A 57,671-nucleotide genomic window follows, 5' to 3' on the forward strand; every position below is an offset into this window, starting at 1 on the left:
CATTGCCTGAGGCTGACCTGACCCAGCTTTTAAGCACGCTACCAGCTGATAAGATTGCAAGCATCACGGAACGTCTTGAATATACCTATCAGCGTGTTGCCGATGCCAAGACAGAATTGATGATTTCCAGAGGTGTTAAGCCATTGGAACGGGCATTAGAAAATGCCATCGAGTCAGGTAACGAATTTATGGCGAAGACAATTCAGGATAAAATTGCCAATTTCAAAGTAGATCCTGTGGTGCCAAAATCGGTCACTGATGTTGATGTGGCGCGGGTTTATATTGACAGTATTAGTTCAGCCAGACCGATTGCTGATTTCTTTGGTGGTGATATTCTGCAGCCACTATTTGACTGGCTCTACTTCCCCATTGACTGGAATGTAAATAATTTTGGTAATCAATTTGCCCAGGGTCTTTATTCCTGTGTGATGATCTGCCTGATCATGTCATTGATGTGCTATTTTGTGCTTAGCAAGACACAGGCTGGCAACTGGATTTACTCGACTGGTGGCAATATTACGGCGGCCAAAGCGAATGGTGTTCCGACCAATAAGGTCAAAATATCTTTGTTCATCTTCTCGGCCTTTTGCGCAACAATTTTTGCCGCATGTCAGGTGTTTGAAGTCAATACCGCTGATGCGGCCAAGGGTAACCTGAAAGAACTGGAAGCTATTGCCGCCGCTGTTATTGGTGGTATCGTGATGACAGGTGGTTTTGGAACGGTTGTTGGTATCATTGTTGGTGCCTTTATATTTGGTATAGCCAAAGAAGCCTTTTTCTATATTCCGGGCATTGATGGGTCGTTCTATCGCGTGTTCCTTGGCCTTGTGATTATCGCATCGGCTTTGCTGAATGAAAATATACGAAAACGGATAATGGGGACCATTTAACATGGCAAAGTCACAGACACAGCCGCTGATCGAAACCAAAGATCTGGTTAAAAAATTTGGTGCTTTCACGGCGTTGAACGGCGTTTCCCTTCAGGTTTATCCAGGGGAAGTTCATGCCTTGCTTGGCGATAATGGTGCGGGTAAATCCACCTTGATTAAATTACTGTCAGGGGTTTTTGCCCCCAATAGCGGCAGTATTTATGTCGAAGGCAAGCAAGTCAGTTTTGCGTCTCCCCGTAATGCGAGTGATGCTGGCATCGGGACTGTTTATCAAGATTTAGCTCTGAATCCTCTGGCTTCGGTAACGCGTAACTTCTTCCTTGGGCGTGAAATAACGCATTTTGGCGGTCCATTTGGATTGATGAAAATGCAAGAAATGCATCGCATTGCCATAGACGAAATGGCAAAGATTGGTATTAATATTGCTGATCCCGAGCAGTCCGTAGGTACCATGTCAGGTGGCCAAAGGCAGACTCTTGCTATTGCCCGTGCGATTTATTTTGGCGCCAAGGTGCTTATTCTTGATGAGCCAACATCGGCACTTGGTCAGAAGCAGCAAATGGAAGTTCTGAAAACCATCAGACGTGTTCAAAAGCTTGGTGATATTGCTATTATTTTGATTACGCATAACGAAATTCATGCTCGTTTGATCGCTGACCGCTTTACCTTTTTGTCGCTTGGCGAAGTGATCGGAAGTGGAACCTCCGAAGACCTTGGTGGCGATGATATCAAACGTTTGATGGCGGGTGGTGCCGAAATTGGTGATCTGGCAAAGGAGCTTGCCATTTAGCAAAGTCAAAGCCGCGAGGTAATGAAAAACGCGAATAAAGGAGGGAAGATATGGATGCGGTTACAGTTCCACCACAAACCTATGACGGTTTGATCGAGCTGATTACATCGAGCCATAATCACATGCCAAAGCGTCTTCGCGACATTGCGCAATTTGCCCTTGCTAACCCTGAAAAAATGGCACTTGATACGCTGGCTGAACTGGCGGAAAGCGCCGACTCGAATCCATCAACAATGGTGCGCTTTGCCAAACAGCTAGGTTATAATGGGTTTTCACAGCTTCAAAATGTGTTTCGTGACCGTTTGCGGGGAAACTGGGTAAGCTATGAGAGCCGGTTAACCGACTTGAATGAGTCATCTTCTGAAGATATTTTCGACTCAATTGTTATGTCTGCCGCGCGTTCTGCTATGGCTATGCGAGATAATCTTAATAAGGCCGATGCCAAGGTAGCGGCCGGACGCATTGCTGAGGCTGATGTTGTGTGGCTGGCTGGGTCAGGACGTACCGAAGGGGTGGCAACCTATTTATCCTACTTATTAACACGCATTGGTATTATGAATCGGTTTATTTCCCTGTCGCCGTCACAATCATTACAGGAATTGAGTCTGGCAGGAGACAATGACGTTCTTTGTGCATTCAGCTATATGCCCTATAGCGATGTCACCATAGCTTTGGTGGATGCCGCACGTCGTCGGGATCTTGATTGCATTAGCATAACTGATACCGAAGTAAGCCCTATCATTCATGGCATCAGCTTGTTTCTGAAAGAAGAGGATTATGCAGGCTTCCGATCACTGACAGCATCCATGAATCTTGCCCAATATCTGGCAATAGAGGCAGGTATTCAAAAAAGATCAATGAAGGGTTGAGTGATCACTTGATGATTAAAAAATTTCACTATAGTGTTTTTGGAATATTTGTTTCGTTTTTTGATGTGTGACAGCTAATTGTCTGACATATTGATGACCTGATAAATTATTTGAAATAGATGTCTTTGATATTGTCAAAATGTTGTCTTGACGAAGAGTTGTAAAATGCCAAACACAGCAATGCCAGAACCCAAACTCGATGTGATCTGTATTGGTCGTTCTTCGGTTGATCTTTATGGAAGCCAGATTGGTGGTCGGCTTGAGGACATGGCTGGCTTTGCTAAATATATTGGGGGTAGCCCTACAAATATCAGTATTGGTGCGTCTCGTCTGGGTCTAAAATCAGCGGTAATTACACGTGTTGGTGATGAGCATATGGGGCGCTTTATCCGCGAACAGCTTGTTGCCGAAGGCGTCGATGTTTCGGGTGTCATCACTGACCCTGTTCGCCTTACGGCTTTGGTGCTTTTGGGCATACGTGATAATGCGCAGTTTCCGTTGATTTTCTATCGTGAAAATTGTGCTGATATGGGGCTTGTCGAAGATGAGATTGATCCAGTCTTTATAGCTTCTGCGCGGGCTGTTCTGGTTACAGGTACGCATTTTTCAACACCGCAGGTTGCCGCAGCAAGTATGAAAGCAATCCGGCTAGCGCGTGCAGCTGGTCGTAAAGTTGCTTTTGATATCGATTACCGGCCAAATTTGTGGGCTTTAGGCGGGCATAATGATGGTGAAAGCCGGTTTGTGGAAAGCGCTTATGTGACCGAACATTTACGCCCGATTTTGTCTGAATGTGACCTGATTGTGGGCACTGAAGAAGAATGGCATATTGCTGGTGGATCGACCGATACATTGGCTGCTTTGGCCTCGGTGCGTGCTTTTAGTGATGCGACCATGGTTTGTAAGCGTGGTGCTCTGGGCTGTACGGTATTTGCAGGCAAGGACGATAATGATGTCGCGCAGGAACCTGTTCAAATTAGGGGATGGGATGCGGGTATAACCGTACCTGTGCAGAAAATAGACGTATTCAATGTGCTGGGAGCTGGTGATGGCTTCATGGCTGGATTTCTTCGTGGTTGGCTCCGTGGTGAGTCTCTGGCCACGGCGGCATCTTATGCAAATGGGTGTGGCGCGCTTGCCGTTTCACGGCATGGCTGTGCCCCTGCATATCCGTCATTTGCGGAATTGTCACATTTGTTGACGCATGGCAGTTCGGAATTTGCGTTACGAAAGGATACCCAGCTCAGCCAGTTACATTGGGCTACAACGCGCCGTCGCCGCTGGCATAAGCTTGCAGCATTTGCTTTTGACCACCGTCATCAGTTTGTTGCCATGGCTAAACAGCATGGTCGTGACGAAGCTGCCATTGATGAATTTAAGTTGTTGGCACTTGAGGCAGCCGCTAAAGTGATAGGCGCGGCAGGCGAAGAAGGTTCTCAGACAATGGGTATTCTGGTGGATGATCGTCTTGGTCGATCTGCCTTGCATAAAGCCTCAGACCTTGATTGCTGGATTGGGCGTCCGATTGAAGAGTCAGGTGTGTTTCCTTTATCCCTTGAGGAAGCGCCGGATATCGGCTCGCGGCTGGCACAATGGCCAGCAAATCATTGTGTTAAAGTGCTACTGCCATTCCGAACAGACGATTCATCTGACATTATTGATGGTCACGAAAAATTGATTGTCCAGCTTTTTGATGCCTGTCAACAGACCAACCATGAAATGCTGTTGGAAATTATCACCGCACGACCTGACAAGCCAACGGCTGTTGATCAGGTGCCGCAGATCATAGAACGCATGTATGAACTTGATGTATTTCCTGACTGGTGGAAACTGGAGCCTGTTGATAAGCCTGAATTCTGGACGCAATGTGGTGATATTGTTCGCAAGCATGACCCGCATGTCCAAGGGATTATTGTTCTGGGCAAAGAAGCGCCTAGTGATGTGCTGGCTGGGGCGTTTGCCGCCGCTAAAACAGAACCTCTGGTAAAAGGCTTTGCCATTGGCCGGACAATTTTTGCTGATGTGGCTGCTTCCTGGTTTAAAGGTGAATTGACTGATGCTGCTGCACGCGACAGCATGGCAGATAAATATAGTAATCTTATTGCACTCTGGAACAAGGCAGGCGCGTGATATGACACATGTAAGATTAACAATGGCGCAGGCATTGACGCGCTATCTTGCGGCACAATCAATCAGACAGCTTGATGGGTCAACCGCGCCCGCTTTTGCGGGGGTGTGGGCTATTTTTGGACATGGAAATGTCGCTGGGCTGGGTGAGGCGTTATATGCAACAAAAGACGATTTACCAACATTTCGGGGACATAATGAACAGGGTATGGCGCATGCGGCCATTGCCTATGCCAAGCAAAGTAACCGCCGCCGGATGATGGCTGTTACATCGTCAATCGGCCCAGGCGCAACAAATATGGTAACTGCGGCCGCCTTGGCACATGTAAACCGTTTGCCGGTACTGTTTTTACCAGGGGATGTGTTTGCGGATCGCCGTCCCGATCCGGTTTTGCAGCAGGTTGAAGATTTTACCGATGGCACTGTATCAGCAAATGACTGTTTCCGGCCTGTCAGTCGCTTTTTTGATCGGATCACAAGGCCCGAGCAGATTTTACAAGCTCTGCCAAAGGCCATGGCCGTATTAACTGATCCAGCGGATTGTGGTCCTGTGACCTTGAGCCTGTGTCAGGATGTGCAAGCTGAGGCTTATGATTTCCCGGTGAGTTTCTTTGCACCAAAAACACATGAAATTCGCCGTCAGAAAGCCGATCAGAACGAGTTTGATGTTGCTATTGACGTGCTTGCCAAGGCAAAACGCCCCTTAATTATTGCTGGCGGTGGGGTGCGCTATTCCGGTGCGTCGGATGATTTGGCGGCTTTTGCTACACGCACTGGTATTCCGGTTGCCAGCACGCAGGCAGGTAAATCTGCACTAATTGATAGTCATGATCAGAATTTAGGGTCACTTGGCGTTACAGGCAGTAGCGCGGCCAATGCATTGGCTGAAACAGCAGATGTTGTCTTGTCGGTTGGCAGTCGTTTACAGGATTTTGCCAGCGGATCAAATGGTATGATCAAAGGTCAGATAATCGCTTTGAATGTGCAATCGCATGATGCGCTCAAACATAATGCCTTGCCATTATTATGCGATGCCAAACAAGGGCTTAATGACTTGTCAGATGCCTTACCTGAACTACAGATTTCATCATCCTATGCTGGTGAAATTGCTGATCTGTCGGCAATTTGGGAAGCTGATATGGCTGTTGTTACCAGCGCAGAGACTGTCAGTACCAACGCCTTGCCATCAGATAGTCAGGTGATCGGTGCGGTGAACCGGAATGTTCCAGATAATACGATTGTTGTTGGCGCTGCGGGATCCATGCCAGGGGAATTACATAAACTATGGCAAGCTGGTGCTGTCGATGGGTATCATATGGAATATGGCTTTTCCTGTATGGGATACGAAATCGCTGCTGGCATCGGCGTGCATATGGCCGCTCCTGATCGTCCGAATGTCATTTTCACCGGTGATGGTTCTTATCTGATGATGAATTCGGAACTAGCAACAGCTGTTATGATGGGTGTGTCATTGACCTTAATCGTGACGGATAATCGTGGCTTTGGTTGCATCAACAGGCTTCAGGCAGGTACAGGCGGTGCTGCCTTTAATAATATGCTAGCAGACTCATATCACGCGGTTCTGCCCGATATTGATTTTGTCGCGCATGCGGCGGCAATGGGCGCGCGTGCAGTAAAGGCGGAGACTCTGGCTGCGCTTGAAGAACTGACGGCGGCGGCGATCAAACATGATGGCGTTGATGTGATTGTCATTGATACGGATCCGGCTCATAGCACTGAAGCTGGCGGCATATGGTGGGATGTTGCTGTACCTGCTGTGTCCAAGCGCAAAAGTGTAAACGAGGCGCACGCTAAATATGTTAAAGGCCGAAAGCGTCAGGCAAAAGGCGCACCATTGGCATCAGGTAAATAGATAAGGAGACTTAGATGGCTGATCTTCTGATATCACCAGATCTGAACGGTAAGGCCGTACAGGATATTACCCCGGCTTCGGCCGGGTGGGGGCATGTTGGTTTTGCCACCTATGACCTGGCGCCTGGTTCAATGATTGATGCGTCTATTGCCGCGACCGGTGACGCAAATCAGGATGTTGAAATATGCCTTGTTTTGTTATCTGGTTCAGCCAGCATTTCAGCAGGTGGACAGGATTTTGGGCTGTTAAAAGGGCGCAAATCGGTTTTTGATCGGGTGCCTCCGTTTGCCGTCTATGTGCCAAAGAATACGGATTTTACGGTCACGGCTGAAACTGCATGTGAGGTAGCTGTTTGTCGTGCACCTGGCCTAGATGGTTCACATCCGGTGCGGTTGATCACACCAGACGATATGTCTCTTGAAGTGCGGGGAAGTGGAAGCAATACCCGCCATATCTGTAACATTTTACCCGAAACTGAACCAGCGGACAGTTTGCTGGTTGTTGAAGTCATTACGGAAAGTGGAAATTGGTCATCTTATCCACCACATAAGCACGATACTGATGATTTACCACATGAGTCCTATCTGGAAGAAACCTATTACCACCGAGTCGATCCACCTCAAGGTTATGTGATGCATCGTGTCTATAATGATGACCGTAGTCTTGATGAGTCGATGGCAGCAGGGGATAGATCAGTTGTTTTGGTGCCCGAAGGGTATCACCCTGTTGGCGTGCCGCATGGTTATGACAGCTATTATCTTAATGTAATGGCCGGACCAAAGCGAGTATGGAAATTCCGCAATGATCCTGACCATGACTGGATTGTAAACCCAAAGTAACGAGGCATCACTATGACACTTAATGAGCATGACTTTAATGTTGCAACCGAAGCATTGATTGAAGGCCCTGGATATTATCTTTTTCCGTCTGTATTTTCTGCCGAACAGGTAGCTGAGGCCAATCGCATCATCAATTTTCATTCAAATGAAGCGCAGGCCGCCACACATTTTCATGGTGCACATTCAGATAAAGTTCACCTTCAGCGCCGCGTATGGAATTTGCTGAATAAGGGTGATGTTTTTGTTGATATGGTTCAGCATCCTGCTGTCATGGCGGTATTTTCAAAGGTACTCGGGCGCAATTTCATTCTTGGTTCTTTTGCGGCCAATCGTTTGTTGCCTGGTGCGCCTGGTCAAGAACCACATGTTGATTATCCCTATTGGGATATGCATGATATTGATGAATTTCCCGCAGGTATAAATTCAAGTTTTCATATGAATTGTCAGTCACTTATCAGCCTACATGAATTTACTGCTGAAAATGGTGCGACTGGTATTGTCCCGCATTCTCAAAAGCGTGGTGTCTATCCAAAAGCAGAAGAATTTGAAGCAGAATTCATTCAGGTTACAGCTCCTCCAGGCAGTTTGCTTTTATTCACCGGCATGAACTGGCATTGCTCAATGCCGAATAATTCAGATGCTGAACGCACATCAATTCTGGGGCAATATCTACCCAAATTTGTCAAACCAATGGAAAATCTTCTGGAAAGTGTTAATTCCGATATTCAGGCTAGTGCAAGCCCGGCATTACGGCAGCTTCTGGGAAGTGATTTGCGCTATCCTGAATTGCTTGAAGACGCCGAAGCAGGTAATGCAGAAGGCCGCAGCGCCACCGAAGCGGCTGAGTAATATCATTTATCTTATTAAGGATAGCTTTATGTCATCAACGATTATATCCCCCTCTGCCAGCGGGCTTAATGTTCGCCTTGGCATGTCCCCTATCTCATGGAGCAATGATGATTTGCCACAACTTGGTGGCGACACATCTTTGGAAACCTGCCTAATAGAGACTCGTGAGGCTGGATTTACAGGCACCGAGACAGGTGGAAAATTCCCCAGTAATGCGGTTGAATTAGGTTCGGTCTTGGGATCACATGATCTGGCACTGGTATCTGGATGGTATTCAGGCACCATGATTTCGAATGATATTGAGTCTGAAAAACGTCGTATTACGCCACAACTCGAACTATTTCGTAATGTCGGGGCGGCGGTGATCGTTTATGGTGAGACCTTTGAAACTGTTCAGAATCAGCAAAGCCGCGCTTTGGCATCACGGCCCAAGCTGGTTGACTTCGATGCTGTTGCTTATGGCCGCAATCTGACTTTGCTGGCTGAATATTGTGCTGATTACGGCGTACCATTGACCTTGCATCATCACATGGGCACTGCGGTGGAAAGTGAAGCCGAAATTGATACCATGATGAACAATACGGGTGAGGCAGTGAATTTACTGCTTGATACCGGACATCTGGTCTTTGCTGGCGGTGATAATGCGTCAGTAATCAGCAAATATGGACAACGTATCAACCATGTCCATACCAAGGATATTCGTCCAGATATATTGGCTGGTATTGACCGTGACGAAAAGTCGTTTCTTGATTGTGTGCTTGATGGTGTCTTTACTGTGCCAGGTGATGGCATGATCGATTATCATGACGTGATGCAGCGGCTGGCAGATGTAGGTTATGAGGGCTGGGTCATTGTCGAGGCTGAGCAAGATCCGATTAAAGCTAATCCCCTTGTTTATGCAAAAAAAGGCTATGACGCGCTAATGGAGGCGCTGACTAAAGCCGGATATGGTGTAACATATTAGGGGCAAATCTGGGAAGGACTGAGGAAAATATGGATTGGGTGCGCGCAAAAGCCGAATATGATCGTGATGGTTTTTACGTCATCGATAATTTGCTTCGCCCGGACGAAATTGACGACTTGCTTGCCGAAACAGCGCAGATTTGCCGAGGCAAGCGGGGTGCTGTGCGAGGTATTGCCGAAAACAAGCATTTACTTGGTGATAACCTAGATGATAACGACATTTTATCGCGTGTACTGACAATTCAATTCCCTCATAAAGCATCGCCTATGATACGCGATAATTATATCGCGCATCCGCGTATTGCCGAAGCTCTGAGCTATCTAATTGGTCCAAACGTAAAAGCAATGCAGTCAATGCTGTTTATCAAGCCATCGGGAAAACCCGGACAGGCATGGCATCAGGATGAACATTTTATTCCCACACGCGACTGCTCGCTGACTGGTTTGTGGATTGCGCTTGATGATGCAACCGTTGAAAATGGGTGTCTTTGGGTACGTCCGGGAAGTCATAAAGACCGTGTGATTTATGATACCGCGCCGCACGGATCGTCTGATTTTGACGAGGGAAACCAGTTAGTCGGCACCCCGGATGACGCTGACGCTGGTGTGCCCGTAGAGGTCAAGCGCGGTTCAGCAATTGTATTTAACGGCTATCTGCATCATCGAAGTTTACCGAATAAGGCAGAGAAGGGGACGTTTCGTCGTTCATTGGTCAATCACTATATGAGCGCCAATTCATTATTGCCATGGGATTGGGATGGCCGGATCGCACCAACCCGCGATATGCGCGATATTATGCTTGTTTGCGGTGTCGATCCTTATGCGTGGAAAGGAACCGAGGATATCACCTTTGCCTTTTTGCGTGCTGAAACAGCCGATAATAACGATCCTAATCGGGATACACAGAAAAAGGTATTTTGATGCCAAAATTCAAACATCTGGAAGCGTTGCTAGCGCGTATGCAAAACGGTCGTTTTCTTTGCGTAGGTCGCGCTGGACTCGATCTATATCCAGAACCAGTTGGCACCAAGACCAAAGATGCAACGCATTTCAGTGCCGATCTTGGTGGCTCGGCGGGCAATATAGCTGTCGCCCTGGCCAGACATGGGAAAATTGCCGCCTTAGTCACGGTGCTATCTGCTGACCCTGTGGGGGTTTTTACCAAAACACGCCTAGAACATTATGGTGTTGATACCGATTGCCTAAGATTTTCTAATGGTAAGCATGAAAGGTTGGCAAGAAATTCGCTGGCGATTGCCGAAACCCGTCCAGATGATGCCGAGGTGGTGATTTATCGAAACGATGCGGCGGATTTACTGTTATGTGAAGATGATGTTGCTTCACTTGATTATGATAATACAGCGGCTTTGGTTGTAACCGGAACGGCGTTGTCAGCTAATCCTTCACGTGACGCTGTCTTTGCCGCCGCCAGACAGGCTAATGCGACTGGTTGCCCAGTTATCTTTGATATTGATTATCGGCGGGATGCCTGGCAAAGCGTTGAAGATGCCGCCCATATTGGCAGAGAATTCGCGGTTCTTTGCGATATTGTTATTGGCAATGATGATGAATTTGATGTGCTGGCAACGGGTACAAAACAGGGCGGTATGTCTTATGCTTCGGGGTTGGCTGGTGATGTTGGTCTGGTTTTATACAAGCAAGGTGCTGCCGGATGTCAAACGTTATATATTGATACAGAGCATGAAAATAAGGATATAACTATATCAAAATATGGAATTTTTAATGTGTCGATAGCTAAACCATTTGGTGCAGGGGACTCTTTTATGGGGGCTTTTCTAGCCGCGCTTCATGCGGGGGTTTCGCTTGATGATGCTGTTATTCGTGGGTCGGCGGCGGCGGCTATGGTGGTGTCACGGCCGGGATGTGCGTCTGCTATGCCTGATAAAGATACGTTGGACAGTTTCATGGCACAAAATACAGCCAGCGAATTTGGCGCTACATAGATGGAGATAGATTATGCATATTCCACCGCATGAAAATAATAATAAGCCAATTATTGATGCGCATCATGCATCGGTGCCGTTGACCTATTTTAATATTGTCAAATTATCCAAGGGTGAGAGCTTTACCTATGCGGTGCCAGACTATGAAACCTGTATTGTACCCGCTACGGGTTGTATCGACATATCTATTGCAGCAAAAGGGACTGCAGACCTTCATTTTGACAAGATTGGTAATCGTGGCAGTGATGTATGGGATGGCGAACCTGAAGCGGTCTATGTACCAACAGGTATGACGGCGCATCTCACATGCCAAAGCGACAATGCGGAAATATTCATAGCTGGTGCCCAATTTGCCGAGACATTGACGCCTTTTGCTGTACGGCGTGATGAAATTGATCTGGTTCAATATGGTTCGGATGATACCAAGACACATCGCAAGATTAAGCATATTCTGGGGCAAAAACAGGCTGATAAGGTTGGGCGCTTGCTTGTATCAGAATTATTTACCGTTGGCACAGGTGGCTGGTCCGGTTTTCCACCTCACAAGCATGATACCGACCGCAAGCCCGATGAAACCCGCCATGATGAGGTGTATAACTTCCGGTTCCGTCCAGATTTCGGTTTTGGCATGCAATTATTACAGCCCGCAGATGGCGGGCAGGGCGATGCGTTTCATATAACCAACGGATCAACTTTTGCGATCCAGTCCGGCTACCATCCGTGTGTTGTCGCGCCAGGCTATGAGATGTATTATTTCACCATCCTTGGCGGTTTGAGTCAGCGACCTCTGGTACAATATTTCCAACCTGAACATGCCTGGCAAATTGAAGTGATTCCGGGCATCAAAGATATGATTGCCAAATTCAAATAGTCGGATGGATTAACAATGCCCGCTGTCAATTTAACGGATGTTCTCGAACCTGCTCTGACTGGGCATTATGCTGTTGCAGGTCTTGTTGTGCTTGGGTGGGAAGATGCCGTCGCCTTTGTTGCCGCTGCCGAACAGCTTGGTCAACCGGTTATTCTGCAAGCTGGCCCAGGCTGTCGTCGGCATACGCCGTTGCCTGTTCTGGGAAAAATGTTCCGTCATCTGGCTGATAATGCGTCGGTACCGGTTGTCTGTCATGTTGACCATGCGCGGAGCCTAGAGGAGTGCCAGGCAGGCATCGAGCATGGTTTTACATCGGTGATGTTCGATGGTTCGGATTTATCCCTGGCGGAGAATATAGACGCAACGCGTGCAGTCGTTAGCATGGCACATCCGGCAGGCGTCAGTGTCGAAGGTGAAATAGGCATTGTCGGATATAGTGATGACGCAAAGCAGGATGCCACCGCTACTTTATCGCATAGCACCGACCCCTATGAAGCGGCTAAATTATGTGTGGATAGCGGCCTTGATGCGCTAGCCATCTCAATTGGTAATGTGCACCTGCAAACAGATAGCAAATGTGAAATTGACCGCAAAACGCTGGCGCTAATTGAGGATGCAATCATAAACGCGTTTCAGGCAAACAGTATAGATCGACAAACTGTACCGCTGGTTTTGCATGGTGGAAGTGGTATTCCACGCACGGTGCGCGCTGATCTGGCGCGTACAACATCTATCTGTAAATATAATATAGGCACTGAACTTCGTCAGCGATTTGGTGCTGCATTGCGTCACACGCTTGATGAAAACCCCACGCAATTTGACCGGATTGGCATTTTAAGTGCGGTAATAACACCAATGCAAAAAGCAACAATGGACATTATGCGCGAGTTCGGTGCACCTTGATACGCATCAATGCAAGATACATAAATCAATGACTAACTGATATTCAAAAGCTATTTGCATCACGCAATGGCTGAATATAACAACAATAAATAAGGTGGGTGTTATGACAAAAATAGGAATTGTTGGAATCGGTGATATGGGAAGTGGCATCGCCAAAAACCTTATTGCTGGCGGATTTGATGTTCATGGCATCGATACTTTGGAAAAGCGTATGCAAGATTTCGTGGCTATGGGCGGGACAGCCGCAAAGTCACTGGCCGATGTGGCTCAGGATGCGGCGGCTGTTTTCGTTATGGTCATGACAGGCGCTCAGGCAAAGGGCGTGATTTTTGGCGATGATGGATTAGCCGCACAAATACCACATGGATCAAGCATCATATTGACAGCTACAATCAAACCTGCTGAAGCTTTGGAAATCGCGACAGGCCTTGAAGGTACAGGGGTTAATCTTATCGATAGTCCTGTTAGTGGCGGATTTCCGGGTGCACAAGGTGGCACATTGACGATGATGGCGGCTGGCAATGATGAAGCAATGGAAAGGTGCCGCCCCTTTATGGAGGCTGTTTCTGGCACAATTCACAAAGTAGGTGATGCGGCACCGGCTGGACAGATTGTCAAAGCATGTTTGCAGTCGTTGATTGGTTCAATTTTCGCGGCAACATTCGAAGCCGCAACATTAGCAGCCAAAGCCGGTGTGCCCGGTGAAATTCTTTATAACGTATTCTCGACGTCTGGGGCGTCAAGCGGCATTACCAATAACGCATTGCAAAAGATCATAGATCGCCAGTTCGAAGGCACCGGAAGTCATATTGCGACGATGCATAAGGATCTGACCATTTCATTGGCTCTTGGAGAAGAATTAGGTGTCCCCTTACATACAGCTTCGACAGCCATGCAGTTGTTTCATGCTGGTAAAACCAAATACCCGGACGGTGATAATTGGGTTGTAACACGCGTTTTGGAAGATATTGTCGGTGCTGAGTTGCATCGTTAGTTAGTTATTGGAGAGTAAAATGAAATTAGGTGTTATTTGTGATGGTATAAGCCGTGATCTTGACCATGCTCTGACTGTGATGAGTGAGTTTGATCTTGAGTATGCTGAGCTGCAATTTGTATGGGACAAGGAGGTTGGCGATCATGATGTTCAGGAAATCGCCAAAATCAAGGATCTGCTTGAAAAGCACAATAAGCCGGTGTCCTGTCTTTCACGGCATATTTTCGCTGGCATGACAACTCAGAACAAGCCTGGTGATGCCGACCATGTCCGGCATATGGAGGCCCTGAAGCGGGTTATCGATATGGCACATCAGCTTGGGTCACCTTTGGTACGGATTATGACGTCAAAGAAAGAACAAATTCTGTGGGGGCATCATGGGGCTGAAAAATGGAACGTCGCCAAAGGCGCGTGGGATAGTTTGCCGCCTTTGATCGCCCCAGCTGTTGAATTAGCGCGTGCTGAGGGTGTTCAGCTTGTTGTCGAAACAGGCAACGGAACGATGGTTAATTCAAACTATACCGCCTGCAAGTTGATTGATGAACTCGATGCCAAGGATGTTTTAAAAGTGCTGTGGGACCCAGGCAATAATTGCTGGTGTCATGAACTGGCATATCCAGATGGTTTTGAAACCGTCAAGGATGGCTATCTGGGGCATCTGCATATCAAGGATGTTCTGGTTGATACACCTAAGGCAACGCTTGAAGTGCGCGAAATGGGTACCGGTCAACTGGCACCGTTATTCGCGCCTATGGCGCAAGCTTTGCGGGACAATAGCTATGATGGTGTGATTTCCTTTGAAAGCGTTTATCATACTGGCGATGGCGATTTTGAGAATGGTTTCCGCAAATGTGTTGATCTGTTCAAAACCCATTTTGCATAATCATCATATGATACAAATGGGGGCACCATATGCCCCCGTTTGGTCGGTTGGTATATTGTTGTGTCTGGTTATGTCATCGAAAAGTTATATTTTGTGGTCATATGCTAGGCAATAAGGCCAGCAATTTTATCGGTAATGATTTTCCCAAGCGAGTTGCGGGGAAGAGCGTCAACAAAGATAACGTCCTTGGGCATTTTATAACGGGCTAGCTTGCCATCAAAATAGTCGAGGATATCTTGTTTTGAAATAGGCTGGCGCGAGGTATTGCGCACGGCTACCAGAACAGGCACAGCGCCCCATTTGCTGTCATCACGGCCAATAACGACAAACTCGACCAGATCAGGATGTCCAAACAAAACACGTTCGAGTTCGGCTGGATAGATGTTTTCACCGCCCGAAATTATCAAATGTTTGGTGCGCCCAACAAACCAGTAAAAGCCATTTTCATCAATTCGCGCAACATCTCCAGTATGGAACCACCCATCAGTAAGGGACGCGGCTGTACTGTCCGCATTATTCCAATAGCGCGTCAGTACATTATTTCCTTTGACCCATATTTCGCCATTCATGCCAGTAGCGACATCGACGCCTTGTTCGTCAACCAGCCGGATCGCGCATAATTTGCCAGCTTTGCCGATCGACCCTGCCTTTGCAAATGCGTTGTCTTGTGTTTGATAAATCGCAATGGGGCTAGTTTCTGTCGCACCATAGATCTGCACCAAAGGGATAGCACGATCATGAACCGCATTGATCAGTGCCAGGGGAACATCAGTTGATCCAATCGAGACCATCCTAAGGCTGGATATATCGCTTTTTTGCCAATCTTCATATGTGACTAGAGCTGTTAGAATAGTTGGCACGCAATTGATCAAGGTGATTTTTGATGATGCGATTGTTGCCAGCGTTTCAGCCGGATCAAATTTTTGATGTAAAACAAGTTGCGCGCCAATCAGAAGTGCAGGTAGAGGCTGTATATTCAAGCCGCCAGCATGAAATAACGGTAAAATATTTAGGACAACATCGTCGGCTGTCATGTCATAGGCATGGTGACTCATCATCGCATTAGTGATCAAAGCTGATTGCGCCAGCAAAGCGCCTTTTGGGCGTCCGGTGGTGCCTGATGTATAAACCAGCAAAATCGGATCATCGACCGACCCGGAAAATGCCTGATCTTGGAGACAGCTGTCTTTGCGAAGATCACATAATGGCAAACCATGATGGCCATTGGCGGTATCAATGGGAATAGAACGGCACAGCAAACCATTATCGGTTATCAGGCCTATATTATCGCTGAACGCATCGTCAAACAGCAACCATGATGGTATGCAGTCAGCCAGCTGATAGGCCAGTTCTTCTGCGGATAGGCGCCAGTTTAACGGCACCAGAATGAGACCAAGCCGCGCGGCAGCCATAAGCATGACGAAAATTTCCGGATTATTCATCCCATAATAGGCGATCCGGTCACCATGCCTGAGCTTACCATCAGCAAGAATATAGGCCGTTGTCTGGTCAATGGCCGCGCATAGATCGCCATAGGTTATAATCTGATCACCGTAATGAACAGCAATCGCGCTGGCTGGCCGTGCATGATCATGGTCAGGATCAACAGAGATATATTCATCAAGACGCATGCCGCTACTCAAATTCAGCATATGGCATGTTCAAGCATCGCTTTCACCAGGTTGGTATAATGCCCCACGGCCAAGCATATCGGTGCATAATTCAGCCGTCCACGGCAACATCAATGCACCGCACCGGCTGTCACGATATAGACGTTCAAGTTGCAGTGAACGCAACATAGCCTGTCCACCGCATGTTCTAACAGCTAGTTGCGCAATCGCATTTGCGTTTTCCATGACCGTATATTGTGCGGCCCACGCCCTATGCAGGGAATCCTCACTTGGATTTGGGCAGGCTTCTGAAATTGACTGAAACCATAATGATTTGGTTTGTTCCAGCGTGATTTTCATCTGTGCCACAGCAAGCTGTTTGGTCGGATACATGCGGCGCTTGACCGGCGGTGTGCCTGGCTGTTCACCTCGTAAATAGCGGATAGTAAAGTCATAGGCAGCTTGCGCAATACCCATATAGGCAGGCGTCAATGTCATGAACATATGCGGCCATCTTTTTGCGGCCTGAAAGTAAATGCCACGAGGCATAAGCTGTTCGCTGAAAGGCACAAAAACATCTTTGAAAATGAGAGTGCGTGATACCGTCCCTCGCATGCCAAGTGGATCCCATTCACCCTCAACCGATACACCTTCGGCATCGGCCGGAATGGCAATATACATTGTGTTAGATCGAGATGGTTTTGTATCTTCTGTGGCAAGTTCGGTACATAGAACACCATAATAATTGGCATGTCCCGATAGCGATGCAAAAATCTTTTTACCGTTGATGATCCAGCCGCCATCGCCCAGCAAAGCGGTTGTGCCAAATGCGGCATGGCCAGCTGCTGCTGCGCCACCTTCGGAAAATGGTTGCGCGTAAATGGCACCATCATTCAGAATGCGGGCATAATGTTTCTGTCGCATCGCATTATGTTTTGCCCGTGTGTCATCGTCCATCTCCAGCCCATCAGCTAAAAAGCCGGTCCATAGGCATGAACTAACATGCATGTTAAAGGTCAGGGCTGTTGCACCGCAATAGCGCCCAATCTCGGCCGCCGCAAGCATATAGGCTTTCAGATCGGCACCGCGACCACCATGCTCTTTAGGCACGCATATGCCCATTAAATCATGCTTGTGAAGATCGACATAATTTTCGGTTGGGAAACGTGCCTCACGATCAATTCCCGGGGCACGATCTGCAAATCTGGAACATGCTAGCTCACGTGTTTCCTGACATAGGCGCGCTTCAAAATCGGTTAGTTTCCAGTCAACAGGGTCAAACATCGGTGCATGTGCCTGATTATCTTGTCCTGCATCAAGACTGCTTTGCTTTAAATCGTCCACTATATGTTCATCCCTGATTCACTAGAAAATCGCGCACTATATCATTAACAATATCACTTGCTTCACTATTGACTAAATGCCCGGCTTTTTCAACAAGGTGAAATTGACTTTCTTGAATGCGCGTAGCCATCTTTTGCATGCTGGCGGCAGGAGCGTTCTGATCCTCTTCACCTGCAATCAGGCAAGTGGGCATAGTCAGAAGATGCTGATCATCGCGCCGGTTAAACGTCGTCAGACACCTTATAATCTGGCGATAGGTTGCCTCAGGCACCGCCGCCATCGCCATTATGGCGTCTTGTATGGTTTCTTGGCTGGCAATCGATCCTGTTATCTCAGGAACAAATTCAGTAGCCAGATCAGCCATGGTTTTGCCCTTATCAAGCGGAGCTAGGCGGTCAGCCAGAAAGCGATCCTTGAAACTGTCATCACGGCCACCAAAAGCGGCGCTAGTCGCGATCAATATAAGAGATCGGACGCGATCGGGATGCCGTATGGCTATTTCTTGTGCCAGCATGCCGCCAATTGACTGCCCCATGATATGCGCAGATGCAATATCGAGCGCATCCATAAAAGCGATTAAACTGTTACTGAGGTTTTCAAAAGTGACGTCGGTGAGGGGGTGCGATCCGTTATATCCGGGCATATTCCATGCCAACAATCTAAAATCATTGGCAAGTCCGGTGCTTTGTGCGGCAAAGCTAGTGTCATTGCCGCCAATACCGTGAAGACAGATGACGGGCTGACCCGAACTGCCGCTATCTTTGTATGTATGGCCAGCTATGAGTGACATCAGCAGATCACACCACCATCAACCATTTTTTGACCATCCAATGTGATTGTGCAATCCATCATCGGTAAATCGAAATGCCCTTCTGTATAGCGGTTGGCAAATTCATTCGCGCCAGTCGAGAATAGAAAATTACCGGCAAGGGCGCGCAACTCAGTGCCATTCAAGTCATCCTTGTCATACATGGTAAGCGCTTCGTATCGGGCATGTGGATTTAGTCCCCACCCGACATGGCTTGTTGCATAGGCCAATGGATCATTAAAACCGGCAAGATAATGGCGCATCAAGCAGGCATCAGTGCCGTCACCATCAATCTGGGTAACAAAATCATCAGTGATATGAAACCGCACTTCGCTCTCAAAGTAACGTTTAAAAGTCAGGTTGATATCACCTGGTTTAAAGACCAATACGCCGTTGGTTGATGCTGTGTGTGGAAAGCTGACCACGAGGCCGCCAGGCCAATGTGCCAAAGTCCCCGGACGATCAGTCCATCCCCAAACGCCAACCGTAATGGTGTTGGCCATTGCCACACGTAAATTTGTGCCGGCGGTTGATGTGACGTGCATTTCAGATGCGATACGGCACGCTGTAACAGCGCGCTTGACGCTGTCTTTGAGCGTCGGATCAAGCGGCAGGCGTGCCAGAATTTCAGGGTGCTCATTGGAAATGCTCATGATGCGTGCGCCCGATTTCAGAATATCTGATGTTGGCTGGGCATGCATGAGCCCTTCGACTGTAAGATCAATGATAAAATCGGCTTTACATAGGGCTTCAACAATATGCGGTTCCCCATCAAGAACATTAGACGCGCCCGTTGAACGGACAATAGGCGCGCATGTCGCCGGTCTTGTTTGCGTACGCGTAATGTCAAAGGGAAGGTTGAGTTGCTGTAATGCCAGTTCGGTCAGCATGATATTGACGTGACGGCTATGTGACTCAATTAGAACAATGATTTTTTCATTGGCGCTGGCTTTACACAAGCTAAACAAAGATACAAAAGCATCGAGCCATTGTTTTTGAATGGGGTTGTCCTGCATTTTACCTGCATCATCAAATCGAGACGGTATTATTACCGACTTTCGACAATCATATTATCAATCTTGCTGGTATTTGAAAGACAGTGTTTGCTGTATTAGCGATTAATTGTCTGCAAATTGGGTTTTAAGTTGTGTTTGGCACATTTGTTGCTCTTTTTGCGCATGATTAAAAACCGTAACACCATTCAATATGTATGTGCATTTCTGATACTTCATCTCGGCATGTCGTCACATGTGTGGGCGCGTGATGTTGATTGTGAGGCGCTGGCCGCACAGGCGGAAATCGACTATGCAATCCCGTCTGGTATCATGCAGGGCATAGCCCGGGTTGAATCAGGACGCATTGGTCTTGATGGTAAACGCAGATCGTGGCCATGGACGGTCAATGATGGCGTTGAAGGGTTGTTTTTCGAAGATCAGGCATCCGCGCTTGAATTTGTCGAGGTCAGCTATGCCAATGGTGAAAATAGCGTTGACGTCGGTTGTATGCAGATTAATACCAAATGGCATAAAGATAATTTTCGTGATTTTGCCGAGATGTTCGATCCCAATGTCAATATGGATTATGCGGCGTCATTCCTGATTATTCTGCGTAACCGTCATGGTAGCTGGGATCAGGCAATCCGCCATTATCATTCAAATGACCCCAGTAAAAATGAACGCTATGTGCGCAAAGTTCATGCCGTTATGGCGGTAGAAGGCCATGAATTACCTTCATCACCACAATTGATGAAGGCGGTTTTAACAGTACCATCGACTTTGCCAAAAACGAAGCCAAAGCCTAGGCCTAAGGTTAATGTTGCCATGTCGATACCGGCACAACCAAAAGCCTTACCGCAAACCAAACCAAAGATCAAAATAGGCCTTAAAACCCTTGCCGCTTCAAAGATACCAGAACCTATTTCAGGCCCTGCTTCTGTAACTAAAGATAGTGTGTCGCCTTCAGTCGCATTGGCTAAACCAAACAATAACATCATTAAAGCTAAGCATAATCTGCCAAAGAACCTAAGCAAGCCAGTTGCTGTGAGCACATTGCCTGTGCCAGTTGCCGCACCATCAGGTGATGATTTGATAAAGCAAAGGCAACCCCATATCGCCAAGAATTGGCGCAAGGTGCTGGAATTTAGAGCAGGTTTTGCAAAGCAAGGATAAGCATAAATAGTTTATTAATATACAGCATTATTATATAAGTATAAATTATTGTAATAATTTAATTATATAGTGTTACAATTATTGCAAAACTGCCTAATCCAGCACATAGGGCGTAAAACAGCTTCTTTGTCAGCATCATTGTGGCAAGGCCTATGAATAATCCCATAAAGCGGTGATCTAACTCAGTTGTAGCCAGAACGCCAGTTGGATAGACAAGAATGAGCATCAAAACACCTGATACCATGGCGTAAGCAACGCTGTTGATCCATGCCATCAATGGCGTGTCAGTGGCAATTCGGCCTGCCAGAATAACACCGATCAAACGCCAACCAAAGGTTCCTAAACACGCAAGAGCTACGGCTAGCCACGCTTCACCTAATGTGTAATCAATATTGTTCATGATTATTTCCATCCCCTGAGGCGATATATCAGCATGGCAAGTGAACCACCAATCACACCGGCGATCAGAATGCTCCAATCAGCGGCAAGGGGATAGATAAGGGGACATAATGTGCCGCCAATGACGGCGGCCAGACGATTTAGCGTTTGGCGCGCATTAATAACCAGAAGCAGAATATAAAGCGGCGTTACAAAGATCACCAAACGCAAAATATCCGGAGGAATCCAGTCAGCAATGTAGAAGCCGATCAATGTGCCGCCCATGGCAAAGGTGAAGATGGTTAGGCTAAAGCCAATATAATAGCCCAGAAGCAAAGGAGGTGGATATTGCTGGGCTTTGAAACCGATCTGTGCCCAACTGGTAATCGCCAGGAAATGCATAAATAAAAGCCGTTTCCAGAAGGGTAGGTTATGCGCAGATAAATTCAAAATATCACTGCCAGAAATGACCATGAGCATCATGCGCATATTGGCAAGCGAGACCGCCACAAAAATCAGAAGAAGGCTGGCACCACCAGCAAAAAGGCTGGCAAAAGCAACTTGTCCAGGCATGCCAAAGACCGTTGCTGTCGTTACCATAGTCATCCAGACATCAAAACCAGCTTCGCGCGCTATCGAGGCAAAGCCTATCATAGTGCTCATCAGGGCAAAACCAGGCACATTAACAGCGTCCCTAATACCGATTAGCCATAGCCTGTCTGCTATTTTGTCTTTGGTTATTGGAGGTGACGTTTCGGCCATTTGTTAAATGCGCTCATAAAGATAAATGTTGGCTGAAAACCCAGTATTGTAAATAACTGCATAATTGATTTATAACACAGATATGACAATAGCGAGTGTGAAGTGATATCTGCCCCAAAAAAACATGGACGTCCCGTCTCGTTCGATAGGGACAGAACTATCCAGACAGCTTTGGATCTATATTGGAGACAGGGTGTTTTGGCGACCTCGTTAAATCAGGTGGCACGTATATCTAATGTGTCAAAGCCAACATTATATCGCTATTTCGAAAATGAAGATGGCTTATTGCATGATGTGCTTGAGTCCTATCTCGCCACTAGTGCTGATAAGTTTGATTGTCTGAGAGAGCAGGCGCATATACGTGATGGTTTGACCGAATGGTTTTCGAATATTATTACCGCTTGGACAGCCAAGGATGCATCACCGCATGGTTGCCTGTTTTGCGATTGCTTGCATGAGATTGACCGCCTTGGCACAAAAAGTCAGTCTTTGATGAAAACGCACCTGCAGCAGCAACCTCAGCAATTGGCAAAAATATTGTCACATGCGCGTGACAAGGGGCAGTTGAAAGATGGTATTGATATTGATCAGGCGGCACTTTATCTGACCAGTCATGTTGTTGCCTTGAATACAATGGTTAAAATGGATATTCCTGTTGAACAATTACTCGCAACAAGCGATTTGGTTGTTGGTGCTGTGGTTCGATAATAGCCCATATTCACCTAAATATTGTTACAGAATCCTGGCATTTGTGCCTATTTTTTTAGCATTAATCTTACATTTTTTAAATATTTGTACCATTTGGTATTTAAGTCTTTACTTCTAGGTAAATGCACATTACCGAGTGCTGGTCAAATATCATTATGTTGGTAAAGGTGCCTCATGTCACAGCAAAATAACTCTTATGGTGAATGGATTCTAAAATATAGATTCCTAGTTTTAGGTCTGATCACAGCTTTAACCATGCTTGGTGCTGCAGGCGCACAGTTTCTTTATTTTGATAATGATTACAGAGTTTTCTTTGGCAAAGAGAATCCACAGCTTAAAGCATTTGAGAAAATCCAGCAGACCTATACCAAGATCGATAACGTTAACTTTGCTGTCGATCCAATTTCAGGTAAAGCGAATGCGCCTGAGGTGCTGGCCGCTGTTGAGGAGTTGACCAACATTGCCTGGCAACTTCCCTATTCTATCCGCGTTGACAGCCTATCAAATTACCAGCATACCGAGGTTGAAGGTGACGACCTGATCGTCCGTGATCTATATACGGATGCAATGTCAATTGGTGCTGATGAACAAGCTCTGGTTGATAGTGTGAGCACTACCGAGCCAGCTTTGGCAGGTAAAATTCATGATAAGCAACATCGAGCCACATCTGTAAATGCGACCATTCAGATGCCGGGTAAAAGTGCAGATGAGGTTGCCATAGTGGCGGCCGCCGCGCGCGAAATGGCTGCCGAGATTGAAGCCAAACATAATGTCAAAATCCGCTTGGGTGGCGTTATTTTTCTGAATAATGCGTTTCTGGAATCATCAATGTTGGACATGGCAACATTGGTGCCGGCCATGTATTTGGTCATTTTGATTGTTGCTTATCTGTTGCTTAGATCAATAATGGCAACTGTTCTGGTGCTGTTTGTTGTTGTGCCAAGTATTATGGTGGCCATGGGCGCTGGTGGGTGGATGGGCATTGGCCTGACGCCGCCATCGGCTAGTGCACCAACGATTATCACCACTCTTGCTGTCGCGGACTCAATCCATTTGTTGGTAAGCATGTTTAACCGGATGCGGGCAGGGCATAGTCAACGCGACAGCTTGCTATACAGCATAAGAGTCAATGGAAAGCCCATTTTTCTAACCAGCCTGACAACGGCATTGGGTTTTCTGTCGATGAATTTTTCAGATTCCCCACCATTTCACGATCTTGGCAATATAACAGCCATAGGTGTTATGGCTGCCTGGATCTATTCAATCGTTTTATTACCTATTCTAATCAGCTTTGTGCCGCTGAAATCAAAAGCCACTTTGGCAAAGCTTGATGATAAAATGGGTAAGCTCGGTGTCTATGTCGCTGCGCGTTACAAGTCGGTTCTAACTGTCAGTGTTGTTATCTCAGTCGGTGTTCTGGCGCTTATTCCGCTTAATGAAATCAATGATGACTTTGTCAAATATTTCGATGAATCGGTCCAGTATCGTCAGGATACTGACTGGATCAGCAGCAATCTGACAGGTGCCAATCAGGTGCAATTCAGTTTGCCTGCTGGCGAGTCTAATGGTGTTAGCGATCCGGCTTTTATAGAAAAAGTATCTGATTTTACCGCCTGGGCGCATAATGAGTCTGTCGTAACACACGTACAATCTATTTCGGACACATTTAAGCGACTTAACCGTGATCTGAACGCTGGTGATCCGGCTTTCTACCGGGTACCTGATACGCGGGAACTTGCTGCCCAATATTTGCTTTTATATGAGCTATCCTTGCCATTCGGTTTGGATCTGAATAATCAACTTGATATCAGCAAATCATCAACACAGGTTATTGTCACAATTGACGATATGACTACGAATGAACTTCGTGCCTGGATTGCCCGTGCCGAAGGCTACCTTGCGAATGAGCTTAATTTCAACGTGACGGCTGTCGGCCCTACGGTGATGTTTGCCTATATTTCCGAGCGAAATATTCAAAGTATGCTGGTGGGGACACTCATTGCCGTATTTCTGATTAGTGGTGTTATTTTGATTGCCTTGCGGGATGTCCGGCTTGGTATTATCAGCCTGATTCCGAATTTGCTGCCTGCGGCTCTAGCCTTTGGCCTTTGGGGTTTGCTTGTCGGACAGGTCAATATGGCTGTCGCTGTTGTTGCGGGCATGGCGCTTGGCGTTGTGGTTGACGATAGCGTTCATTTTCTCAGCAAATATCAGATTGCACGACGCGAACTAAAACTATCAGCACATGATGCTGTCATTTCGGCCTTTAATGGTGTCGGAACGGCACTTGTTGTCACAACCGTGATTTTAACAGCTGGGTTTGCTATTCTGGCGCAGTCAACATTTGGCGTGAACAGCTATATGGCAATGTTAACAGGTATAGCCCTTGTTATAGCTTTGATTGCCGACATGACCTTACTCCCTGCATTGCTGATTGCCCTTGATAAGGATAAAAAAGAAACCTCACCAGCAGTGGGTGCCCCGGAAATAGGTACTAAGGAAGCACCACAAAATGCTTAAGCTCATGATGTCGTCCAAGGAGACTAAAATGAAACTCGCTACTGCAACCATGATTGTCACTATCGCCTCTGCCTGTTTGACAACAGGGGCATTTGCCTCGCCTGAAAAAGGACTTGAGATTGCGATTGAAGCCGATAGTCGCGATAAGGGATTTGGTGATTCAACTGCACAGATGACAATGATCCTGATGGATAAATATGGCCAATCAACTGAACGTGCGATCCGTAATAGAACGTTTGAGGGTGATAATGAAGGTGATAAATCTCTGGTCATATTTGATAGTCCGGGTGATGTGCGCGGCACAGCTTTTCTATCGCATACGAAAAAGGCCGATTCTGACGACCAATGGCTATATTTGCCAGCACTGAAACGCGTGAAGCGTATCGCCTCGTCAAATAAGGCAGGTCCTTTTATGGGTAGCGAATTTTCATATGAAGATATCGCCAGTCAGGAAGTTGAAAAATACACCTATAACTATCTACGCGATGAACAGTTGAATGGCCTTGACTGTTTTGTTGTTGAGTATGATCCGGTTGATCCCAAAAGTGGTTATAAGCGCCAGATCGTCTGGATGGATAAGGCTGAGTATCGCGTTCATAAAATTGATTTCTATGACCGCAAAGATGCACTTTTGAAAACCTTGACCTATGAAGATTATAATCAATATCTAGACAAATACTGGCGTTCTAACCGTTTGGTTATGATAAATCACCAGACAGGCAAGACAACAGAACTGGTGTTTGCCGATTGGAAATTGCAGACCGGTATGACCGAACGTGATTTTGAAAAATCCGCATTGAAACGAATTCGATGACGATGTTTGCTGTTCGTAGCTTTGCCATTATCCTGTTGCTAGCACAACCGGCCTTTGCTGGTGAGGTCAACGGTACGCTATCATCGCGGCTGGATTTTTATCCGGATCATGCTGATGGCACGACGTCAGAAGGGCGTTCAGCCGAAGTGAAAATCGATGCCTTTCATGATTTTGACGATAGTCGGATTGTCGGTGAATTCATTGCCCGTGGCGATGAAAAAGATAGTGGTCGCCGGATCACTGAAGCTCGTCAGGCTTATCTTCGTACCCCCTTTGCCGGATTTGATGTTTTTGTTGGCAATCGTCAGGAATTTTGGGGCAAGGCAGAAAGTAAAAATGTTGTTGATGTCATTAATCAGTCGGATGCCGCCGCAAATGAGGGTAAATCAGGTAAACTTGGTGCACCATCTATATCGGCTGAGCGCTATCTAGATATTGGTGACCTGCAACTTTGGTATATTACTGGTTTCCGCGAAAAAACATTTAATGACAGTGACGCGCATCCGAGCAGTGGACTGCCGGTCAGCTTTGCACAATATGCACGTAAAGATGGCAAGGGTGCAGATGACTTTGCGGCGCGCTTATCCAGCTTTGTTGGTGACTGGGATATCGCGGGTAGTGTTTTTTACGGTACCGCCCGTGATCCCATTTTGTCTGTCGCCAATGGTGGCAGTGCATTAAGTCCTTATTATGCATTGCAAAAATCAATTGGATTGGAAGCTCAATATACGGGTGATGTGACATTGCTCAAATGGGAAAGCCTTCATGGTACCCAAACCGGTTTACTAGGCACGCATGATTTTGCGGCGGCTGTAGCGGGCATTGAATATACTTATTACGGGCCATTTGAAACAATGTGGGATATTGGTTTGATTGGTGAAATTCAACATGATGATCGTCCACAGGCTGCAGCCAATCAATTTGGTGTTGCGGGTGTAAGGCTGGTGTTTAATGACATTGCAGACAGTAATATCCTGTTTCTGGCATCAGCAGATCGTAAAGCGGATCAGTCCTTCATCTCTTTGGAAGCGTCGCGACGGATCAATGATGCCACCAGTGTGAAGCTGACCAGCCAGTTTTACAATGCGCGCACGCCCACATCTGCATTTGGTCAGCTATCGGATGATGATGCGGTCATCTTGACGGTAAATATATTCTTTTAGAACTATATGCGGTTTAGGGTTATTTTTTCATCATTTTGGTGATGGCCGAGCTAAAACGCGTCTGATCAGCCTGCATAACTGTTTTGAATGCGGCTATTCTATCTTCAATGCTGGAAGCGCTATTATCGATAAGCGTTCTTAGTTGCTCATCCTTGATGGTCTTGGCGCGTTGTTCGGCTTTCAACCGCATTAACTTTTTTTCATTATCAGTCATACTATTTAATCTATTCCGGTTTTGGAGGTGCTGCTAGCCATATGCCATGTAATTTACATTTGATCCAATCCAGATTGTTTCTAAGTCACGTTCTAAAATGGCGTGATGATGAACGCTAAATAGTGTATTTGAGTCCATCAAATCCAATCAAACAGTGGCCGTCGAATGTATTTTTGACGTCAGCAAGCCAGTCATCGTCACTGCTAATTTCTCTTTCAGGGGGAATGAGATGGTTTAGCATAAGGCACTTAACATCAGCTTCTTTAGCGATACTGCCAGCTTGCGAGGCAAGTGTATGGGACGCCACCAAATGTTTGCGAAGTTGTTCATTGCCTGTTTTGGTTTGGCCGACAACATAGTCAATGCCTGATGAAAGCATGGCTTCATGCACCAGAACATCACTCTTTTTCGCAAAATCAATCATCGCATCTAGATAGGTTGTGTCACCTGAAAAAGTGATGGCTTTATCACCAGCATCAAACCTGAGGGCATAGGTCTCAACGATAGGCGGGTGGTTGTTCTTGATTGCGCTCACGCGCAGATCATCATCATACATGATGCTGAAGGCCTCACCAGGTGCGTTGACGTCGCTGTAAGTGTGGAATGCGACCATGTCATCAAGTGGAAGTCTGCCTTCATCCACAATCCGAAGCTCGATGTCAAACGTCATCATGTGACGAAATCCATTCCAAAGCTTATCGAGTCCTGGTGGGCCATAAACCTGAACGGGTTTCGAAAGACCAGCGGTCCATGCGGTATGGAGAAGCGCACCAAGTTCAAGGCAGTGGTCTGAATGATAATGTGTAATAAAAATATGTGTAATATCGGTCAACTTATAGCCGGCGTTAACAAGTCCTGAGGTAACGCCAAGCCCACAATCGATGACAATTGATTTATCAGCAATGGCAAGATGTGAGGATGTAGGCATCATTGATGGCCCTTTGCCACGCAGAGATGGGCCTCCTTTAGTGCCTAATAATGTTAGATTTATCCCCACATTATAATCCATTGGTCGATTGATATATCACAGATATTTTAGCCTATGTGGTCACAAATAATTACGCAATCATCTTTATCAACAGTATCTCTATTTTACGTTTGGTGTTCTTCTGCGGGGCCTCGAGGTTAGCCTGTTTTTTGGATATCGGTTGTTATGTTCCAACCCAGGTTTGCTGCTATATCACTGGCTATTTTGGTTATTTGGGGCCCAAGTTTTTCCCGAAAGGCTGGCGTAAAGGTGCGCACTGACCCTGTCGCGCCAATCGACATGGTGGCACCTGGCCCAGTACGAGCGATGGGGGCAGCTACCGAGCACATGCCGCGCTCAATTTCTTCCACACATTCTGCAAATCCACGTTCGCGTATGCTTTGGAACTCGGTTTTCAAGTCCTGAACATTGGTCAATGTAAATTCCGTGTAAGCGCGCAATTGCCCTTCAACAAGACAGGATAAAGACAAGTCGGTAGAAAAGGCGGCCACGGCTTTTGAGCAAGAACAAGCATGCAAGGGGCGTTTTCCTAATCCGGGATGAAGATAAGAGACACCAGTGTCAGGGGTCTCAACATGAATGATTTCAACTGATTTTCCACGCAGTCGGGACAGGAAAAACGTACAGCTAAATTGGGTGGCTACTTGTTTTAATGTGGGGGCAATGGTTTCCAGTAAAGAACGGTCAGACTGGTCGCTTTGCGTTATCCGCTTCAAGCGCGAGCCAATGGCAAATTGCCCGCGACCTACAGGCTCTAATAGGCCGATGGCAACAAGGTCTTGAACCAATCGGTATGCCGAAGGTTTTGGAAGCTCAGTGTGGGCGCAAATATCCGTCACTGTTGCCAGTTCTTTTTGCCCAACGACTTCAATGATCATAGTTAGGCGCTCAAGATACATATTTTTTCCTTGTGATAAAACGATTATCATCTTACAAGAATTTATAGATAATCGCAAGGAAGGAACGTGAATATGGACGGTCTATGCTGTGGTCCGGGTTATGCAAGCCCTGCAGAGGCGATTAAAGCGCCGCGTGAAAAACTCCTTTATACCATTGCTATCTATACGGGCACCGGTATCCAGAAGCCGGATTATCTGGCTACAGTAGATGCCGATCCCGATAGTCCTACATATTCGCAGGTTATTCACCGTCTTGAAATGCCGGGTATTGGCGATGAATTGCACCATATGGGCTGGAATGCGTGTTCATCATGTCATGATGACGCTGGTATGAGTCGTAAATACCTGCTTGTGCCGGGTGTTCGTTCAAATAATATTCATGTGATCGATACAGCAACTGATCCCTTTGCACCGCGCTTGCACAAGGTCATTGACGGTGCTGAAATCAAATCAAAAACGAATCTGTCAGGCCCGCACACCGTGCATTGTTTGGGATCGGAAATTATTATTTCCTTTCTTGGCGATGCCAAGGGGGAAGCCCCTGGTGGCTATCTGCATCTCAATAAAGAGTTTGAGATCGTTGGCAGGTGGGAAAACTCCATGGGTGATATACCTTTCAGTTATGATTTCTGGTATCAGCCACGTCATAATGTGATGGTTAGTTCGGAATGGGCAGCTCCCAATACCTTTATGCCTGGTTTTGACCTTGAAGAAGTGGGTCATCTTAAATACGGGCGCCGCCTTCACATCTGGGATTTTGAAAAGAAACAGCCGGTCGAGACTATGTATCTTGGCGAAGATGGTCTTATTCCTCTGGAAGTTAAGTTCATGCATGATCCAGATAGCAGCCATGGATTTTGCGGTGCGGCTCTCAGCGCAAATGTTATCCATTTCTGGAAATCTGACGAGGGCACTTGGGAATGGGAAAAGATCATCGATGTTGAGAATGAGCCGCATCCTGAATGGCCGATACCTGTACCTGGTGTGATGTCGGCTATTCTTGTGTCGATGGATGATAAATATCTTTACCTGAATAACTGGTTGCATGGCGATATGCGCCAATATGACATCTCTGATCCACATAATCCTGTGCTTACCGGACAGGTCTGGATGGGAGGGTTGTTAGGCAAAGCCCCTGTTGTGAATGGCGTCAATGTTGCGGGGGGGCCGCAGATGTACCAGCTATCGCTTGACGGGAAGCGGATGTATGTCACCACGTCGCTGTTCTCAACGTGGGACAACCAATTTTACCCCGAAATTCGCACACAAGGTGGTGTCATGTTGATGATTGACTGTGACGTTGAGAATGGTGGTATGAAAATTAACGAGAATTTCATCGTTGATTTTGGCAAGGAACCAAATGGCCCGTCACGTTGCCATGAAACCCGCTATCCAGGCGGCGATTGCACAAGCGATATCTGGCTATGAGTATGATCACCATCGCCAACCGTGAGAATGCAACTTATCAGGTGAAAGGCCGGAAACCGTTGCTTGATGAATTGCGTGATCAGGGTGTTGATCTTCCTTATGGATGCAAATATGGCGGGTGTATAACCTGTGCGGCCAAGCTGATTGATGGTGAAATTGACCAGCGCGCTCAGGTGGCGCTTAATAATTGGCAGTTAAACAATGGCTATGTCATCCTATGTGTTGCGCGCGCCAAAACCGACTGCACGCTGGAAATTGGGGTTGAAAGCCATGATAAATTATATCGCAACCCGTTTCTCGACCCTTTGCAACCACATGAACTAAAAGCTGATATTGCAACTCCTTTGGATGCCGAAAAATGAAATATATGAACCATGACGAACCCTATAGTCACGAATATCTGCAAAATATTCTCGCATCAGTCAAAACCATAGCCATGGTGGGTGCCAGTCCCGATAAAACCAAATTCAGCTATGGTGTGTTGCGGGTGTTGCATGAAACTGGCTATGACATGATACCCATTAATCCACGCCTTGGTCTGGGCGAGATCAGGGGGCTTAAAGTTTATCCAAACCTGGCCGCAATTGACCGGCCAGTTGATATGGTCGAGGTGTTTCGAAAGCCCGCGGACTTACCTGGGATCGCCGAAGAGGCCATTGCTATTGGTGCTAAGGTATTATGGGGGCAAATCGGCGTCCGCAATGATGAGGCGGCACGGATGGCGGAAGATGCTGGCATGCAGGTGGTGATGGATCGCTGTCCTAAAATCGAGTTGTTCCGGCCTTTCTGGAAACCCCGTCTTGATCTTGCTATATGATAGTAAGCGACACTTAAATCTATGTTTCGTCTGTCTGTAGTTGCGGATGCAGTGGGCCAATAATCTGGCCGTTCCCCGATGCGATGAATTGGTTCAAGTCCATAATAAAAAGGAAATCAAACATGCCTCAGAACATTAATAAAAGCGTAAAAGACCTTGTAAAAGCGGCCATTTCTGCCGTGCCCACAATTAGTGTCGATGACGCCATGGATTTGGTAGGGTCGCCGGATCACGTTTTTGTTGATCTGCGTGACGGGACTGAACAAGCCAAAACTGGAATCATTGAGGGGGCTATTGCATCTTCACGTGGCATGATGGAATTTCATATTGATCCGGAAAGTCCCGTGCACAAGCCCGAATTTAACCAAGATAAGACCTATGTGTTTTATTGTGCATCTGGGGGGCGATCTGCCATGGCAGCGCTTGTAGCCATGGATATGGGGCTCTCGCCTGTTGTGAATCTGGCTGGTGGTGTTGGTGCTTGGAAGAAAGCTGGTGGCGTGTTGTCATAAAACCTCTGGGCCAATGGATTTTAAGTCAGGAAACGGCCTCGGTTTCCAAAACTAAAGGGTGTGAAGCAATGCCTTATTGGAGCTTATATGATTTACGATAATCCTGAGCTAGCACGCGATGCTGCTAATCATGCCGCTTTGTCACCCGTTTCGATCCTTAAACGTGTAGAACGTGTGCATCCAGAACTAACAGCGCAAATTCATGGGCGCATCCGGCGTAATTGGGGTGAGGTGGCTGAACGTTGTAAGCGGCTTGCTTCGGCCTTGGCCAAGCGTAATATTGGCAAGGGAGATACTGTTGCTTTGATTGCCCCGAATATTCCCGAAGCACTTGAGTGTGCACTGGCTATGCCTATGCTGGGTGCTGTTTTGAACGCGAATAATACCAAACTGGATGCAGGCACGATTGCCTATATTCTGGAGCATGGTGAAGCTAAAGTTTTGTTCGTCGATACGGAATTTTCAGACGTGGCCGCAAAAGCCGTTGCGCAATCCGATCGTGATTTACTTATCATCGATATTGAAGACAGTGAAGGGCCAGGCGGGGATAAGATTGGCGCGCTAACATATGACGCACTTTTGGCCGAAGGCGACCCGAATTTTCCATATTGTTTGCCAGATGATGAATGGGACGCGCTGGCATTGAACTATACGTCTGGTACCACAGGGCGACCCAAGGGTGTCGTATATTCTCATCGTGGTTCGTGGATGAATGCTGTCAATAATGTGGTCACATGGGAAATGCCGCATCACCCTGTGTATCTTTGGACATTACCACTATTTCATTGTAATGGCTGGTGCTTTCCGTGGACAATCACCCTGCTTGCTGGCACGCATGTATTTTTGAGGGCGCCAAGAGCTGATGCTATCTATGATGCGTTTGTTGATTATAAGGTCACGCATCTTTGTGGTGCCCCCATTATCATGTCAATGATATTGAGCGCATCAGAAAAGCGGAAGTTTTCGCAAAAGATCAAAATGATGACTGCGGCAGCACCACCGCCTGCCAGCGTGATTCAAGGGATAGAGGCGCTGGGCATATCAATTACACATGTCTATGGATTGACTGAGGTCTATGGACCTGCCGTTGTGTGTGCGGAAAAACCTGTTTGGGCAAGGCTTGCACCTGAGAAGCAGGCTGAATTGAAAGCAAGGCAAGGCGTGGCTTATGAGTTGGAAGAGGATGTGCTGGTCTTAAATCCTGAAACATCTGTTCCTGTCGCGTGGGATGGTGAAACGTTGGGCGAAGTTGCGTTTCGTGGCAATATTGTCATGAAGGGATATTTGAAGGATCCAGTGGAAACAGCCAAGGCGTTTAGGGGGGGGTGGTTCTGGTCTGGCGATATAGCCGTGCAGCACGCCGACGGTTATATCGAGATACGTGACCGGTCTAAAGATATCATCATTTCGGGAGGCGAGAACATCTCATCCATTGAGGTTGAAAAAGCTCTCTATTCGCATCCAGCCGTGAGCCTTGTTGCGGTGGTGGCGATGCCTGATGAAAAATGGGGTGAAGTACCTTGTGCTTTTGTCGAGTTGTCAGGTCAAGCATCGGAAGCAGAATTACTTGCGCATGCAAGAGAAGGCCTTGCTGGATACCAATGTCCAAAGAAAGTGATCTTTGGCGAATTACCCAAAACCACGACTGGGAAAATCCGCAAAAATGAACTCCGCGACCAGGTTCGCCAAAAGCTTTGATTGCATCAAGAGGCAAACCCTCCTTGGTTAAAGACTCCATCCTCCATCGACAATTTGAAACGTGCCTGTGGTGAATTTTGACTCGTCACTGGCAAGGTGAATAAGAATGCCTGCCACTTCATCGGCGGTTGCAAACCGCCCAATCGGCTGGCGCGCCAGAAACTGAATTTTGGCATCTTCATAATTTCCAGTAGCGCGCATACGCTCTTCTAAAGATGGCGTCATGATAGTGCCTGGACACAGGGCGTTACATCGAATGCCTTGGCCAACATAATCTGCAGCAACAGCCCGTGTCAGGCCAAGAATAGCCGCTTTTGTTGACCCATAAAGACAGCGGTTTGGCGCGCCCTTAATCGACGATGCGACTGAGGCCATGTTTATGATCGACCCATCTTGCTGTTCAAGCATCCCCGGAAGATAAGCCCGAATAAGACGGAATTGCGATCGAACATTCAAGCCAAAGGAAAAATCCCAATCATCTTCGGACATATCCATGATGGTTCCGTTATGAACAAAACCAGCGCAATTGAACAAAGTCGTCAAGATGCCTGTTCGTTCAGGCGCTTTGGCAATAGCAACGGGATCCAGAACATCAAGTTGAAATGTTTCTATTGCATTGTTTTCTCGTGCTAAAGTTTCCAATGTGTTGACATTTATATCAGTCGCAAATACTTGGGCACCTTCGGCGGCCATTGCCAGAGCAGCCGCGCGTCCCATGCCTTGACCTGCAGCAGTTATCAGAACCTTTTTGCCTAACAATCTATCCATCACAATGACTCCCTAAGAAATATTTAAAACAATCCATTACCATGCCAGCCTAGTCAGGTTTCAACCGTTTGCTTAGAAATGCGTCTTGCATGCCCGCATTTTCGGCATCCTTATAAATACGTAAAAATAACCGTGCAATTGCACCTGCATCAGGGTGATCATCCAATAATGCCGAAATATATTCCATGTCTTTGACAGTGTTACCAATAGTAAAGACATATCCGTCATGCGAACCAGCAATCGCTTTGGGCGCAATCCGGTCAAGGCTCATCGAATGCCCCGATCCTTTGGATGCAAGGCTATAAAACTTTTCCCAATCAACGCCAAGCTCATAGGCTGCTTTCATAGCCTCAACAACCAAGGTAGCTGTACCCAATGCCAGAAAATTTGATATGAGTTTAGTTGTTGCGCCCATACCAACATCGCCCATACGTTCTATCTGCGCACAACAAGGCGACAGCAGTTCACTGGCCAACGCAAAATCATCAGCATCACATCCGACAATTGCCCCCAGCATGGCCTCGGCTGCCTGTTGTTGGCCGCCTGTTAGCGGTGCTTCTACATATCGCAGTTTGACAGAGCGCGCTTGTTCAGCGAGCGTCAATACTGTTGCGGCTTCATTAGTGGTGCAATCCACAATCATACTGGTAGGCGCGAGGAGGGGAAGAAGATCACTGCACACCGACATAGCTGTTTTCGAATTTGGTAAACATAGAATGATGTGGGAGCAGTGGCGTGCCATGTCAGCTAACGACAAAGCTTCATGCGCTCCCATAGCAACAAGTTCTTCAATAGGTGCTCGGTTTTTATTGGCTATAATAGAGACCTCACGTCCGGCTTTAAGCAGGTTTTGAACCATGCCTTTTCCCATGATGCCAGCACCGATAAAGCCAATCTCAAAGCGATGTGTCATATCAATCGGTTTCATATGATCAGGACCTATTTCATCGCCTAGACTGACTATTTAAATACCGCAATGGGTGCTCCCAACTTAGCCTTGTCAAGGCTTATACCAAGGCCGGGTTCATCGCTAGCGGTTAAGGTGCCATTAATTCGCTCAGGCGGATTCTGCGCTACTGATACGGTGACATAACTGTTGAAATCGGTCGATGAGAAGCGGTAATTCTGATTGGTCGAATGTGCCAGATGGGCAATCGCCGCGGTGGTTACGTCCCCGCCCCACGAATCTTCAATTGTCATAGGAATGCCAAGTGCGACGCATAAATCCCTAATCTGGCGTGCCTTGGTCAAGCCGCCAACCTTTGAAATTTTCAAATTGATGGCATCCATTGCTTGATCACCATAAGCGCGCAGGAACATGGCCAGCCCATCGATATTTTCATCCAGAATAAATGGTAATGGTGTTAGTCGCCGAATGCTGACGCAATGATCATAGTTAGGGCATGGTTGCTCGATATATATGTCAAGCTCACGTACTGCATTGACCACACGCCGCGCATCCGTCACTGACCAGCCTGTATTGGCATCAGCTACCAATACCTCATCTGTGGCCATCACATTGCGGGTGGCAAAACAACGCGCAATATCATCATTAGCATTGCCACCAACCTTTAGCTGGAATTTCGTATAGCCTTCATCTCGGTATTTTTGCACATTGGCGGCCATTTCATCAGCAGGTAGTTGGGTAATAGCGCGATATAGGGCAACACTTTCGCCATCACGACCGCCCATCAGATCACAAACCGATTTTCCGGTTTGCTGGCCTAAAATATCCCAGCAAGCCATATCAATAGGTGACTTAACATAGGGGTGCCCCAATAAGGCGCGATCCATGATATCGTTAATACGCTGTATCGCGGTGGCATCCTGACCAATTAGATGTGGTGCCAGTTCGGCGATGCCAGTGCGGACACCGGGGCCATAAGCGGGTAGATAAAACGGCCCCAGAGGACAGACTTCGCCAACACCCGTAATGCCCGCATCAGTTTCAAGTTCAATCACTGTTGAGTCAAAGGTTTCGACATATTTACCGTCGGCCCATGAATAGCGGCCTTCTTTGAGTGGTAAGTCAACCTGATAGACACGAATTTCTTTGATACTAGCCATTGTTGCAAACTTTCCTAATATGAATTATCCGTCACAAAGGTGATTAGTCGATTATAAATCACTAAGTGACATTGGACAGAAACCGCTTTGCATGTGCACTTTTTGGGTTTGCAATAACTTGTGATGGTGGGCCAATTTCTTCGATCAGGCCTTCATGCACATAAGCCACACGATCAGAAACATCGCGTGCAAATCCAATTTCATGTGTAACCACAAGCATAGTCATACCTGCATCACTCAATAACCGCATTGTGTCCAAAACCTCACCAACCAGTTCTGGATCAAGCGCGGATGTAACCTCGTCAAATAGCATATAGCGTGGTTCCATAGCCAAAGCGCGCGCGATCGCAAGACGTTGTTGCTGACCACCTGACATCCGGCTTGGATACACATCAAACTTATCGCCTAGACCAACATGCTCTAACTGCGCCTTAGCAATTTCTTCTGACTCAGGTTTGGATTTGCCAAGTACAATTTTTGGAGCCAAGGCCACATTTTCAAGCGTTGTCAAATGCGGAAAGGCGTTATATTGCTGAAAAACCATTCCAATTTTCTGGCGTAGTTTATTCATGTCAGTTGATTTTGAATGAACATCAACACCATCGACAAGTATCTGTCCGCTTTGAATGTCCTCAAGCCCATTTATACAATAAAGCAAAGTTGATTTGCCTGAACCACTGGCTCCAATGATCGAAATCACCTCGCCTTGCTGAACGGTCAGATCTACGCCTTTCAGAACTTCAAGCTCACCAAAGGATTTTCTAAGGTTTTTAATTTCAATCATATTGCCACCTCTTTTCTAAGCGGTCGGTGATACGTGCAATTGGATATGACAGCATAAAATAAAAGCCACCAACAACTGCCAAAATAATAAAAGGTTCCTGTGTCCGGGTAACCAATATTTGTGAAGCGCGAAGTAGTTCGACATAACCAAGCACTGACACTAATGCCGAGTCCTTCAACACACCTAGCGCCACTCCTGTCCAAGCTGGAAGAACCGCACGTAACCCGATCGGAAATACGACGTAACGAATGTCTTGAAAATACGTCATGCCAAGCGAGCGAGCTGCACGGCGCATCGGCAAGGGGGTTGCTTCTACACCGCTTCGTGCGACCTGCGCGACCAAGGCGGCGGTATAGACTATTAGCACGATTGTACCTGCCATGAACGGCGATAGTGGCAAACCGATAATCGGAAAAAAATTATAGAACAGAATTAGCTGGATGATGAGTGGCACGCTTCGAAACACATCCAGTATCAGATTTAAAATAGCTGTTAAATAGCGATTAAATTCGGCTAGAATCCATCCAAAGATAACGCCAAGTAAACTACCCGAAGATATGGCAATCACCGAAATCATCAAGGTTCGCATTGCGGCTTCACCCAGAAACAAAAAGTCTGACGCCTTGAAAGCGGTAAAGAATGCGATGGTTGGGGCTGCTGAAGTTTCCATTGGTGCCCCTAATATCTAAATAACCGGCGGCCAATAATCCACGATAAGCCCAAGATAATCTTGACGATCGCGTAATATATAATGGCGGCGGCTAGAAAATATTCAAAAATGCGAAATGTCTTAAACGCAAGGAACTGGGTTTCGCCCGATAGTTCGCGGAAGCCGACCAACATGCCCAGAGAACTCATTAATACAGACCATACAAGCTGATTTGTCATGGGATGGTAAACGATACGAAAAACCTGTGGAATCGCGATGCGCAAATAGGTTTGTGTAATGGACATGCCTAATGAACGTGCCGCCCGAATTTGAGTGTTAGGTATGGCGTTAAAGCCACCACGAAAGGTTTCGGCTAGATAACCAGCATTATTGAAGGATAAGCCAAATAGCACGATTAAAAAGGGGCTGAGATGAATACCCAAAGCACCAAGACCAAAGCCAAAGAAAAACAATTGCAACAAGGCTGGTGTATTTCGGGCAATTTCAATCCAGCCATAGGCAAAAGCGCGCATGGGACGGTTCCCATACATTTTCATTAAAGCCAAAGCCATGCCAATCAAAATGCCACACAACATGGCTAGCATGGCAACTTCCATAGTTACCAAACCGGCAGCTATAAGCTGGTCAAGTTTGCGAAAAACGGGTCGCCAATGAAAATTATAATCCATAGAAATGACCGTTGCGTCAAAAGTGATGAGTTAACAAAATGATTAATTTACTATAAAGAATAGATTGTTGCCCACCGTGGCAGGCAACAATTATTTGGAAATCAGGCTATAATCACATTAGCCATCATTGATCGCATAGATCTAGTACATAACGCCTGGGATGCGTAGCTCAGGTGCTTCACCGCCGACATATTTGCCCCACAGTTCCTGATAACGACCTGACCGCACCTGCTGTGTTACAAACAGATTAAGATAGTTCAACCAGCCAAAATCTTTGCGCGGGCCAACCACTGATGTGTAATCTGTTGTCCATGGCATTCTCGGGCCAGCGACAATTGTGTCATATTGATTGGTGATAGGCTTAACAGCAGTGTTTGTTGTGATGCCTGCATCAATCTTGCCTTGGGCAACAGCCAGGAAAACTTCATTTTCGCTTTGGAAGCCTTGATACAGATTTTCCGTACCCCATTCTTTGGCAATTTTCAAAAACTCAATCTCAGGAACGGTACCAACAGCTGCACCAACACGCTTGCCTTTCATATCGGCAAAGCTTGTGATGCCTGACTCTTTTGTCACCACTGCTTGTGCATAATAGATCGCATAAGGAATGGTGAAACCGACTGTCTTGGCACGCTCAAGCGTATCGGATGTGCCGCCAAAAACCACATCAGCGCGGTTTGATACGATACTTGGCAATCTCTCAGCCCAGGTCAGTGGGATGATTTCGTAATCAACATCCATGGCTGTGGCCAAATCTTTACAATACTCGACGTCAAAGCCAGCTGGCTCATTATTGGCATCGCGATATCCAATGGGTGGAAAGTCCAAAACAACACCACAACGGACTTTGCCGTTATCAATCACGTCATCTAACTTATCAGCTTGTGCTACTGTTCCAGTTGTCAAAGCCAACGATAAAGCTAGTGATGCACAAACAGCCATCTTGTTAATAAAATTCTTGGTTCTCATTTCACTCTCCTGATTAGGTTTTGAGTTTGGACAATTTTTTAAACCGTAGCATGTCGACTTTATGTCGACAATCTTTTTGATTTTAAAAATGTGCTGAATAAAAAGCCGCTTCTGCGAGGATGTTAAGAATACTTATGATACGAACGGGACAGGAAACAGGATAAGTAAAAGCGTTTAACTTTGACCATCACGCGGTTTGACGCGAATATCAAAGTCTGTTGAGTGGCGGTCATTCAGATAGTTCAAAAACTTTGTAGCCACATCAATGGCGTGCGCTTTGGCGAGGGTTTCAGCCCGGTCAGCATCTTTGTTCTCGATTGCATCTATTATTAAGTCATGTTCATCGGCGACCGAGTCGGGTACGCCTTCAAAAAACGAGTTAAAATATAGATACAGCATGCGTTTGCCATCATCGAGAAGGCGTGAATATAGAAAATCAAAGTATTTATTCCGCGCCGCTTTGCTGATGGCCATATGAAATTCACGGTTTGAATCGATCATGAGGGCAAAATCGGCTTGCGCTAAGGCATTTCTAAACTCTATTTGTTTAGCGCGCATAAATTCCAGATCGTCTTCGGTGCGAAATTGCGCAGCTAGGCGCGTTACCAGACGCTGGATCAATTCCAGCGCATCCAAATAATCGGGAAGGGTGTCCAGCCCCAACGGCGCCACGACAGAATTCTTATTTGGCAAGGTATGAACAAGACCTTCCATTGAGAGCCGAATAAGGGCTTCACGGATAGGCGATCGCGACATTAAAAAGCGCGAGCTTAGACTGGCTTCATCAAGCAATTCGCCAGGTGCCAACTCAAGACAAATTATCGATTCTCGTAAATGTTGATAAACAAATTTGGCGCTATCGCCACGTTTTCGTGTGGGTCCGTTTTTCATTATTTAAATGCGTTCCTTAAACTCATTATCCTTATTCTACTTAATCTCCGTCAATAAAGGCTGGCAATCAATTGGTTGGAATATTTTAATCGATTATAGTATACAAATAGTCGACAAGGCAACGACACGCGCTTTTTGACTGTCTCTTAAGGCCAAATATTAATAGAAGCTATGTGTCAGTTGTCTAATAGTTTTGCCTTTACTACGTATGCTTATGGAGCTTAGCGATGTTTGACGGTATTATACCTCCCATTATCACGCCTTTTAACGATGATATGTCAGTTGACGAAAAAGGATTTGCTACGGTCATTGAATATATGATTGCAAATGGAGTCCACGCCATCATTGTGGGTGGCACAACAGGTGAGAACTATTCCCTTAGCACCGCAGAACGCATTAATCAATTTGGCGTTGCACGCGACATCATAAATGGTCGTGTGCCAATGATTTGCGGTGTAAATGACATGACTACAGCTACTGCCGTTGGGCTAGCAGAAGCTGCGCGAGATAAAGGGGCTGATGGTATTTTGTTGGCTGCGCCGCCTTATTCATTGCCAACTGAACGAGAATTAGCTGCGCATTGTTTGTTAATTGACCGTGCGGCAGATTTGCCCATCATGCTTTATAATTATCCGGGTCGAACAGGCGTCTGGATGGGGGAAGAATTTCTCTCTCGCGTTGGACAGCGTAATAACTTCATGTCGATCAAAGAAGCGAGTGGTGACATCAACCGCATTCATCTTTTAGCACGAGAATTTCCACATATAGCGTTGAGTTGTGGTGCAGAAGACCAGGCTCTTGAATTTTTTGTTTGGGGCGCTACCAGTTGGGTCACGCCTATGGCTAATTTCTTTTGTGCGGAACTTGTCCGTTTTTACGAATTATGTCGATTTGAAAAAGATTTTGATACTGCCCGCGAAATGATGACAGCCTTGTTACCGTTAACAACCGTAATCGAAGGTGGCGGAAAATTTGCCCAATCAGTGAAATTCTGTGTCGAGTTTCAGGGCATGTCAGCAGGCCCGGTGCGGCCACCAATGCGCGCTTTAAAGAAAGAACAAAAGCGCGCTTTGCGGGAGGTCATCGAAACAGCCAAAATTAGCCTACAGTCAATCCTGTCCGACAAAGAAACCAAGAAAGATGAGTCTCATGTCAAACTTGTTAAATAAGCACGAAATTCAGGCCATTGCAGAACAGGTAAACTTTCCCAATACGGCTTTTATAAATGGTAAATTTGGAGCAGCTAAATCAGGCAAAACATTTGCCACGATTAATCCTGCAACTGGAGAGACACTCACCCAGATTGCAGCCTGTGATGCTGATGATGTTGATCTAGCTGTTGCAAAAGGTCGCAAGGCGTTTAATAGCGGAAGTTGGTCGAAAATGCACCCAACCGATCGCAAAAACACCATGATCAAGTTGGCCAAATTATTGACTCGTCACCGTAATGAATTGGCAGTGCTTGAAAGTCTGGAAAGCGGCAAGCCGATTAAAGATTGCCTCGAAATTGATGTGCCAGAAACCATTCAATGCTTATTATGGCATGCCGAAGCTGCTGATAAAATTTATGATCAAATTTCGCCATCAGGTGACGTTGCGCTTGGCATGATTGTACGCGAACCGGCGGGTGTTGTGGCATGCGTACTGCCATGGAATTTTCCACTGATGATGCTAGCATGGAAAATGGGCCCAGCCTTGGCAAGCGGTAACAGCGTTATTGTGAAACCAGCTGAACTAACCAGCATGACAGCTTTGAAAGTTGCTGAACTTGCCGAAGAAGCAGGAATTCCTGAAGGGGTATTTCAGGTTATTCCCGGACTTGGTGAGACAGCAGGGCAGGCAATTGGGCGTCATCCCGATATCAATGTGATTTCGTTTACTGGATCGACTGAAATTGGACGCCGTTTTCTGGAATATTCGGCACAATCCAATCTCAAGCGTGTAACGCTTGAATGTGGGGGTAAAAACCCTGCAGTGGTTCTGCAGGATGCCAAACAACTTGACGATATCGCGCGTCATGTGGTGCAAGCGGCGTTCTGGAACATGGGGCAGAATTGCACAGCCAATTCAAGACTCATCGTGCATAAGAATATTCATGATGCGCTGGTTGAACGGATCATTGACCGGACAGCTGATTGGCGGACAGGTGACCCACTTGATCCTTCGAATGCACTAGGGGCGATTGTGTCGCAAGAGCAATTTGACAAGGTTAATGGCTTTATTGATGGCGCCAAAAAGCAAGGGGCACGTCAATTGACCAAAGAGCCTGCAAAGAGTAATGGCAGAGGTCTATTCATTACGCCAACCATTTTTGGTGATGTGAAGCCTGATATGGAAATTGCGGTTGATGAAGTTTTTGGGCCAGTGATGGCAGTCATTCCCGTTGGTTCAGATCAGGAAGCTATCACATTGGCTAATCAGACCGAATATGGCTTACAGGCGTCTTTATTTACATCTGATGTGGGACGAGCGCATTTCTATTCACGCCAGCTACAGGCCGGCACTGTGTCGGTCAATTGCTATAGTGAGGGTGATATTACCACACCATTTGGTGGCTATAAGCAATCTGGCTTTGGCGGCAAGGATAATTCCCTGATGGCGCACGACCAATATGTCCAAACAAAAACAATTTGGATCGACCTTAGCGAAGATCATATTGAAGAAGATATAGGATAATTTGATGCGTTCATCGCGGCTTATTCACATCATTGGCTGTCATGCTGAAGGCGAGGTTGGAGATGTTATTGTAGGCGGTGTTGCACCACCTCCAGGCACGACTATCTGGGAACAATCACGTTTTCTGGCACAGGATGACGGTTTACGGCAATTCATATTAAATGAACCACGCGGTGGTGTGTTTCGTCACATCAATCTTTTGGTTCCACCCAAGCATCCTGATGCTGATATGGGCTTTATCATTATGGAGCCTGAAGATACACCGCCCATGTCTGGGTCAAATAGCATGTGCGTATCCACAGTATTGCTGGAAAGTGGCATTATCGAAATGCAGGAGCCGGAAACGAAACTTGTTCTGGAAGCTCCTGGTGGACTGGTGCATGTGACCGCGCAATGCGCTAATGGTAAGGTGCAATCTGTCAAAGTTCTGAATTTACCATCTTTTGCTGATCGTTTGGATGCGCCATTAGAGGTTGAGGGCGTTGGTACATTAACCGTTGATACGGCGTTTGGTGGAGATAGTTTTGTGGTGGTTGATGCTCCCGCACTTGGCTTTGCGCTGACCGCCGATGAAGCGGCTGATCTGGCGCAAATGGGTATTCGTATTACTAAAGCTGCCAATGACCAACTTGGGTTTTCGCATCCCAGTATGCTTGATTGGAACCATATTTCATTTTGCCAATTCGCGGCGCCTGTCGAAATGGTTGATGGTGTGCTAACTGGACGCAATACGGTTGTTATCCAGCCTGGCAAGCTTGACCGCAGCCCAACAGGTACGGGTTGTTCAGCGCGATTGGCCATTTTGCATGCTCGTGGAATGATTGATATTAACCAGCCCTTTAGAGGCGTTTCGGTTATCGATTCGGTTTTTGATTGCCAGATTGAGTCTGTGCTGAATATGGAAGGTAAAATGGCAATCCGGCCATCGATCCGTGGCCGGGCTTGGTTGACTGGCAACCGACAACTTATGCTGGATCCAAGTGACCCATTCCAGTCTGGCTATCGGCTAAGCGATACATGGCCAAAAATAAAAATCTAAAACTATTTGGCTAATCAACATTGCTCATGAGATCAAAGGCATCCCCCCAGCAATCTGATACAGAATACCCTTCCAGATAGGGGTCATTCGGGTCAATGCCAATTTCATGTTTGCCAAAAACCCAGCCGCGTCCAGATATCCTTGGTAATATTGCAGAAACCCCGCCAATGGACTTTAAGCCAGTGATTTCGACATCAAAATAGCTATTGATTATAGAGCGCGCTGTTCGTTTTTCACCAACCTCAATCTGTCCACGCGCATACATCACAGCAAGCCGTGCTGAATTACCAGTGCCGCAAGGTGAACGATCAATTCGCCCAGGTGGTAAAATTGTTGCGCCCTGCATCTCTCCATCAGAATTGAAACCTGTGAACATGGTGTAGGAAAGACCTTCCAAGCCGTCAATTTCAGGATGTTTGATGACAAGGTCACGGTTAATTGTCCGGTGAACTTTAGTGCCAATTTCAACCAGTTGGCGGGCGTTATTCGGCACTATATCCATATTGAATTGCGCCACATCAATAAGACCATAGAAAACACCACCAAAGGCAATATCAACTATCACTTGACCAATACCATCTACATCGATTTTTACATCCAGATCGGTAGCAAAACTGGGGTTCATATCAAGGCTAACCCTTTCGCATTTACCACTCTTACATTGCGCTGTTGCTTTGACGAGTCCTGCTGGTGTATCTAAATGCAAAATTGTTGTAGGCTCTTTCATCTCGATGATACCGGTCTCAAGCACAACAGTCGTAAGGCAGATCGAATTAGATCCCGACATGGCATGCGCTTTGTCACCTTGTAAAATGATAAAGGCGACATCAGCATCTGGTCGTGTGGGTGGAAATAATAGATTGGTCGACATTTGAGCGTAACCGCGTGGTTCAAACACTAAAAAGCGGCGCAGACTATCATCCTGATCATTGATATAGTTCATTTTGCTCAGCATGGTGTCGCCAGGCACATGAAAGTCCCCGCCGGTCACTATCCGGCCAACTTCACCTTCGGCATGCGCTTCGATCATCTTTACGGTCTTTGTTAAACGCATATGGATTGATCCTGTTTCAAAAAAGGCTTTCTGTTTAATGGCTATTACGAAAATAAGCCAATTATGCGCCTAATTACCATCCATAAACGTTATTCAAAGCATGTCAGAAACATGGTTTAAAGTTTAATCAATATAGATTCCCATCGCCTGGAGCGCGTTATTGCCATAAACAAGCATTTCGCGTTTCGTTTCCAAATCTGCGATCTTTTTTCTAACGTCATTCGCATCCAGTTTTGATCTAGTGGATAAAGGTGATGTTGTGTTTTGCGATTTCAGATTTTGTGAAATACGGCGGTCTAATGAGTCATTTACCCATTCTTCTAGCAAGGCCAGGTCACTGCCTTTGAATGGTAATTGGTTTCTAGGAAATTCAGGTGTTTCATATTGAATTCGGTCAAGTTGAAATTTTACATCAGGAATATCAAGAGGCTTGCCAGTAACGACATAATACACATCATCACGCGCAAACTCGGCGCGCCATTTTTTAATGAGCATATTTTTTCGTTTGGCGCGTTTCGTTAAGATTGGCTGATTATCAGAATTGTCATTACCAGAATTTGACTTGTCTTGATTAATTGCATTTTGAGTCGCTTGATTAGCTGTATCTGCAGTGGCTTGATCTGCCACAGTTTCAGTCTCAATATTCTGAACGTCCTGAGACGGCGCAGTAGGGGTGCTTTGCTGTATATCTTGGCTCATCGGCGTACTACTTGCTGCTTCAGGGCTTGAAGTGGCATCAGATGTAACTGTAGTACCGGTATCATTAGAAGGCGTCGAGACTGATGAAGCTTGTCCTGGCGACCGGCTCCATCCCCATCCAACTGCATTCGTCGCATAGATAGTCATGAATATAAAAACAATCAACGTTTTCATAAAATGACAATGTTTTAAGACGTGATCAGAAAGGGCGCGGCCGTGCATTGTGCTCAATGTCCATAGTGTTTCAATGGTAGATTAACTAATTTATGTATTTACAGTTACGAAGCTTAGCCCAAAATTGTTAGCCCTTAGTGATAAAGAATTAGCCTGAGTTAGTTTTAGCTTACACCCAACACAACATTTTGTCAGGGTTGCTGTTGTCATTCTTCAGTTCATAGAACAGGAGGGAAGGGGACGGAATTTCGGTCTTGGGCTCAGATATGGTGCTTGGGTTTAGATATGTGGGTCTTGATATTCGGGTCTAAATAATCGGGCTTGGACGTTTTTGATTGGTTTGGCGCGCCTCTGATTAAGTGTCTCTTCATGTGAAAGAATTCAAGGTTAGTCTGTTAAATGTCATTTTGATTTTTACAACAGTAACTATCATTTCTTAGAAAAAACTCAGCATAACCCAAAGTCCATATTGTATTGATGCATTTATCGCCTAGAGTGAGTCTGTTTAGAAATAGTCAAAACAGAAACAGTTTTATATATAAAACCTAGTGATTATGAATCTACATCTAACTAGCAGGATCAATTATGAACAACCCATTCATCTGCCCCATATCTAAACCTGATACAGAAAAAGATATATATGATGATGCTGAGCGCAGACTTGCAAACCGCAATTCGGGCACATTACTGGAAACTTTAGCGCTTGATATTACGCCGTCAGGTGCGCATTACCTTTTGACTCATTTTGACACGCCAATCATCGATTCTAATAAACATAAATTGTATTTCGAAGGCGCATTTGAAAACCCTTTTGCTTTAGATATGGATCAAATTCGTGGTCTGCCAGAGGTAACTATGCCTGTGACTCTGGAATGCTCAGGTAACGGTCGTGCCCATGCCTCACCACGGGCATATTCTATGCCGTGGGGGTATGAAGCTGTTGGTACTTCAGAGTGGACAGGGACTCCGCTTGCGCCATTAATAGCTCAGGCCAACCCAAAGGAAGACGTTATTGACATTTCATTTACCGGAGTAGATTTTGGATATGACGCCGGTGTTGGGCATTACTTCGGCCGAAGCTTGACGATCAGCCAGCTTGAAAAGCTAGACGTTCTTTTGGTTCACTCGATGAATGGGCAACCGCTATTGCCGCAACATGGTGCTCCGCTGAGGATCGTTGTGCCTGGCTGGTATGGAATGGCTTCCGTTAAGTGGCTCAACAAAATTGAAGCCCTCACAGAAAAGTATGAAGGCTTTCAACAAATCAAAACATATCGCTTTAGGCAAAACCCTGAAGATGAAGGTCGCCCCGTTACCTCACTAAAAGTAAAGTCGTTAATGGTGCCGCCTGGGGTGCCAGATTGGCTGAGTCGTGACCGATGCGTTAAAAGTGGGAACGTTACTATAATGGGTAAGGCCTGGTCTGGATCCGGTCACAAAATAACTAAGGTGGAATTTGGAATTGATGGACATTGGAAAGATGCTCAGGTCATCGGGCGCACTGGAAAATATGCCTGGACAGCTTGGCAATATATCTGGAATGCAGAACCTGGAGAGCACATATTGCAGTGCAGGGCTACAGACGAAACCGGGGAAACTCAGCCCATAGACCCCCCATTTGATCTAGGTGGTTTTGGCAATAATGCGATTCAATCCATCAAAGTTTTTGTGCAAGCTAGAGATCAAATTTAACTTTGCAAAACTATAGCCCCAAAAGATCAATGGAAGCTGTGATCGGGTCGGGGGCTAAATGATCAAGACTCGAAATGTACGTAAAAAATTTCTTATGCTTTCAGTATGTGTTAAATCATAGAAGGTATTGATGTTCTTATTTTCGAGGCTTTGGATATTTTGTTAAACAGTTGGAAAATTGCAGTCATTCCAGGCGATGGTATTGGAAAAGAAACTGTTCCCGAAGGGCTAAGAGTCTTAAAAGCCGCGCAAGAAAAATATAAGTTCGGTCTGAATTTTACAGAACATGATTTTGCTTGTGCTGATTACTTCGTAAAACATGGACAGATGTTGCCGGATGATTGGAAGGAACAATTGAGCCAAAGTGATGCGCTTTTCTTTGGCGCGGTAGGTTGGCCTGATATTGTCCCCGACCATGTGTCACTGTGGGGTTCCTTGATACAGTTCAGAAGAGAATTTGACCAATATGTCAGTTTGCGTCCAGCCCGCGCTATGGCTGGTGTTCCACTTCCGCTGGCTAATCGTAAGCCAGGCGACATTGATATGATGATTGTACGCGAAAATACTGAAGGTGAATATTCTTCGATTGGTGGCAAGATGTTCCCTAACACGGATCGTGAGATTGTCATGCAGGAAACTGTGATGAGTCGTCACGGTGTTGACAGGATTTTGAAATATGCTTTTGACCTAGCCATGGAACGTGGCAAGCATTTGACGTCGGCGACTAAATCTAACGGGATTTCAATTACCATGCCTTACTGGGATGAGCGCGTGGCAGAAATGGCAAAAGATTACCCCGATGTAAAAGTGGATAAATATCATATCGATATTTTAGCCGCGCAGTTTGTTTTGCACCCAGACTGGTTCGACGTGGTTGTTGCCTCTAATCTCTTTGGCGACATCTTGTCTGATCTAGGGCCCGCTTGCACAGGAACCATAGGCATCGCACCGTCAGGCAATATCAATCCCGAAGGTGTCTATCCATCGTTATTTGAACCTGTACACGGTTCTGCGCCAGATATTGCCGGGAAGGGCATAGCAAACCCTGTTGGCCAGATCTGGGCAGCGGCAATGATGCTTGACCATTTAGGTGTCAAGAAGGCAAGCCAGTCAATAGTCACAGCAATTGAACAAGTAATGTCAGACGCATCATTTAGGACACCTGATCTTGGTGGCAGCGCAGACACGGTGACATGCGGCAAGGCTATTGCTGATGCGGTTTTGGAGATGCCATAGATGAAATCGTCAAAGTTTTTGCACGGTTTCACAGTCGAAAAAATAGCCTTGCCTGATGTCGAGATTAATTATGCCAGTGCCGGCAATGGTCCCCCCATTTTATTGCTTCATGGGCATCCGCAAACACATATCGTGTGGCGAAAAGTGGCGCCTCTACTTGTTAATGCTGGTTATCGTGTTATTGCACCTGATCTGCGTGGCTATGGTGATAGTGGAAAACCAAAAAGCGATGCGGATCACCTTCCTTATTCAAAACGGGTAATGGCGCAGGATCAAATCGCCTTGATGTCAAAACTTGGCTATGAACATTTTTCTGTTGTTGGGCATGATCGTGGTGGGCGCGTGGCACACAGGATGGCTCTTGATTTTCCAGACATAGTTGATCGATTGGCTGTGCTTGATATTGCGCCAACAGATATGATGTATGCGCAAACAAACAAAGAGTTTGCTACAAGATATTTCTGGTGGTTCTTTTTAATTCAGCCGTATGATTTTCCTGAAAGAATGATCGCCAGTGACCCCGAATATTTTTTGCGTCGTCATATAGCTGGTCAGGTCAAAATCGACGGGTCGGTGAGCAATGACGCCATGACAGAATATCTGCGCACCTATAATAACCCAGATACTATTCATGCAATTTGTGAGGATTATCGCGCTTCTGCTGGCATTGATTTAGATCATGATAAATTAGACCAAGGCCGTCTTATTGAGGCACCATTGTTGGTAATTTGGGGCGCAATGAGTGTTGTTGGTGATTTGTATGATGTTGAAGCGACATGGCAGGAAAAGGCAAAAAATGTAACAGGTTTTGCATTGCCATGCGGCCACGCCATTCCTGAGGAAGCGCCAGATGAATTAGCATCCAAACTTTTGACATTTTTTTCTGATAAATGAGAATTTATAGTTTGGTATGACTATCCGGATTGGCATGACGATTGGGGGCGTCTTTGGCCGCATCGCTGGTCAGGCTGCGGCGCGCTCTTTGAATAAAGTGGGATTAGTTGAATGAATTTGTTCCAGCTCATAAATGATTCAAATACAGCTTCATCTGAAGCGCATTTGGAAACAAGCCGTATCATGCAAATCTGTAATGCCTGTCGTTATTGTGAAGGATTTTGCACGGTCTTTCCAGCGATGGAACGCCGCCGTACCTTTGAAGACGGCGACACAGCATTTTTTGCGCAATCTGGGTGGTGACAATACCGGCAATGGCAGTGGCTGTTCAGCTGCCGATGAACGTGCCAGTAATGCCCGAAAATGGTTTCATCATCTGACTTTTACGTCTTTATGTTGTGTCTTGCATCAACCTCGCTTGCCACTTTGTATCATTATCTGTTGGGGCGTGAAGCACCATACGGATATTTCGAAGCGCCAGTCATTCTTGGAACTGTCGGTGGTATCATTCTTTGTTTTGACACTGCTGGCCTCTGGCGTGAAAAGCGTCGCGTAGCGCCAACCACTGTATCGCTGGCTACGATGGGTATGGATTATGCCTTTATATGGTTATTATTCTGCTTGTAGTGCGCGAGACCTGTTTCATGGGCGTTGCGCTTGCGATCCATCTTGGCCTTGTCTGTGGCTTTTTCCTGATCATGCCCTTTTCAAAATTCGTAAATTGTTTATATCGCTTGGCAGCCTTGCTTGCAGATGCTGGTGAACGCCAAGTTGCTTCTTGATATTGAACAATGACTATCTGTTTGAGAATGACTTGTCCAAAAAGGTGGTGACATGGATGGCAATAACATTACTGCTAGTCAGTAAAGACTAATAAAACATCACATCCAACTAAGCCCAAATATCCCGGACCGCGATACCCGGCTCTCGGACCTACTTCATATCAAAACCCTGATCAGCAAGAAATTGTCTCATGTGAGGACGTGACTCTTTTCCAAGAAGCCCAGTCATTTGTTCACTCCAACTTTGAGATTTTTTATTACCAGTTCGGGTCGCATAATACTCTCTTGCAATAATGTTATAATTAGCAATCTGTTCTGCCTCTAATTAGCAAGTTCAAACGCACGGTATCATTTTTTTCCTTCCAAACCATCTGCGGCGGCCCCTGATGCCCCGGGGATACGCATTTCAAACACGTCTGTTACCGAGGTATAGTCATAATAGCCAAGTCGCGCTAAGGGCCGAATTTTTTTAATGTCCATTTTGCCGTCTTTGGTAAGCACAGAATCATCAACATGGATCCTGACAACCTCGCCATAAACGACCTCGACCCAACCATGTGGGGAATTGCCAGGAAGCCGGTGCGTTGATAGATATCGACATTCAAAATGCGCAGGGCTTTCTTTGACTCGTGGGCAAGGTGCATCAATCGAAGGAATGGCTGTTACCCCGGCCTGTTCAAACTCATTGACGTCAGCAGGGACCTCCATCGCTGAAATATTTACAGCGTCGCGCAGATCATAAGTCGCCATATTCCAGACAAACCATCCCGTTTCCTCGGCATTAACGACTGTATGTTTGCGTTCACCACTGCTTAGCTGATTGGCAGCAAACATTACCATTGGCGGATCAAAAGTTAAATTCTGCCATTGGCTGTAGGGGGCAAGGTTGACAACACCTTTGGGTGAAATTGTTGATAGCCAGCCGATGGGCCGAGGTACCGTGCAAGATTTGAAAGGTGAGTAGGGAAGCGGGCAAGTATCATTTCTGGGATCATAGTGCATTGGGGGCCTCGGCAACTGCAGATTGTTACTCACTAGGTTATGGTGTAAGGGTTTTTTTTGAATTTGAAATTAACGTTTAGCCACAGCACCCTAACAAACAAACGTAAAACATTCTTCCAGCTTATTTTACAGTTGAAGATAACCTATCAAGAATTTATCACGCAACACCACACTTTAAATGAGTCTCTATAGTTTGGCATGTGCCTGATAACCTGGCCTGTAAAGAAGTCGTACATTGGTTAAGGCTGTGTCACTAGATTTTGCATCACCATTGCCAGCATTCCGGTCACGGGTTGTGCGTTCGATCATGAACAAAGCTGCACCAACTTTAATATGCAACATGCTGGCTTCTTCAGTGCTGGCATTAGCAGCGCCAAAGCTGATATCGCCATGTGTGAACGGGGTGTTCTGCAACAGCCATTCATTCGCACTAAGCGCGGCAAAGCTAACATCGGCAAGATGGGGAAGCGCAACCAGATTGATCCACCTATCCTCGATTACATAGGGTGTGTCATCAGCACTATGCAAGGAGATTACATGCAATAGCCGGCTGTCTGAAGGTACATCAAAGTGGGTGGTAATGAGTTCAGGTGCGTGTTCAATCTTTTCATGAAGCAGATGGTAACCATAGCGATGGTCAAGCGCTTCAATTTCACTCCGAATTACGGGAATTTGCAAAGTTGCCTTGCTAATAGGGTTAAGAGCAACACGGGTACCAGCTTTGCGTCGCCGGTCCAGCAAACCTGTTTCGGCAAGCGTGCGAAGCGCCCGATTCATGGTCACCCTTGCACACCCGAATTCAACTGCCAAATCGGCTTCGTTCGGGATTAAATCACCAGGCCGCCATTGCCGTGAATAGATGCGCTGTTCAAGCTCCGACATGACATCCTGCCAGTTTCTGCGGACAGGTTTGCTCATACGATATCCTTTAGCTTCAAAATAGTCTCACGGTAAGCGGCTGTTATGGCCTCATGATCATGATGATGTCCACCACTGACCATATGCCGACCTGCCGCCCAAACATCACTCACCAGCTGGTCATCGCCAGCAAAAGTAAAGCTGTCCAGAACTGTATCGCCGGTGCGGCCAGCAAGCGCTATATTATCGCCGTTAAGCGCCATAAGATCAGCCCAGTATCCGCTGGCAATCTGACCGGTTTTACGGCCAGCAGCTTTGGCGCCACCAGCAGTTATCGCCTCAAAAATATGCCGACCTGTTGACATGCTGGCTGTGGCTAGGGCAGCACGTGTATGATCGCGAAGGCGTTGCGAATAGTCTAGACTTCGCATTTCTTCCGATAGGGAAATGCGGATATTGGAGTCCGAACCGATGGCGATTTTTCCACCTGCCGTGAACCAGTTTACTCCGTCAAAGATACCATCACCAAGGCTGGCTTCGGTAATCGGGCATAGTCCGGCAATCGCGCCACTTTGCGCAAGTCTGGTGGTTTCATGTTGTAGCATCTGGGTGCAATGGATGAAGCAACAGCCATCATCAATATCCATATTATCCAGAACCCATTCAACAGGTCGCGCGCCAAGATAATGCACAACCTCATCGACTTCGGGAATTTGCTCGGCAAGATGCATATGATAGGGGCCGCCGCCAGCAAGTCGCCGACTAACGGCCAAACTGTCCGGTGCAACTGCGCGAAGGCTATGCGGCGCAACGCCGAACACTGTGTCATCTGGTAGTTTGTTCAGGCCGATCTTGATTGCGTCACATAAAGTGGCAAACCCATCCAGATCATTGTGAAATCTGCATTGTCCTCGAGTCAACTGACGAAAATCACAACCACCATATTGGTAATGGACAGGCAGCATGGTTAAGCCAATGCCTGTACGCGTGGCCGCCGCAATTATCCTGTCGGACATTTCAGACAATGTGGCGTAAGGCGTTCCATCCGGACTGTGATGTAAATAATGGAATTCAACATTAGTGGCATAGCCAGATTCCAGCATTTTCATCTGAACAAAGCTGGTAATTGATTCGATATGGTCAGGGGTGAGTTGATCAAGAAACCGAAACATCAAATCACGCCAGGTCCAGAAGCTGTCTTGTGGATTGTCTCCGCGGCGTTCGGTGAGTCCAGCCATTGCATGCTGAAACGCATGGCTATGTGCATTTACCGGTGCGGGTAGTAGGTAGGCAACATGCGTGTCTGCTGGTACATCCGGCTGTTGAGTTGAAACTTTTTCTATGCGTCCATGATTGTCAATCTCAACGCTCACATCATTGTGCCAGCCATCCGGCAGGAGTGCAGAACAGGCTTGAATTGTGATCATATCTAAATCCTATTGACATATTATTATGTATGTACATATAAAAGAAAATAGAGATATTATCAAGGCTCAGACATGAATTTACTAATAACAAATGCGGTGTTGGCAACACTGGATGAGCCACAAGCAACTAATTCGGATGGATCTGACTACAGCCTGATTTATGATGGATACCTGTCAGTTACCGATGGTATTATCACCGGGCTTGGCCCTATGTCTGTTGCGCCAAAAGCTAACTCTGCCAGCAATGTTGTCAACGCAGAAGGCAAGCTTCTGACGCCAGCGCTGATCGATTGTCATACACATATAGTGCATGGCGGACATCGTGCTAATGAATTTGAATTACGCCTGAATGGAGCAAGCTATGCCGAGGTGGCAAAAGCAGGTGGTGGTATCGTATCAACTGTTGCGGCCACCCGCAATATGTCTGAGAAAGAGCTTGTCTCTGCTGCTTTGCCACGTGTTGATGCTTTGCTTTCCGAAGGGGTAAGCCTGATAGAAATTAAATCAGGCTATGGACTGGATGTTGAAACTGAGCTTCGGATGTTGCGGGCGGGACGCGCAATTGCCGATCAGCGGCCAGTTCGGGTCGTGACCAGTTTTTTGGGCGCCCATGCCCTGCCTCATGAGTATAAAGATGATGCAGACAAATATATTGATGATATCTGCATTCCGGCAATACAAAAGGGACATGCTGAAGGGCTTATCGATGCTGTTGATGGTTTTTGCGAAACTATAGCGTTCAATGCTGACCAGATAGAGCGCGTCTTTGCGGCAGCTAGTGCGCTTGGCTTGCCAGTAAAACTTCATGCCGAACAACTTTCGAGATATGGGGGTAGTTTGCTTGCAGCCCGCTTTAAAGCATTGTCGGTTGATCATGTAGAATATGCCAATGAAGAGGATGCCCGTGCACTAAGCCATTCCGGTACGGTTGCGGTGCTGTTGCCTGGTGCGTTCTACACCTTGCGCGAAACACAGCAACCGCCGATAGATTTATTCCGTCAAAATGGCGTGCCGATGGCACTTGCTACTGACGCCAATCCGGGATCATCTCCTTTGACTTCGCTGCTGCTGGCAATGAATATGGGGTGTACCTTGTTTCGTATGACGCCGGCAGAGGCATTGGCGGGCGTAACCAGAAATGCTGCTAAGGCTCTTGGCTTAAAAGACACGGGCATGTTACGCCCCGGTATGCGCGCTGATCTGGCTTTATGGAATGTAACTCATCCTGCTGAACTAGCCTATCGGGTTGGGTTCAACCCTCTTTCTATGCGCATTTTTGGAGGCCAGATCATATGAAAATGTCGTTGATACCAGGCGAAGTCAGCCTTGCTCAGTTCGAAAATATCTGGCGTGGTAATGACCAGATCGAATTACATGCTAATGTTCGAAGCGCGATTGATGCTGCTGCGTCGCTGGTTCATGATGCGGCAAAAGGTGATGTAGCTGTTTATGGGGTAAATACTGGCTTTGGTAAGCTAGCCAATGTCGCTATCGATCCTGAAAAAATGACAAAGCTACAACGCAATCTGATCTTGTCGCATTGTTGCGGGGTTGGCGAAGCACTGGACACTCAAACAACACGGTTGATGATGGTGTTGAAATTGCTGTCACTTGGACGCGGCGCATCAGGCGTTGTCTGGGAAACGGTAGATCTGATTGTTGGAATGGTGAATAAGGGCGTGATGCCGGTTATTCCAGTTCAAGGCTCAGTTGGCGCTTCTGGCGATCTTGCCCCTTTGGCACATATGGCTGCTGTGATGATTGGCGAAGGCGAAGCTTGCTATAAAGGTACCGTCATGCAAGGCGGCGAGGCGCTTGCCAAGGCTGGATTGGTGCCGGTTATATTAGCGCCAAAAGAAGGTCTGGCATTAATTAATGGCACCCAGTTTTCTACGGCCTGTGCTTTGGCTGCATTGTTTAACGCATGGCGTAATGCGAGTGCAAGTGTTGTAACAGCTGCTTTGACGACAGATGCCATAATGGGATCAACAGCACCGCTTGTTGATGAAATACATACGCTTCGCGGTCATCCCGGACAGATTGCTGTTGCCCGCGGCCAACGCGCTATCATGCAAGGATCGGAAATCCGCGAAAGCCACCGTGATGACGATACCCGTGTTCAGGATCCATATTGTATTCGTTGTCAGCCCCAAGTGACTGGCGCGGCTATAGATTTGCTGCATTATGCCAGTCGTACCCTAACCATTGAAGCAAATGCTGTTACCGATAACCCGCTTGTGCTTGTAAATGAGGGACGGATTGTATCAGGCGGCAATTTTCACGCTGAACCAGTTGCCTTTGCCGCCGACCAGATTGGCCTTGCGCTTGCCGAAATTGGTGCCATTGCCCAGCGGCGCGTGGCCTTGATGGTTGATCCTAGTCTTAGTTTTGATCTGCCACCGTTTCTGACTGCGGACCCCGGATTGAATTCGGGTTTCATGATTGCTGAGGTCACGACTGCGGCGTTAATGAGCGAGAACAAGCATCTTGCAAATCCCTGTTCAACGGACAGCACCCCTACGTCGGCAAATCAAGAAGATCATGTCAGTATGGCAGCCCATGCGGCGCGGCGACTGATGCGGATGAATAGTAATCTAAATGTCATTCTAGGAATTGAATTAGTTTGTGCCGTGCAGGGCATAGAATTTCGGGAGCCGTTGAAGACTAGTTTGCCATTGCAAAAGGTGATTGCAATGACGCGAGAAACAATCGCGCCTCTGGCAGAGGATCGCTATATGGCAAATGACCTAGAGGCAGCAGCTTCAATGATAGCAGATGGTGAACTTTTAACGGGATTTGACTTGCCTGAATATATTCTGGGGCAAACAAGATAATAAACTAAGGGAGCATGTGATGCAGGATTCTAGACATAATATACGGGATATTTTTCCAGCTACAGGCACTGAAATTACTGCTAAAAGCTGGCTGACCGAAGCCCCATTACGCATGCTGATGAATAATCTACATCCCGATGTTGCGGAAAATCCACATGCACTAGTGGTGTATGGCGGCATTGGCAGAGCCGCACGTACATGGGAAGATTTTGATAGGATTGTGGACTCACTGCGTAGTCTGGAGTCTGATCAAACCTTATTGGTCCAATCGGGAAAACCAGTAGGGGTATTTCGCACACATAGTGATGCCCCCCGCGTTTTGATTGCCAACTCCAATCTGGTGCCACATTGGGCGAACTGGGATCATTTCAACGAACTCGATAAGCGCGGCTTGGCAATGTATGGCCAGATGACTGCCGGTTCATGGATTTATATCGGCACACAGGGCATTGTTCAGGGAACCTATGAGACTTTTGTAGAAGCGGGCCGCCAGCATTATGAAGGTAATCTCAAAGGGCGCTGGATTCTTACTGCTGGACTTGGCGGCATGGGTGGTGCACAGCCATTAGCTGCGGTTATGGCTGGTGCCTGTTGTCTTGCTGTCGAATGTGACGAAACACGCGCTGATTTTCGGTTGCGAACGGGTTATGTGGATGAAAAAACGCATTCACTTGACGAAGCCCTTGCGATGATCAACGACTGGACAGCCGCAGGGATGGCTAAATCTGTTGCTCTTATCGGCAATGCGGCTGATATTTTCCCAGAGCTTGTTAAGCGCGGTGTCAGGCCAGATATCGTAACTGACCAAACATCAGCTCATGATCCTTTACATGGTTATTTG

Annotated in this window: 57 protein-coding genes (2 of these 57 cut by a window edge); 35 read left to right on the forward strand and 22 right to left on the reverse strand. The window is 46.7% G+C overall.

Features of this window, described 5'->3' with window-relative positions:
• The 14 genes from SAR116_RS01390 to SAR116_RS01455 all read left to right on the forward strand — a co-directional run.
• Positions 1–890, forward strand: the 3' portion of a protein-coding gene (locus tag SAR116_RS01390; RefSeq protein ID WP_013045143.1) for an ABC transporter permease. The gene continues 697 nt to the left of window position 1, outside the view; 890 of the gene's 1,587 nt are visible here — the last part of the coding sequence; its start codon lies beyond the left edge, outside the window; it ends in the stop codon at positions 888–890.
• A 1-nt stretch (position 891) separates the two neighbouring features.
• A complete protein-coding gene (locus tag SAR116_RS01395; protein ID WP_013045144.1) occupies positions 892–1,680 on the forward strand; it encodes an ATP-binding cassette domain-containing protein in 789 nt (262 codons plus the stop codon).
• A 50-nt stretch (positions 1,681–1,730) separates the two neighbouring features.
• On the forward strand, positions 1,731–2,549 hold the full coding sequence (locus tag SAR116_RS01400; RefSeq protein WP_013045145.1) for a MurR/RpiR family transcriptional regulator: 819 nt from the start codon (positions 1,731–1,733) through the stop codon (positions 2,547–2,549).
• A gap of 165 nt (positions 2,550–2,714) precedes the next feature.
• The gene (locus SAR116_RS01405) at positions 2,715–4,679 is read left to right on the forward strand and encodes a bifunctional 5-dehydro-2-deoxygluconokinase/5-dehydro-2-deoxyphosphogluconate aldolase (RefSeq protein WP_013045146.1); all 1,965 of its coding nucleotides are present in this window, start codon (positions 2,715–2,717) and stop codon (positions 4,677–4,679) included.
• Position 4,680: 1 nt separating this feature from the next.
• Complete coding sequence (gene iolD, locus SAR116_RS01410) at positions 4,681–6,549, forward strand: 3D-(3,5/4)-trihydroxycyclohexane-1,2-dione acylhydrolase (decyclizing) (protein WP_041860698.1); 1,869 nt, start codon at positions 4,681–4,683, stop codon at positions 6,547–6,549.
• Positions 6,550–6,563: 14 nt separating this feature from the next.
• Positions 6,564–7,388 carry a 5-deoxy-glucuronate isomerase gene (gene iolB / locus SAR116_RS01415; RefSeq protein ID WP_013045148.1) on the forward strand — a complete coding sequence of 275 codons (825 nt, stop codon included), beginning with the start codon at positions 6,564–6,566 and terminating at the stop codon, positions 7,386–7,388.
• A 12-nt stretch (positions 7,389–7,400) separates the two neighbouring features.
• Positions 7,401–8,237, forward strand: a complete 837-nt coding sequence (locus SAR116_RS01420) for a phytanoyl-CoA dioxygenase family protein (protein WP_013045149.1) — start codon at positions 7,401–7,403, stop codon at positions 8,235–8,237.
• A gap of 28 nt (positions 8,238–8,265) precedes the next feature.
• The gene (gene iolE, locus SAR116_RS01425; RefSeq protein WP_013045150.1) at positions 8,266–9,201 is read left to right on the forward strand and encodes a myo-inosose-2 dehydratase; all 936 of its coding nucleotides are present in this window, start codon (positions 8,266–8,268) and stop codon (positions 9,199–9,201) included.
• 29 nt (positions 9,202–9,230) lie between these two features.
• The gene (locus SAR116_RS13070; protein WP_013045151.1) at positions 9,231–10,121 is read left to right on the forward strand and encodes a phytanoyl-CoA dioxygenase family protein; all 891 of its coding nucleotides are present in this window, start codon (positions 9,231–9,233) and stop codon (positions 10,119–10,121) included.
• Positions 10,121–11,164, forward strand: coding sequence for a PfkB family carbohydrate kinase (locus SAR116_RS01435; protein ID WP_013045152.1), 1,044 nt, complete (start codon positions 10,121–10,123; stop codon positions 11,162–11,164). Before SAR116_RS13070 ends, SAR116_RS01435 begins: the two co-directional genes overlap by 1 nt.
• 13 nt (positions 11,165–11,177) lie before the next feature.
• Complete coding sequence (locus tag SAR116_RS01440) at positions 11,178–12,035, forward strand: 5-deoxy-glucuronate isomerase (RefSeq protein WP_013045153.1); 858 nt, start codon at positions 11,178–11,180, stop codon at positions 12,033–12,035.
• A 15-nt stretch (positions 12,036–12,050) separates the two neighbouring features.
• Positions 12,051–12,938: a class II fructose-bisphosphate aldolase gene (locus tag SAR116_RS01445; RefSeq protein ID WP_013045154.1), complete on the forward strand. Its 888-nt coding sequence runs from the start codon at positions 12,051–12,053 to the stop codon at positions 12,936–12,938.
• A 103-nt stretch (positions 12,939–13,041) separates the two neighbouring features.
• The gene (locus tag SAR116_RS01450; RefSeq protein ID WP_013045155.1) at positions 13,042–13,932 is read left to right on the forward strand and encodes an NAD(P)-dependent oxidoreductase; all 891 of its coding nucleotides are present in this window, start codon (positions 13,042–13,044) and stop codon (positions 13,930–13,932) included.
• Positions 13,933–13,951: 19 nt separating this feature from the next.
• Positions 13,952–14,815 carry a sugar phosphate isomerase/epimerase family protein gene (locus SAR116_RS01455; RefSeq protein ID WP_013045156.1) on the forward strand — a complete coding sequence of 288 codons (864 nt, stop codon included), beginning with the start codon at positions 13,952–13,954 and terminating at the stop codon, positions 14,813–14,815.
• Between the two features lie 104 nt (positions 14,816–14,919).
• Here the strand turns inward: SAR116_RS01455 and SAR116_RS01460 are convergent, their stop codons facing one another.
• From SAR116_RS01460 to SAR116_RS01475, 4 genes are all read right to left on the reverse strand, one after another.
• Positions 14,920–16,446: a class I adenylate-forming enzyme family protein gene (locus SAR116_RS01460; RefSeq protein ID WP_041860699.1), complete on the reverse strand. Its 1,527-nt coding sequence runs from the start codon at positions 16,444–16,446 to the stop codon at positions 14,920–14,922.
• 30 nt (positions 16,447–16,476) lie between these two features.
• The gene (locus tag SAR116_RS01465) at positions 16,477–17,709 is read right to left on the reverse strand and encodes an acyl-CoA dehydrogenase family protein (RefSeq protein WP_041861029.1); all 1,233 of its coding nucleotides are present in this window, start codon (positions 17,707–17,709) and stop codon (positions 16,477–16,479) included.
• Positions 17,710–17,776: 67 nt separating this feature from the next.
• Positions 17,777–18,559 carry an alpha/beta fold hydrolase gene (locus tag SAR116_RS01470; protein ID WP_013045159.1) on the reverse strand — a complete coding sequence of 261 codons (783 nt, stop codon included), beginning with the start codon at positions 18,557–18,559 and terminating at the stop codon, positions 17,777–17,779.
• Positions 18,559–19,593, reverse strand: a complete 1,035-nt coding sequence (locus SAR116_RS01475) for a 2,5-dihydroxypyridine 5,6-dioxygenase NicX family protein (protein WP_013045160.1) — start codon at positions 19,591–19,593, stop codon at positions 18,559–18,561. Before SAR116_RS01475 ends, SAR116_RS01470 begins: the two co-directional genes overlap by 1 nt.
• Before the next feature lie 222 nt (positions 19,594–19,815).
• Here SAR116_RS01475 and SAR116_RS13075 point away from each other — a divergent pair, with 222 nt between their 5' ends.
• The gene (locus SAR116_RS13075) at positions 19,816–20,745 is read left to right on the forward strand and encodes a lytic transglycosylase domain-containing protein (protein ID WP_148212225.1); all 930 of its coding nucleotides are present in this window, start codon (positions 19,816–19,818) and stop codon (positions 20,743–20,745) included.
• Positions 20,746–20,803: 58 nt separating this feature from the next.
• Here SAR116_RS13075 and SAR116_RS01485 read toward each other — a convergent pair whose 3' ends face one another.
• Together SAR116_RS01485 and SAR116_RS01490 are read right to left on the reverse strand one after the other, a co-directional pair.
• Positions 20,804–21,145 (reverse strand): branched-chain amino acid transport AzlD family protein, encoded by a 342-nt coding sequence (locus SAR116_RS01485; RefSeq protein WP_013045162.1) that lies wholly within the window; start codon positions 21,143–21,145, stop codon positions 20,804–20,806.
• Positions 21,146–21,147: 2 nt separating this feature from the next.
• Positions 21,148–21,786 carry an AzlC family ABC transporter permease gene (locus tag SAR116_RS01490; RefSeq protein ID WP_238531161.1) on the reverse strand — a complete coding sequence of 213 codons (639 nt, stop codon included), beginning with the start codon at positions 21,784–21,786 and terminating at the stop codon, positions 21,148–21,150.
• A gap of 201 nt (positions 21,787–21,987) precedes the next feature.
• On the opposite strand from SAR116_RS01490, the gene SAR116_RS13080 reads away from it, so the two are divergent.
• The 4 genes from SAR116_RS13080 to SAR116_RS01510 all read left to right on the forward strand — a co-directional run bounded on the left by SAR116_RS13080 (position 21,988) and on the right by SAR116_RS01510 (position 27,090).
• Complete coding sequence (locus SAR116_RS13080) at positions 21,988–22,593, forward strand: TetR/AcrR family transcriptional regulator (RefSeq protein ID WP_083775243.1); 606 nt, start codon at positions 21,988–21,990, stop codon at positions 22,591–22,593.
• Positions 22,594–22,767: 174 nt separating this feature from the next.
• On the forward strand, positions 22,768–25,113 hold the full coding sequence (locus tag SAR116_RS01500) for an efflux RND transporter permease subunit (protein WP_013045165.1): 2,346 nt from the start codon (positions 22,768–22,770) through the stop codon (positions 25,111–25,113).
• A 28-nt stretch (positions 25,114–25,141) separates the two neighbouring features.
• On the forward strand, positions 25,142–25,927 hold the full coding sequence (locus SAR116_RS01505) for an outer membrane lipoprotein-sorting protein (protein WP_041860700.1): 786 nt from the start codon (positions 25,142–25,144) through the stop codon (positions 25,925–25,927).
• A complete protein-coding gene (locus SAR116_RS01510; protein WP_013045167.1) occupies positions 25,924–27,090 on the forward strand; it encodes a hypothetical protein in 1,167 nt (388 codons plus the stop codon). The genes SAR116_RS01505 and SAR116_RS01510 overlap by 4 nt, the downstream gene beginning before the upstream one ends.
• Before the next feature lie 19 nt (positions 27,091–27,109).
• Here the strand turns inward: SAR116_RS01510 and SAR116_RS01515 are convergent, their stop codons facing one another.
• The 3 genes from SAR116_RS01515 to SAR116_RS01525 form a co-directional block, all read right to left on the reverse strand.
• Positions 27,110–27,304, reverse strand: coding sequence for a hypothetical protein (locus SAR116_RS01515; protein WP_013045168.1), 195 nt, complete (start codon positions 27,302–27,304; stop codon positions 27,110–27,112).
• A gap of 115 nt (positions 27,305–27,419) precedes the next feature.
• Positions 27,420–28,235, reverse strand: a complete 816-nt coding sequence (locus SAR116_RS01520) for an MBL fold metallo-hydrolase (RefSeq protein ID WP_238531162.1) — start codon at positions 28,233–28,235, stop codon at positions 27,420–27,422.
• A 194-nt stretch (positions 28,236–28,429) separates the two neighbouring features.
• Positions 28,430–29,191 carry an IclR family transcriptional regulator gene (locus SAR116_RS01525; RefSeq protein ID WP_013045170.1) on the reverse strand — a complete coding sequence of 254 codons (762 nt, stop codon included), beginning with the start codon at positions 29,189–29,191 and terminating at the stop codon, positions 28,430–28,432.
• Positions 29,192–29,263: 72 nt separating this feature from the next.
• Here SAR116_RS01525 and SAR116_RS01530 point away from each other — a divergent pair, with 72 nt between their 5' ends.
• From SAR116_RS01530 to SAR116_RS01550, 5 genes are all read left to right on the forward strand, one after another.
• Positions 29,264–30,619, forward strand: a complete 1,356-nt coding sequence (locus SAR116_RS01530; RefSeq protein WP_013045171.1) for a selenium-binding family protein — start codon at positions 29,264–29,266, stop codon at positions 30,617–30,619.
• Positions 30,616–30,981, forward strand: a complete 366-nt coding sequence (locus SAR116_RS01535; RefSeq protein WP_013045172.1) for a 2Fe-2S iron-sulfur cluster-binding protein — start codon at positions 30,616–30,618, stop codon at positions 30,979–30,981. The genes SAR116_RS01530 and SAR116_RS01535 overlap by 4 nt, the downstream gene beginning before the upstream one ends.
• A complete protein-coding gene (locus SAR116_RS01540) occupies positions 30,978–31,436 on the forward strand; it encodes a CoA-binding protein (RefSeq protein WP_013045173.1) in 459 nt (152 codons plus the stop codon). Before SAR116_RS01535 ends, SAR116_RS01540 begins: the two co-directional genes overlap by 4 nt.
• A gap of 122 nt (positions 31,437–31,558) precedes the next feature.
• The gene (locus SAR116_RS01545; RefSeq protein WP_013045174.1) at positions 31,559–31,948 is read left to right on the forward strand and encodes a rhodanese-like domain-containing protein; all 390 of its coding nucleotides are present in this window, start codon (positions 31,559–31,561) and stop codon (positions 31,946–31,948) included.
• An 87-nt stretch (positions 31,949–32,035) separates the two neighbouring features.
• Complete coding sequence (locus tag SAR116_RS01550) at positions 32,036–33,646, forward strand: AMP-binding protein (protein WP_013045175.1); 1,611 nt, start codon at positions 32,036–32,038, stop codon at positions 33,644–33,646.
• 27 nt (positions 33,647–33,673) lie between these two features.
• Here the strand turns inward: SAR116_RS01550 and SAR116_RS01555 are convergent, their stop codons facing one another.
• The 8 genes from SAR116_RS01555 to SAR116_RS01590 form a co-directional block, all read right to left on the reverse strand.
• Complete coding sequence (locus SAR116_RS01555) at positions 33,674–34,414, reverse strand: SDR family oxidoreductase (protein ID WP_013045176.1); 741 nt, start codon at positions 34,412–34,414, stop codon at positions 33,674–33,676.
• A 49-nt stretch (positions 34,415–34,463) separates the two neighbouring features.
• Positions 34,464–35,342 carry an NAD(P)-dependent oxidoreductase gene (locus SAR116_RS01560; protein WP_013045177.1) on the reverse strand — a complete coding sequence of 293 codons (879 nt, stop codon included), beginning with the start codon at positions 35,340–35,342 and terminating at the stop codon, positions 34,464–34,466.
• Between the two features lie 32 nt (positions 35,343–35,374).
• Complete coding sequence (locus tag SAR116_RS01565; RefSeq protein ID WP_013045178.1) at positions 35,375–36,481, reverse strand: cis-3-hydroxy-L-proline dehydratase; 1,107 nt, start codon at positions 36,479–36,481, stop codon at positions 35,375–35,377.
• 61 nt (positions 36,482–36,542) lie between these two features.
• Positions 36,543–37,265: an amino acid ABC transporter ATP-binding protein gene (locus SAR116_RS01570; RefSeq protein ID WP_013045179.1), complete on the reverse strand. Its 723-nt coding sequence runs from the start codon at positions 37,263–37,265 to the stop codon at positions 36,543–36,545.
• Positions 37,258–37,935 carry an amino acid ABC transporter permease gene (locus SAR116_RS01575; protein ID WP_013045180.1) on the reverse strand — a complete coding sequence of 226 codons (678 nt, stop codon included), beginning with the start codon at positions 37,933–37,935 and terminating at the stop codon, positions 37,258–37,260. Before SAR116_RS01575 ends, SAR116_RS01570 begins: the two co-directional genes overlap by 8 nt.
• A gap of 8 nt (positions 37,936–37,943) precedes the next feature.
• Positions 37,944–38,603 carry an amino acid ABC transporter permease gene (locus tag SAR116_RS01580; protein WP_013045181.1) on the reverse strand — a complete coding sequence of 220 codons (660 nt, stop codon included), beginning with the start codon at positions 38,601–38,603 and terminating at the stop codon, positions 37,944–37,946.
• Between the two features lie 141 nt (positions 38,604–38,744).
• Complete coding sequence (locus SAR116_RS01585; RefSeq protein ID WP_013045182.1) at positions 38,745–39,572, reverse strand: transporter substrate-binding domain-containing protein; 828 nt, start codon at positions 39,570–39,572, stop codon at positions 38,745–38,747.
• 174 nt (positions 39,573–39,746) lie between these two features.
• The gene (locus SAR116_RS01590; RefSeq protein WP_013045183.1) at positions 39,747–40,463 is read right to left on the reverse strand and encodes a GntR family transcriptional regulator; all 717 of its coding nucleotides are present in this window, start codon (positions 40,461–40,463) and stop codon (positions 39,747–39,749) included.
• 227 nt (positions 40,464–40,690) lie between these two features.
• Here SAR116_RS01590 and SAR116_RS01595 point away from each other — a divergent pair, with 227 nt between their 5' ends.
• The 3 genes from SAR116_RS01595 to SAR116_RS01605 are packed head-to-tail and all read left to right on the forward strand — an operon-like array spanning position 40,691 to position 44,178.
• Positions 40,691–41,632, forward strand: coding sequence for a dihydrodipicolinate synthase family protein (locus SAR116_RS01595; protein WP_013045184.1), 942 nt, complete (start codon positions 40,691–40,693; stop codon positions 41,630–41,632).
• Complete coding sequence (locus SAR116_RS01600) at positions 41,613–43,139, forward strand: aldehyde dehydrogenase (protein ID WP_041860701.1); 1,527 nt, start codon at positions 41,613–41,615, stop codon at positions 43,137–43,139. Before SAR116_RS01595 ends, SAR116_RS01600 begins: the two co-directional genes overlap by 20 nt.
• Before the next feature lie 4 nt (positions 43,140–43,143).
• Positions 43,144–44,178 (forward strand): trans-3-hydroxy-L-proline dehydratase, encoded by a 1,035-nt coding sequence (locus SAR116_RS01605; protein WP_013045186.1) that lies wholly within the window; start codon positions 43,144–43,146, stop codon positions 44,176–44,178.
• Between the two features lie 10 nt (positions 44,179–44,188).
• Here SAR116_RS01605 and SAR116_RS01610 read toward each other — a convergent pair whose 3' ends face one another.
• Together SAR116_RS01610 and SAR116_RS01615 are read right to left on the reverse strand one after the other, a co-directional pair.
• Positions 44,189–45,232 carry a proline racemase family protein gene (locus tag SAR116_RS01610; RefSeq protein ID WP_013045187.1) on the reverse strand — a complete coding sequence of 348 codons (1,044 nt, stop codon included), beginning with the start codon at positions 45,230–45,232 and terminating at the stop codon, positions 44,189–44,191.
• 123 nt (positions 45,233–45,355) lie between these two features.
• On the reverse strand, positions 45,356–46,153 hold the full coding sequence (locus tag SAR116_RS01615; RefSeq protein ID WP_013045188.1) for a hypothetical protein: 798 nt from the start codon (positions 46,151–46,153) through the stop codon (positions 45,356–45,358).
• Between the two features lie 537 nt (positions 46,154–46,690).
• Here SAR116_RS01615 and SAR116_RS01620 point away from each other — a divergent pair.
• The 5 genes from SAR116_RS01620 to SAR116_RS13905 all read left to right on the forward strand — a co-directional run bounded on the left by SAR116_RS01620 (position 46,691) and on the right by SAR116_RS13905 (position 50,709).
• Positions 46,691–47,797 (forward strand): molybdopterin-dependent oxidoreductase, encoded by a 1,107-nt coding sequence (locus tag SAR116_RS01620; RefSeq protein ID WP_013045189.1) that lies wholly within the window; start codon positions 46,691–46,693, stop codon positions 47,795–47,797.
• Between the two features lie 159 nt (positions 47,798–47,956).
• On the forward strand, positions 47,957–49,033 hold the full coding sequence (locus SAR116_RS01625) for a tartrate dehydrogenase (protein ID WP_013045190.1): 1,077 nt from the start codon (positions 47,957–47,959) through the stop codon (positions 49,031–49,033).
• Complete coding sequence (locus SAR116_RS01630) at positions 49,034–49,927, forward strand: alpha/beta fold hydrolase (protein ID WP_013045191.1); 894 nt, start codon at positions 49,034–49,036, stop codon at positions 49,925–49,927.
• Between the two features lie 196 nt (positions 49,928–50,123).
• Complete coding sequence (locus tag SAR116_RS13900) at positions 50,124–50,483, forward strand: hypothetical protein (RefSeq protein ID WP_320410293.1); 360 nt, start codon at positions 50,124–50,126, stop codon at positions 50,481–50,483.
• 49 nt (positions 50,484–50,532) lie between these two features.
• Complete coding sequence (locus tag SAR116_RS13905) at positions 50,533–50,709, forward strand: hypothetical protein (RefSeq protein WP_013045194.1); 177 nt, start codon at positions 50,533–50,535, stop codon at positions 50,707–50,709.
• 348 nt (positions 50,710–51,057) lie between these two features.
• On the opposite strand, the gene SAR116_RS01640 is transcribed toward SAR116_RS13905, so the two are convergent.
• The 3 genes from SAR116_RS01640 to SAR116_RS01650 all read right to left on the reverse strand — a co-directional run bounded on the left by SAR116_RS01640 (position 51,058) and on the right by SAR116_RS01650 (position 53,996).
• Complete coding sequence (locus SAR116_RS01640; RefSeq protein ID WP_013045195.1) at positions 51,058–51,711, reverse strand: flavin reductase family protein; 654 nt, start codon at positions 51,709–51,711, stop codon at positions 51,058–51,060.
• Positions 51,712–51,897: 186 nt separating this feature from the next.
• Positions 51,898–52,629: a histidine utilization transcriptional repressor HutC gene (locus SAR116_RS01645; RefSeq protein ID WP_013045196.1), complete on the reverse strand. Its 732-nt coding sequence runs from the start codon at positions 52,627–52,629 to the stop codon at positions 51,898–51,900.
• Positions 52,626–53,996 (reverse strand): formimidoylglutamate deiminase, encoded by a 1,371-nt coding sequence (locus SAR116_RS01650; protein ID WP_013045197.1) that lies wholly within the window; start codon positions 53,994–53,996, stop codon positions 52,626–52,628. The genes SAR116_RS01645 and SAR116_RS01650 overlap by 4 nt, the downstream gene beginning before the upstream one ends.
• A 72-nt stretch (positions 53,997–54,068) precedes the next feature.
• Between SAR116_RS01650 and hutI the strand changes: the two genes are divergently transcribed.
• The 3 genes in view from hutI to hutU are tightly spaced (at most 19 nt apart) and all read left to right on the forward strand, a layout consistent with a single transcriptional unit that may run on beyond the window.
• Complete coding sequence (gene hutI, locus SAR116_RS01655; RefSeq protein ID WP_013045198.1) at positions 54,069–55,292, forward strand: imidazolonepropionase; 1,224 nt, start codon at positions 54,069–54,071, stop codon at positions 55,290–55,292.
• Positions 55,289–56,830, forward strand: a complete 1,542-nt coding sequence (hutH, locus tag SAR116_RS01660) for a histidine ammonia-lyase (RefSeq protein WP_013045199.1) — start codon at positions 55,289–55,291, stop codon at positions 56,828–56,830. The genes hutI and hutH overlap by 4 nt, the downstream gene beginning before the upstream one ends.
• Positions 56,831–56,849: 19 nt before the next feature.
• On the forward strand, positions 56,850–57,671 hold the 5' portion of the coding sequence (gene hutU / locus SAR116_RS01665; protein WP_013045200.1) for a urocanate hydratase. Its footprint extends 843 nt past the window's final position; 822 of the gene's 1,665 nt are visible here — the first part of the coding sequence; the start codon lies at positions 56,850–56,852; its stop codon lies off the right edge, out of view.

It is taken from the genome of Candidatus Puniceispirillum marinum IMCC1322, assembly GCF_000024465.1.
Lineage (GTDB): Bacteria > Pseudomonadota > Alphaproteobacteria > Puniceispirillales > Puniceispirillaceae > Puniceispirillum > Puniceispirillum marinum.

Excerpts from the sequence above, each read along its gene's own strand:
- SAR116_RS01395 (WP_013045144.1), top strand. The coding sequence starts at position 892 with ATGGCAAAGTCACAGACACAGCCGCTGATCGAAACCAAAGATCTGGTT.
- SAR116_RS01400 (WP_013045145.1), top strand. The coding sequence starts at position 1,731 with ATGGATGCGGTTACAGTTCCACCACAAACCTATGACGGTTTGATCGAG.
- SAR116_RS01405 (WP_013045146.1), top strand. The coding sequence starts at position 2,715 with ATGCCAAACACAGCAATGCCAGAACCCAAACTCGATGTGATCTGTATT.
- iolD (WP_041860698.1), top strand. The coding sequence starts at position 4,681 with ATGACACATGTAAGATTAACAATGGCGCAGGCATTGACGCGCTATCTT.
- iolB (WP_013045148.1), top strand. The coding sequence starts at position 6,564 with ATGGCTGATCTTCTGATATCACCAGATCTGAACGGTAAGGCCGTACAG.
- SAR116_RS01420 (WP_013045149.1), top strand. The coding sequence starts at position 7,401 with ATGACACTTAATGAGCATGACTTTAATGTTGCAACCGAAGCATTGATT.
- iolE (WP_013045150.1), top strand. The coding sequence starts at position 8,266 with ATGTCATCAACGATTATATCCCCCTCTGCCAGCGGGCTTAATGTTCGC.
- SAR116_RS13070 (WP_013045151.1), top strand. The coding sequence starts at position 9,231 with ATGGATTGGGTGCGCGCAAAAGCCGAATATGATCGTGATGGTTTTTAC.
- SAR116_RS01435 (WP_013045152.1), top strand. The coding sequence starts at position 10,121 with ATGCCAAAATTCAAACATCTGGAAGCGTTGCTAGCGCGTATGCAAAAC.
- SAR116_RS01440 (WP_013045153.1), top strand. The coding sequence starts at position 11,178 with ATGCATATTCCACCGCATGAAAATAATAATAAGCCAATTATTGATGCG.
- SAR116_RS01445 (WP_013045154.1), top strand. The coding sequence starts at position 12,051 with ATGCCCGCTGTCAATTTAACGGATGTTCTCGAACCTGCTCTGACTGGG.
- SAR116_RS01450 (WP_013045155.1), top strand. The coding sequence starts at position 13,042 with ATGACAAAAATAGGAATTGTTGGAATCGGTGATATGGGAAGTGGCATC.
- SAR116_RS01455 (WP_013045156.1), top strand. The coding sequence starts at position 13,952 with ATGAAATTAGGTGTTATTTGTGATGGTATAAGCCGTGATCTTGACCAT.
- SAR116_RS01460 (WP_041860699.1), bottom strand. The coding sequence starts at position 16,446 with ATGCGTCTTGATGAATATATCTCTGTTGATCCTGACCATGATCATGCA.
- SAR116_RS01465 (WP_041861029.1), bottom strand. The coding sequence starts at position 17,709 with ATGTTTGACCCTGTTGACTGGAAACTAACCGATTTTGAAGCGCGCCTA.
- SAR116_RS01470 (WP_013045159.1), bottom strand. The coding sequence starts at position 18,559 with ATGTCACTCATAGCTGGCCATACATACAAAGATAGCGGCAGTTCGGGT.
- SAR116_RS01475 (WP_013045160.1), bottom strand. The coding sequence starts at position 19,593 with ATGCAGGACAACCCCATTCAAAAACAATGGCTCGATGCTTTTGTATCT.
- SAR116_RS13075 (WP_148212225.1), top strand. The coding sequence starts at position 19,816 with ATGTCGTCACATGTGTGGGCGCGTGATGTTGATTGTGAGGCGCTGGCC.
- SAR116_RS01485 (WP_013045162.1), bottom strand. The coding sequence starts at position 21,145 with ATGAACAATATTGATTACACATTAGGTGAAGCGTGGCTAGCCGTAGCT.
- SAR116_RS01490 (WP_238531161.1), bottom strand. The coding sequence starts at position 21,786 with ATGAGCACTATGATAGGCTTTGCCTCGATAGCGCGCGAAGCTGGTTTT.
- SAR116_RS01500 (WP_013045165.1), top strand. The coding sequence starts at position 22,768 with ATGTCACAGCAAAATAACTCTTATGGTGAATGGATTCTAAAATATAGA.
- SAR116_RS01505 (WP_041860700.1), top strand. The coding sequence starts at position 25,142 with ATGAAACTCGCTACTGCAACCATGATTGTCACTATCGCCTCTGCCTGT.
- SAR116_RS01510 (WP_013045167.1), top strand. The coding sequence starts at position 25,924 with ATGACGATGTTTGCTGTTCGTAGCTTTGCCATTATCCTGTTGCTAGCA.
- SAR116_RS01515 (WP_013045168.1), bottom strand. The coding sequence starts at position 27,304 with ATGACTGATAATGAAAAAAAGTTAATGCGGTTGAAAGCCGAACAACGC.
- SAR116_RS01520 (WP_238531162.1), bottom strand. The coding sequence starts at position 28,235 with ATGATGCCTACATCCTCACATCTTGCCATTGCTGATAAATCAATTGTC.
- SAR116_RS01525 (WP_013045170.1), bottom strand. The coding sequence starts at position 29,191 with ATGTATCTTGAGCGCCTAACTATGATCATTGAAGTCGTTGGGCAAAAA.
- SAR116_RS01530 (WP_013045171.1), top strand. The coding sequence starts at position 29,264 with ATGGACGGTCTATGCTGTGGTCCGGGTTATGCAAGCCCTGCAGAGGCG.
- SAR116_RS01535 (WP_013045172.1), top strand. The coding sequence starts at position 30,616 with ATGAGTATGATCACCATCGCCAACCGTGAGAATGCAACTTATCAGGTG.
- SAR116_RS01540 (WP_013045173.1), top strand. The coding sequence starts at position 30,978 with ATGAAATATATGAACCATGACGAACCCTATAGTCACGAATATCTGCAA.
- SAR116_RS01545 (WP_013045174.1), top strand. The coding sequence starts at position 31,559 with ATGCCTCAGAACATTAATAAAAGCGTAAAAGACCTTGTAAAAGCGGCC.
- SAR116_RS01550 (WP_013045175.1), top strand. The coding sequence starts at position 32,036 with ATGATTTACGATAATCCTGAGCTAGCACGCGATGCTGCTAATCATGCC.
- SAR116_RS01555 (WP_013045176.1), bottom strand. The coding sequence starts at position 34,414 with ATGGATAGATTGTTAGGCAAAAAGGTTCTGATAACTGCTGCAGGTCAA.
- SAR116_RS01560 (WP_013045177.1), bottom strand. The coding sequence starts at position 35,342 with ATGAAACCGATTGATATGACACATCGCTTTGAGATTGGCTTTATCGGT.
- SAR116_RS01565 (WP_013045178.1), bottom strand. The coding sequence starts at position 36,481 with ATGGCTAGTATCAAAGAAATTCGTGTCTATCAGGTTGACTTACCACTC.
- SAR116_RS01570 (WP_013045179.1), bottom strand. The coding sequence starts at position 37,265 with ATGATTGAAATTAAAAACCTTAGAAAATCCTTTGGTGAGCTTGAAGTT.
- SAR116_RS01575 (WP_013045180.1), bottom strand. The coding sequence starts at position 37,935 with ATGGAAACTTCAGCAGCCCCAACCATCGCATTCTTTACCGCTTTCAAG.
- SAR116_RS01580 (WP_013045181.1), bottom strand. The coding sequence starts at position 38,603 with ATGGATTATAATTTTCATTGGCGACCCGTTTTTCGCAAACTTGACCAG.
- SAR116_RS01585 (WP_013045182.1), bottom strand. The coding sequence starts at position 39,572 with ATGAGAACCAAGAATTTTATTAACAAGATGGCTGTTTGTGCATCACTA.
- SAR116_RS01590 (WP_013045183.1), bottom strand. The coding sequence starts at position 40,463 with ATGAAAAACGGACCCACACGAAAACGTGGCGATAGCGCCAAATTTGTT.
- SAR116_RS01595 (WP_013045184.1), top strand. The coding sequence starts at position 40,691 with ATGTTTGACGGTATTATACCTCCCATTATCACGCCTTTTAACGATGAT.
- SAR116_RS01600 (WP_041860701.1), top strand. The coding sequence starts at position 41,613 with ATGTCAAACTTGTTAAATAAGCACGAAATTCAGGCCATTGCAGAACAG.
- SAR116_RS01605 (WP_013045186.1), top strand. The coding sequence starts at position 43,144 with ATGCGTTCATCGCGGCTTATTCACATCATTGGCTGTCATGCTGAAGGC.
- SAR116_RS01610 (WP_013045187.1), bottom strand. The coding sequence starts at position 45,232 with ATGCGTTTAACAAAGACCGTAAAGATGATCGAAGCGCATGCCGAAGGT.
- SAR116_RS01615 (WP_013045188.1), bottom strand. The coding sequence starts at position 46,153 with ATGCACGGCCGCGCCCTTTCTGATCACGTCTTAAAACATTGTCATTTT.
- SAR116_RS01620 (WP_013045189.1), top strand. The coding sequence starts at position 46,691 with ATGAACAACCCATTCATCTGCCCCATATCTAAACCTGATACAGAAAAA.
- SAR116_RS01630 (WP_013045191.1), top strand. The coding sequence starts at position 49,034 with ATGAAATCGTCAAAGTTTTTGCACGGTTTCACAGTCGAAAAAATAGCC.
- SAR116_RS13900 (WP_320410293.1), top strand. The coding sequence starts at position 50,124 with ATGCCTGTCGTTATTGTGAAGGATTTTGCACGGTCTTTCCAGCGATGG.
- SAR116_RS13905 (WP_013045194.1), top strand. The coding sequence starts at position 50,533 with ATGGTTATTATTCTGCTTGTAGTGCGCGAGACCTGTTTCATGGGCGTT.
- SAR116_RS01640 (WP_013045195.1), bottom strand. The coding sequence starts at position 51,711 with ATGCACTATGATCCCAGAAATGATACTTGCCCGCTTCCCTACTCACCT.
- SAR116_RS01645 (WP_013045196.1), bottom strand. The coding sequence starts at position 52,629 with ATGAGCAAACCTGTCCGCAGAAACTGGCAGGATGTCATGTCGGAGCTT.
- SAR116_RS01650 (WP_013045197.1), bottom strand. The coding sequence starts at position 53,996 with ATGATCACAATTCAAGCCTGTTCTGCACTCCTGCCGGATGGCTGGCAC.
- hutI (WP_013045198.1), top strand. The coding sequence starts at position 54,069 with ATGAATTTACTAATAACAAATGCGGTGTTGGCAACACTGGATGAGCCA.
- hutH (WP_013045199.1), top strand. The coding sequence starts at position 55,289 with ATGAAAATGTCGTTGATACCAGGCGAAGTCAGCCTTGCTCAGTTCGAA.